This is a genomic window from Alistipes sp. ZOR0009, from assembly GCF_000798815.1.
In the GTDB taxonomy this organism is placed as follows: domain Bacteria; phylum Bacteroidota; class Bacteroidia; order Bacteroidales; family ZOR0009; genus Acetobacteroides.
Genome location: NZ_JTLD01000011.1, coordinates 1 through 53,597 on the forward strand (window position 1 = coordinate 1; position 53,597 = coordinate 53,597).

Here is a 53,597-nt window from a genome sequence, read left to right on the forward strand (position 1 = left end):
CTTTCCCGAGCCTTGGTTTTAGCTCCCCATTCGAGGAAAACCGCCATGCATGCTGCACCTCCATACGCTAGCCAACCGTCAACTCTTTCTAGCAATATGTCAATACACCTTCAAAGAACCTGCCTTAAATTTAGCTTATGAAAAACAAATTTCAAAATGTATAAAGATAGCCTTCCCGTTTTTATATTGGGGAGTAAGGCCTCTTTTTCGGTTGAGACTAGGCTCATAAAACGCACAAAAACAGCATTTACAGGCAACCTTCACAAAGGGAGTCTGGAATAAAAAAGAGGGAACCTGCAAGCAAATCCCCTCTTCTATAGTGTTAATATTGCAGCTACAGCGTTAGCTCCAGCCCAACAGAAAATATACGTGGACGAGGGTACCTTCCCGCCTCATCTATCCCCGACGATACCTCGGGATCGACTCCCGAATAGCCGCTAATAAGGAAGGCATTCTGAACGGTTGCCGACAAGTGCGGCCTAAGCTTCCCTCCAAAGGTGTAGCCCAACGAGATGTACTCCATGCGGAAAAAAGAACCATTCTCGACGTAAAAATCGGATGAAAGCTCCGGCCATACAAAAGAGCTCCGCTCTACGAGCTTCGGAATGTTCGCTATCGGCCATGTATGTAATCGTTCGTAGTACGAATAGGACGCGGTACCATTATACACGTAGCCACCCCACGAGGCCCTTCCCAGTAGATCTAAGCTCCAGCTTTTATACCGAAGCTGAGAGTGCAACGACATCAGCGTAGATGGGATGGATTTTTTGTAGGCATAATAATCGTCCAACGAGTTACCGATTACCCCCAAATCTTCGTACCTCCCCGCTTTTGGCTTTCCATTTGCATCGTAAATCTGCTTCCTCATGAAAAAAGCTCCGATAGGCTCTCCCGTTTTCTGCACCTTAACTCCGTTTATTTGCGTTATGCAGGAATCTACATCGTTGGTTGCGTACGACATGGAAAGGCCCATACGCCAGCTAAAGTCCTCTATTTTTAGGAGCAAGGCCTGTACCGACAGCTCCAAGTTGGACGATTTAAGGGAACCCGAATTAATAAGAGCCAAATTATTGAAATATGCCCCAGAAGGGTATAGAACAGTGGTTACAACATCATTCACCTTGTTGCGCTGGTAGGCAACCAAGGCGGCAACCCTACCAGAGTAAAGCTCCACCTGCCCTCCAACACGGAAGTTGGTAACGCTGCTTGGCTTAATATCCGAAGAAATCAAACCAGAAAAGCCAAACTCTGTTCCATCGTGCGTTTTTCCGATAGATGCAAATAGGCTGAGCTGGCTAACGGCAGTAGAGCTTAGCAGAAAAGACTCCTTTTTTATGTTCCAGGAACCATTGATGGTATACGAATTGAGGTCGGCATCCTTTCCGAAAAAGGAGTACTTCCGATTATGGAAGTTTAGACCAACCTGATACCTATCCAAAAGGCTGTAGCTAAACCTTGCAAAAGTGCCCTTATCCTTGGTGTCTACAGTCAGATCATTGTCGCTTTTCAGGCTACCCATTCTATTTAACACATCGAAGTAAGTGCTGCTAAAGCTGGTTCTCGAAATACCTACAGCCGCCTGAACCGATGATTGGAGCCACTTAAAATCCTTGTCGTAAGCTGCAGATAAATCCCAATTGGTATAGTCCACATCCTTACTTTGGATGTACGATAAAGCCCCTCTCCACTTTGTCCAAGCCGCGTTGCTATCGTCGCTATTATGCTGATCTTGCAGGGTACTTACGTTAGCAAACCCAGCCGCAAAGCTTAGCTCCTTCAGGAAGGGAAGCCTATAGGTAGCCTTAATGCTTTCGTTAATGTGCCGAACCTTGTTAGACCTATCAACCTGATTTAGGAGCGCAACTGGATTATTTGCACCCGCAGTTTCGAGGTTGCCATAGTAGCCTCCGTACTTATTATCCTCATAAATGGGAAATGTTGGATTAAAAAAGATGGCATTTTTAATCGGATTCTCGGGATTTTGGCCGTAAATAGTCTGCATAGGGGTACTTTTCTCCTTTGCAAACCAAACACCCATATCAACCTTCAGATCATCATTAAAAAAGGATGGACTTAGGGCAATTGCTCCCGTAAAACGGCGGTAGTCGGTGGTTTTTACCACTCCTTGCTGATCGGTATAGCCAATCGAAGCTCGAATAGGGATACCGCTGCGGCTATCGGACAAAGCAACGCTATGCTGATGGCCAAAGGAGTTTTGATAGATGGCATCCTGCCAATTGGTATTAGCAGAGCCTAAGCGAGCTGCCGCTTCTGGCCAGAAGGTTCTTACCACCTCCCTAAACTCATTGGCAGAATATACGTCAACCTGCTTAGGGACGTAAGAAACCGAAGCAGAACCAGTATAGGCAACCCGTAGCGTGCTGGTAGGGCTCTTTGTCGTCACGATGATAGCACCATTAACCGCCCGATCTCCATATATGGAGGCCGCAGTTCCCCCATCAACAAACGAGATGGAGGCAATATCATCGAGGTTCAGAAATCCAATATCTCCGTAAATAGGGATATTATCGACCACGTAAAAGGTTACTGGCGAAAGATTGAAGGAGGTAAAGAGCCTGTTGTATACCTCAAACGGTTTGCCTGGTTCGCCTGCCGAATAAATGTTAAGCCCGGGGATCTGCCCCTGAATCAGCGAGGGCAGCTGTACGTTAAATCCCTTGGCAAATCGATGTGGAGAAACACCCGAAGCGCTATCCTTTTTAGGAATATAACCTAGGTAGGAAACATTTTTGCGACCATTCTTCGAATTTGTAGAATCTCTATCATTCAAAGAATATGCGCTAAAAACATAGAAAATCAAGGCTAAAGAAAGAATTGACTTCTTGTGAAGAAGATGTTTTAAGTGCATTAAAATAAGATTTATTAAATCATAATTAGCTGACAAGATACTCTTTTATTCACTTTGTAAAAACACGCAAAATATACTAAATCCAATACCTCACTTACGCTCTTCCATATCCGTGCCTACTACAGCCCCAAAGCGGCTACAAGCATCCTAAATAATCCCATTACATACGGGTAGCTACACGGAAAGATGGACATCAAATACGAAGCCAGCAATTTACAGAATGATAAAGCTAACGGCACACCAAGCTAGCTCGCAAGCGCCATCTTGCACCAGTAAAAGATGCAGATACCAATCGAATCGATATGCACAGTAAACTTCAATAAATATCTAGGATTATGAACTTTTATTCGCGCATCATTCCCCTGCTAGCTATAGGGGCATTAATGGCAACAAGCTGCTCTGAGGACAAAACCGATGCAGAATCGCCCTACACCCCACCGGTGGAGAAGGGCGTTTACTTGGCGGGCGACTTCCACCAGCATACCACCTACACCGATGGTAGCTGGTCTATCGCACACCTAATGAAAAAGAACAACGAGTACAACCTCGACTGGTGGGCCAACAGCGAGCACGGCGGTGCATCAACCTTCGATGGCGCCCTTTCGGGAACCGACCTAAACGGAACTGTAACTTGGGCTTCCAAGACGCCCTGCCCTTCAGTAGGAACAGACAATGGCGGAAACATGTGGAGATGGCAAACGATCAAGGATTTCAGCTTTGGCGAGCTGCTTAAGGCAAGGTCACTATACCCTACCAAAACCATTATTCAGGGGATGGAGTGGAACGTACCCGGACATGAGCACGCCAGTACCGCCATTGTAGGCAACCAGTTTACCTCTAAACCCGAGGCTAACGCCGTCGCGGAGTTCGAGTACAAGTTCGACAACAGCGATAAGGATACCGAAGGTGGAAAAGCGCAGGGCTGGACAAAGAGTACCAAAACAGGCCATGAAAAAACGCTGGAGGCCATTGCTTGGATGCAGGCCAACTACCCCAAGTGTAGCTGGGTAATTCCGGCACATCCCGAACGTAAGGGGCTATACACCGTTGCCGATTTTAGGGATATGAACAACGCCGGACCCGATGTTTGCTTCGGTTTCGAAAGCATGCCAGGACACCAGAAGTCGCCAGAGCGCGGCGAGTACAAGGCATCGAGCAAAACCTACGGTACCTGCACCTACGGTGGATGCGGCTACATGTCGGCCAAGGTGGGCGGATTGTGGGATGCGCTCCTTAGCGAAGGTCGCCACTTCTGGCTATTTGCCAACAGCGATTTTCACGATGTAACCAACGATTTCTACCCTGGCGAATACCAGAAAACTTTTATAAATGTAACAACCCCCACCAGCGCGCAGGCCATTGCCGATGGGCTACGCTCGGGCAACAGCTTTGTGGTTACAGGTTCGCTTATCGACAAGCTGAACTTCTTTGCCGGCAACGCCACCATGGGCGAAACCTTCAGCGTTACCGGTAGTACCGTTACCATATACATCAAATTCCACGATGCTGGTAGCAAAAAGGTCAACCATATCGACCTAATTGCTGGGAAAGTTTCGGGGCTTATGAATCCAACCAGCGCCGATTACAAGATCGATCAGGTGTCGACCACCAAGGTGGTTGCCCGTTTCGACGCCACAGGTGGTGTAAGCGACAGTAAAGGTTTGGTTAGCACCAAATGGAAGGATTTAGGCAACGGCTTCAAGGAGGTTATCTACACCGTAAAAGAGGTGTCGGGCAGCATGTACTTCCGCCTACGTGGAACCAACCTCGGTTTAGGCGTGGCTAACGAAACCGATGCCGACGGCAATCCACTTGCCGATAGCCTACAGGAACCCAACAATGCCGAAAAGGCGCTTGCCGATCTGTGGTTCTACACCAACCCCATTTTCATTAAGAAGTAGAGAGCAGCAGCTATAAGATTCCTACAGCATTCTCGCGTTGAGAACCGTTAGCATTAACCATGCTATCCTTTTGCAAAAAGCGGGGCCACAGATTTTGTCTGTGGCCTTTGCATGTATATTTAAGACTCCTGCGCATTTTCAGAATCGACAACAACATTGCAAGAAAGATGCTACTTTTAGGCAAACTATATAGCAACAGAAATGGGAAGTAAGAGGACAGAACTTATACCATTTCATTTTAAGTATACCATGGAGCACCTACTTCAGTTAACCTCTCAAAACATCGAAAACGAGCATATTTGCTGCGCCTTTTCGGACAAAAAATGCGGTGAAGGCTACCTGCTAAAAAAGCGGTGGCTACAGGAGGAATTTTGCAAGGACTATACGTTTGTTCGACTCGATGCCAGAGCAAAGGTATTTATAGAGTACGGCCCTGCTGAAATGGGATGGATGCCCGTTGTCGCACCGGGCTACCTGCTGTTGGGCTGCTTTTGGGTGTCTGGACAGCATAAAGGGAAAGGTTATGCCAAGAAGCTGCTACAGCACGCAATCGACGCTGCCAAGGCACAAGGTAAAAGCGGACTTGTAGCGGTTGTCGGAAAAAGAAAGCTTCCTTTTATGGGAGATGGCAAATGGCTTCTACGTCAAGGTTTCGAGGCGTGCGACACGCTAGATTCGGGTTTCGAGCTACTTACGCTAAAGATTGATAAAGATGCATCGTCTCCTCGCTTTGCACCATCCGCGATAAAGGGAACACCTACTACCAACAATGGTTTTGTTGCCTACTACTCCAACCGCTGCCCCTTTACCGAATACCACGTTAACACCTCGCTGGTTGAAGCAGTCCAAAAAAGGGCAATTCCGCTGACCATCGTTAAGCTAGAAACCATGGAGCAGGCACAGATGGCTCCCTCTCCTGCCACCATATTTAGCCTATACTACAACGGTAAGTTTATAGCTACCGATATCAGCATTTGCCTAGATAGCCGGATGGATAAAATGCTAAAAGGTTAACGTCGCCATAAAAACAAAGCGTAGGCCATTACGGCCTACGCTTTTTGTAGGGCAGCATTCCACCCTACATAGGTTAATTTAAACGGTATCGAAACTAAAAACGGCTATATACCCTTCTCTCTTTGCTGACGCATCAGGAGATTGATGGTATACATAAACCAAATAGGAAGCACAATCCCCTTACACCAGGTAGAGATGGTTATAGCCCACCATACCCCCGAGAGTTCGAGAGAAGTTGCAGTTAGCAGCAACGCCAACGGAATGCGCGCTCCTGTAAACAGAATACTTTGAATAGATGGAGGCAGCGTTTTGCCAATTCCAGTAAACGCTCCTGTTGAGGCTATTTCGAATACCATAAATAGCTGCGAGTAGCCCAAAATACGAAGGTATACCGCACCACTAGCAATAGCAGCAGGTTCTGGTACAAATATGCCAAATATCTTATCGCCAAACAGCACAAAAGCGGTACCAGTTATAAGTCCCCAAACAGTCATTATACCCATGGTATCGAAATAGGCACGACGTATGCGCCCCAGCTGTCTTGCCCCATAGTTTTGCCCTACAAAAGCGCTCAGCGCCGATGAAAACCCTTGGGCAGTATTCCACGATATAGCTTCAATCTGCGCCCCAACGCTTTGAGTGGTAACACCAATGTACCCCCATTCTGCAGCAATACGTGCTAGATTCATAGAAAAGAGGGCAAACAGCGAATTCTGTAAGCTGGCAGGAAAGCCACGCTTAAAAATCATCTTCACATAGTACCATTGCGGCTTAACAAGCACCCTAAAGTTTTTAAACAGCTTACGAGGGCCTGCTATTTCAATTAGAAAGATGGTGGTAACCAGCCCCTGCGCTAAGGTAGTAGCCAAAGCAGCACCAGCAACGCCCATCTTAGGAAATCCTATTCCAAAAATCAGAAAAGGATCGAGCACAATATTAAAAACCAACCCAACCACACTTACGTAAAATGGCACCTTACTTTGGCCAGATGCGTTGTAAATCCCCGAAAAAGTGGCGTTTAAAAAGATAAATGGAGCACTAAACGCGGTGATACGTAAAAAGGTAACCCCTTCTTGGGTAATAGACTCCGTCATCCCAAAAAAACCAATTAGCAAAGGTGCCGCCACGAAAAGAAAAATTCCGTATAGAATAGAAAGGCCCAAAGCCAACGTTAAGCTCGTAGAGGCAAACATTTTTGCCTTATCCATTTGGCCTGCACCGATCGACTGCGAAACACCTACCTCTACGCCAATACGCGTATTCAGCGAAATAGAAATAGCTAACCATACAAAAAAACCAGCCGCACCCGCCGCTGCAACTGCAGCACTACCTAAGCGTCCTAGCCAAGCGATATCTATCATCGTATAGGCCATCTGCACAAAAGAAGTTGCCATAATGGGCAACGCCAGCTTCACCAGCTGAGGGATTATTGCTCCCTTCGTAAAATCTTTTATCCGATTCAATTTGAGAAAATTTTGGCAAAGTTAGAACAAAAACGTTAACACACGAAGTGCAAAAACGTAGCATTATGTCAACAATCGCTAGGCTTTCGTAAAAACCATTAAAGACAAAAACCCCGTTGGCTGCTCTGCCAACGGGGTTTTACTATTGAAAGTAAGTTCGTCTACTTCACTTTAACCACCCGAAAATTTTCGGTATGCTTAATTAAAACCGCATCCTTATTAATGTACCCCCCCTTTTCGGCAGCTTTCACAAAATGGAATGGGGTTTGAATGTTAGGCTTACTTATGCTAGGAAGAGCGCCTATAAAGTCTGTCCCATAGCTTTTCATGACATCAATAAAGTAGTAGGCCACATCAAAACCTCTAAAGGCGTAGTTATTGGGTTCTGTTTTGTAAAAATTACGGAAGTTACGAACAAACGATTTGGCCCCCGATTCGGCATAGTCAACATGGTTTGCAAGGAAAATCTCCACGTTGCAATCGTGCATATAGGCCATGTCTATACTAGTAAACTTCTGCCATTTTGAGGTTCCTAACACCTCCACCTCGTATCCTTTTGCCGCAATGGAAAGGTTTTGAAGAAAGTCGAGAACAAAAACCTCATTATTAGATAATACTACAAATCGGTTCTTTTTTCCGCTTACCAACTTAGACTTTAGGGCCTCGCGCTGGTTTTGCGCATATCCTCCCTGACGGTACGAAAGTTCGGGAAGCTTATCCTTTAGTAATGTCTTGAATTCCTTAACCATTTTAGCATCAGAACCATCAGCCGGAACAACCAAAACCGTTCGTCCATCGTTACGCTTGGCATACTCTACCGTCTTTTTTACAATCACCTCGTTGTCGGTTGCCACCTGAATAAGGTAAGGGTTTTGCACCACATCCTCATCAATTATAGAAAGAGGCGAAACCATGGGAATGCTATACTTCTCGGCAAAAGGAGCGACTGCAAGCACCGCAGGGCGATAAACTGGGCCAATAATCAAATCGGCCGATTTGAGTGCCGGATTTTTTAGGGCTCTATTCAACGCCTCCTTATCTTGATCATTCTTAGTATCAACTACGGTCAAATTAACAGAAACACCCCTATTCTTTAGCGAGTCTAAGGCAAGCAAGGTACCTTGATAGTACTGCAGCATATCCTCCTGACGGCGTACGCTATTTTTTCCGAGGGTATCGCCTCCGTTTGCAATGCTCATAGGCAGCATTAGCACAACGTTAAAAGGCTTACTCGGATCGTGCTTAAAGGATTTAGGTTCCTTAATCGCAGAAGTTGGTTTATCGATCTTTTCATCCTGCTTTTCTACCACTTTTGAAGTAGCTGGGATAACAAGGGTCTGCCCAACCTTTGGACCATCCGCTTCTAATCCAGGATTGGCATCAGTTAGCTCCTTTACAGTTATATTGTACTTTCTAGAAATAGAATAAACGGATTCTTTAGGTTGCACCTCGTGAGCTGCTTTTCCCTTGCCTTTTACCTCTTTAGTTTCTGGCTTAATATTTTCCTGAAGCATGCTGGATGTTCTCTCATCCAACTTCACATTTTTCGAGTTGGGAATATACAACGACTGATTTTCCTTTACGCTCGTATTTTGGAGCATGTTCAGCTTCGAAAGAACGTCAACAGGAACATTGTACGCCCGAGAAATGGCATAAAGCGTCTCTCCCTTCTTGACAATATGGTAGGTATCCTTGTTGGGGTTTGGATTTTTTAGATCCTGTACAACAGGAATCTTAAGCGAATTTCCCGCCTTTACACCCTTATATAGCTCTGGATTGCTCTCGATAATGGCGGCTTGAGCTATTTGGTAGGCACGAGCAATACTATAAAGCGTCTCGCCGGGTTTAACCGTATGGATGTAGTAAAATTTACCCGAAATCTTAACCTTTTCCTTCGAAACCTTAACCGCCACAGAGTCGTTTTGGCTATAAACGGCACCGCTAACTAGGATTGCTGCAGCAAAAGGAATCACCAAGTATCTCTTCATTCGAATGTATTTATTTTTAACGTTTTGGATGCTCTACAAAATGGCTACAAAAGCCTGCAGACGACATCTCATCTAAGAAAATATAGATTACTACAAAACTATAAAAGTAAAGGGAGATAACGAAATATAACCGCCTCAAAGCTTAAATATATCGTAAAAGGCGCAACCGATACCTCCTTCCAGGATTTTCAATCGCGAAAAATCCGTATGTTTGCCTGCTTATAAGAAGTCCATAAAAATGTCGTCATCCGATACCAATAAAAAGAACGCCTTTGTTGTTGTGCTCACCCAGCATAGGGTGCTAGGCAACATTTTAGTCCCCGTATTAGTAACCACCATTGCCGATAAAATTTACTCCATATCAGAGAATTTACACGGCAAAAAACCTGAACTTTTCAACCTTAATGCAACAGAAGCGGAACTTCTAAAAATATGTAACGAGTATTTTGATCAACCCTTAGCAAAAAAGTTTGCCAAAGCCAAAAACACCAAAGAGTTTATAGAAAAGATGGATGCTGCCCTTTTGGAAACACACATCCGCCCTTACATAGAGAAGAGGCTGCTAAAGGTTGCAACCATTTTAGCTGGAAACCCTGAAATTCCGCTCTACTTTAAGGACAAAAAGTACAACAACATCTACGAAGACAACCGCATTGCTGTAGAACCAGCAGCAGCCCTTCCTATATTCAACTTTTCGCTATCGAACGATGGGCTAGAGTACCATATCAGCGCGCAGGTTGGCAACCGTACGCTTAGCCTAACCTCTAGGCATATCGAAATTGTGTCCAACAACCCTTCGTTACTGCAGATTAACAGCACGCTCTTTCGCTTCGAAACAATAGATAGTAAAAAGCTGACACCCTTTTTTACGAAACCTAGCATCGTTATTCCCACAACTACAGTACGCAAGTACATGGAAACATTTGTGCTTAATGCTGTCAAGAGCCAAGTCGTAAAAGCGGTAGGTTTTGACATTGTAGAGCCTAAAGTTCCAGCAGTCCCCGTACTAACACTCGAAAAAGGGTTAGATGGAAAAGCAACGCTATCGCTTAAGTTCAGCTACGAAAATCGCGATTTCTATTCTGGCTCAAAAACAGAACCGCTGGTAACCTTTCGTGCCGATCAAAAACGCTTTGTGTTTACCAAGTACGAACGCGATACCGCCACAGAACTTCGGGTGGAAGAAAGCCTTACCAACCATGGTCTAATCCACCAAACTGGCGCATCATATGCAATTGCAGGTAATGCCGAATTTGATGCCGAAAAATCAACTATAAAGACAGTTGAATGGCTCAATCAGAACTACAATAAACTTAGTAAGCAAGGAATTAAGGTTGGACAAAATACGGATGGTTCGCCATTTTACCTAGGAGAATGCAGCTCGATGCTTGCGGCTCAAAGCGACAGCGTTGGGTTTACTATCAAGGGAGGTATCCGATTCGGAAACGATTTTATTTCGCTATCCAAAATTCGAAAAAACGTTATTAAGGGACAAAAAATAGTGGAGCTAGACAGCGGAAAGCTGGCTGTAATACCACAAAAATGGTTCCAAGCACATCGTCAGCTGCTTGTATTTGGACGCGAGGCAGACGGCTTTTTACACCTCCAAAAGCAACACTTCTCGCTTGTAGAAGGTCTGGAAGGAATAGATCAAAGCGAAATAGAGGCATTAAAACGATACTCTGAAGATAACTTAGAAAAAACAGAAAAAAGTATTTCAGGCGTTAATGCCACCCTACGCGACTATCAGAAGTTGGGATTTGCGTGGCTTAAATACCTGCACTTAAACAATTTTGGAGGATGTCTTGCCGACGATATGGGTTTAGGGAAAACGCTACAAACCATATCTCTTATACAGCATTGCAAGGATAATTTCACCTACCAGCGAGCAGCATCTATAAAGCCTGCAGCATCTCTAGATCTGTTTAGCACAATAGAGATAGATGAACCAACAATCAACAGTCAGCCTGTAAGCCTTATTGTAGTACCAACTTCGCTAGTTCATAACTGGAGAAACGAACTACGCAAATTTGCTCCTTCCATAAAGATATATGAACATACAGGAACCAACAGAACTAAAAGCCCATCGGCATTTGCCCCTTACGATGTTATTATCACCACCTTTGGAACTGTTAGAAATGATATAGACCTGCTCCGCAAGTTTGAGTTTTACTACCTTATTGTTGACGAAAGCCAGACCATCAAAAATCCAGACTCCGCAACTTACAAGGCCTGCATGGAGATAAAATCTCAGCACCGCTTATCGCTATCTGGTACCCCTATTGAAAATGGGCTAACAGATTTATGGGCACAAATGAACTTCCTTAACAAAGGATTGCTTGGTAATCTTTCGCTTTTTAAAGAGCAGTACGTTGTTCCTATCGAAAAATATAACCACCACGGAAGACAAGAAAAGCTCAAAAATTTAATAGAACCTTTCATCCTAAGAAGAACAAAGGAAAAAGTAGCATCTGAACTACCAGAAGTAACCGAGTTGGAGATTTTCTGCGAAATGAGCGAAAACCAACGTTCGCTTTACGAACAGGAAAAGGAGCTTGCGCATCAAAAAATGCTAGAAGAGCTCCAAACTGGCGATCAAAAACGTGCTCGTTTTGTATTCCTTCAGCTGCTAACCAAACTTCGCCAAATAGCCAACCATCCTAACCTTGCGGGATATGAAGGCTATGGAGATTCTGGAAAATTTGAGGAAATCACCCGTAATATCGAAAACGTTATTGATGAGGGGCATAAAGTTTTAGTATTTTCCTCTTTTGTTCAGCACTTAAAGCTAGTTGCTCAGCATCTTGAAGATTCGAGAATCAGCTATAACATGCTCACCGGTAGCACTACTAATCGGCAGGAAATTGTAGAAAAATTCAAGAAGGATAGCGATATCAAGGTTTTCCTAATTTCTCTCAAAGCAGGAGGTGTTGGACTAAACCTTACCGAAGCCGACTACGTATTCATCATAGATCCTTGGTGGAACCCTGCAGCAGAAAACCAAGCAATTAGCCGTTCGCATCGCATTGGACAAGAAAATCGAGTATTCGCCTACCGCTTTATTACGACAGATTCCATCGAAGAGCGGATAATGGAGCTACAACGACAGAAATCTGAACTGGCAGATATATTTGTCAACAGCAACAATCCCCTTTCAAAGATATCAGAAGAACTACTACTTCAACTTTTTTAAAAAAGGAACCTTACTGGTTCCTTTTTACTTCTTCTGCTGCTTTAGAAATTCATCTAAAGTCAATACCTTACCATAGTAGGTTAGCGACGCTAACGTAGAATGGTGTACCATTTTGGCCGGAATAGCAACTCCTCCAAACATCAAATCTCTTGTGGCGCATGCATCTGCAACCAACGTACACTTGTAGCCAAGATCTGTTGCTGCTCTAAATGCAGCTTCAACGCACATGTGCGTCATCATTCCACACACCACCAACTCTGTAATCCCATTCTTTCTCAAATACTGATCTAGATCGGTCCCACTAAAGCTGTTTACCTTCATTTTTTTAATCACCATCTCTCCTTCTTTAGGAATAACTGAAGAGTGAATGTCTTCCCCGACCTTAGCTTCGTGCTTTACATGCACAACCAACTCTCCATTTTCCCTAAAGTGTTTCAAAAGAATTGCAGCTGTCTGTGCAGCAGAATCTGGATTAACCAGAGCATTTGGGCCAGAAAAGTAAAAGTTTTGAACATCGATAACCAGCAATGCACGCTTCTGCGCATTTGAGGTAAAAGCGATTAGCGAGATGAATAAAAAAAGAAAAAACGTCCTCATTTTGCAGCTATATTTAATTGAGCGCATTTGCCAGTCATGACATTATCAAATTATCAAGCCATAATACTTCAAATACAACTCTTGCACTTAACACTAAACAGCCTAAATTAAATATTAAATTTTAATACGAAATAAAAATTCTTTAGTTTTGTGCCCGACAAAAGATATTGCGAGACACATTTTCACTATAACTCCTAGCCTTTTGAAAAATTAGCCATAAAAAAAGCCGCAGCAACGCTGCGGCTTTTCTGCTTTATCATAAAATTAGATCAACCTTTTTAAGAAATTATCGACGTTATTCTCAATACGAGACTCTAAACCGTCATCGTCAGAAGCCTTGACAAAAGCCTCACCAACAATACTCTCGTAAAGTTCAATGTACCGATCAGAAACAGACTGAACAAACTCATCGCTCATCTCTGGTATAGCCTGCCCTTCTTTACCCATAAAGCCATTTTCCATAAGCCATTCACGAACAAACTCCTTCGATAGCTGTCGTTGTGGATGCTTTTTATCGAAAAGTTCTTGGTAGGAATCGGCATAAAAGTAACGAGAAGAATCGGGTGTGTGAATTTCGTCAATCAGGTAAATCTGATTGTCCTTTTTCCCAAACTCATATTTGGTATCAACCAAAATAAGTCCACGCTGCGCAGCCATCTCGCTTCCTCTTTTAAAAAGGGCTATCGCATACTTTTCTAACTGCTCATACTCCTCCTTAGAAACCAATCCCTTGGCAATGATTTCTTCCTTAGAGATATTCTCATCGTGAGCACCTTGCTCTGCCTTCGTTGTTGGTGTCACAAGCGGCTCTGGGAAACGCTGATTTTCTGCCATTCCTTCTGGAATTTCAATTCCACAAAGAACTCGATTTCCAGCCTTATAATCGCGCCAAGCACTACCGCAAAGATATCCCCGAACGATCATCTCAACCGGATAGGTTTCGCATTTAACCCCTACGGTTACCATAGGATCGGGCGTAGCGATTTTCCAGTTTGGAACGATATCCGCCGTTGCATCCAAAAATTTTGCCGCAATTTGGTTCAACACCTGCCCTTTGAAAGGAATTCCTTTAGGAAGAACCACATCGAATGCCGAAATACGGTCAGAAACCACCATTACCATGAACTCTTCGTTGATGGTATAAACATCTCTAACCTTTCCCTTGTACACGTTAGACTGTGCAGGAAAAGAAAAATCGGTAGATACAAGCGCTTTAGCCATATTAACTTATTGTTGTTTGTGTTACTACTCAAAGTCGTTTCTGGTCAGCTCTACAAAGCTGGTTGCGGTTTCCCACAGTCGAATCCCCTCAAGCCAGCAGCTGGTTGTTTTAATATTGTCCGCAATTTGTTCAAAAACCCAAATAGCAATATTTTCGCTAGTTGGGTTAAAATCGAATATTTCATTCAGATACTTGTGGTCGAGTTGGTTGATAACCTTTTCGGTAACCACTTTTTTAAGCAACGAAAAGTCAAAAACCATTCCATTGCCTGATAGTGCGCCTTGCAAAGTAACCTCAAGCTTGTAGGTATGTCCATGCAGATGGCGGCATTTTCCTTCGTAATCATCCAACTTGTGGGCACTGTCGAAGGTAAATATTTTGGTAACTTTTATTGTTTTAGCCTTCATATCATTCCTCTTCGCGACGTTTTCTTCGCTGCTCCTCTTCCTTCTCCACCTCGGCATCAAATGCATTTACAATGTATTTTACCAGCGGATGCCTAACAATATCGCGAACGTCAAACTCTGCGATTCCAATTCCTTTCACATTGCTCAAAATTCGCATGCCGCGCCCCAATCCCGAATCAGACTTTCGAGGTAAGTCAACCTGGGTAATATCTCCCGTAACGATAAACTTTGCATTACGTCCCATGCGGGTAAGAAACATTTTTAGCTGGCTAAAAGTTGTATTCTGCGCTTCATCCAAAATTACGAATGCATTATCTAAGGTACGACCTCGCATGTAAGCCAAAGGTGCTATTTGTACCGTACCCTCCTCCATATAAGTAACGAGCTTACGCTGAGGAATCATATCGTTGAGCGCATCATATAAGGGTTGAAGATAAGGATCCAGCTTTTCCTTCATATCGCCAGGTAGGTAGCCCAGCTTTTCCCCAGCTTCTACTGCAGGACGGGTTAGAATTATGCGCTTTACCTCCTTATTCTTTAAAGCGCGAACGGCCAATGCAATAGCCGTATATGTTTTACCAGAACCTGCAGGTCCCACCGCAAAAAGAAGGTCGTTCTTATCATAAAGTTCGATTAACCGCTTTTGGTTGATTGTGCGAGCTTTAATCATTCGCCCATTGTTGCCATAAACCAAGACCTCTCCATCAATTGTTTCGGCAATATCGAGTTCCTGATTTTCAAAAATTTGCTCGATAAGCAGCTCGTTTATACGCGAATATTTCGAATAGACATCAATCAAGGTCATCATCCGATCCTCAAATTGCTCTATTTCATCCTCTTCTCCGTATACTTTAATGCTGTTTCCTCGCGCAACGATCTTAAGCTTTGGAAAGTAGCTGGCAATTTTATTGTAGAAAACATTTGCTGGACCGTATAGTTCTACGGCATCAACACCCTCTATAAGAATTAGTTTTTCTATAGTCATGTACTAAGTAGTACCAGTTTTATAATGGCTCAAAGTTAACAATTCCGAAATGTTTTAAAGGGGATTGTATCTTTATTTCTTTTAATTCTTGCTCTATTGATAGTTTTTAAAAGAGATCCGATTAATGGCTATTGAATTTCCCTCCATTGTTACTTTATATTTACGATTCTAAAAGAAACGCCATGGATACTCGGCTTCTCAACAAGTTGAAAATTAAAGAAAACATGCAGGGGCTAATTTTAAATGTACCTCCTGATAAGCAGGAACTAGAAAAATGCCTTCGAGAGAAGGGCTACCTTTCCAATGCCACCACCGAATTTGACTTTGTAATCTGTTTTGTCCAAACAGAAGAACAGGTCGTTAACTGCATTCCTTTTGTCTACGATATCAAATTCGACGGCCTACTTTGGATGGTATATCCTAAAAAAAGTTCCAAATTAAGCTCCGAAATTACAAGAGATGAAGGTTGGAAATCTCTACACGATATCGGATATCAAGGAGTTGCAATGATAGCTATCGACGATGTTTGGTCTGCTTTTAGATTTCGAAGCAAAAGCCTTATAAAATCCTCGAAAAAATAAGGCTAGCGGGATGCTACAAAATCAGCCACCATTCTTCGGATTGAGTCTAAGCCTATTTTCGTTAGATCAAAAGTTTTGGGATTTACCCAATGAAAATCAGCAACATCATCGTTTGCTTTCAGCTGCGCATCTGGAGCTATTTTACAAATAAAGCAAGCATCGTTGGTAAACACTGTCATGCCACTATATTCGTACCGATTAGCGTACGATTTCACGTACTTTATCTCGAGCAAATCAACGCCTAACTCTTCACGAACCTCTCTAACAACAGCCTCTTCCGACGATTCGTCTTCGCTTACAAAACCTCCGGGTAAATCAAAAGTTCCTTTTTTAGGCTCTATTCCTCGTTTGGTAAGCAACAGGTTCCCTTGGTCATCTATTATAATAGCAGCAACTGCTGATGCTGCATTATAATAATAGCGAAAACCGCAAGAATGGCAGGTAAAAGAATTATCTTTTTGAGGGACAAACAATTTAGAACCACATTTTGGGCAGTATTTTAATATTTGATGCGGATGAGTTTCGAACATATTCATTATTTTCGGCAAATGTAGCATTTTATAAAGCACCATAAAAGCAAAACAGGTCTCAGATCTCTCGACCTGAAACCTGTTTTCATTAACCCTATTCAAAACTATATGAAGTAATCATATCTAACGAAGCACTCTATTGCTTGGTATTCTGCCATACCTAGCTTATCATAAAGAACTGCAGTTGCATGATTCCTATCTTCAGAACGTTGCCAGAATTCTCGAGGATCCTTTCCTGGGAATGGAACCATATCTTTCTGAGATTGGTGACGATATATCGCTAAACGCTTAATTTTCACCTCTTCTGGACTCAATGGAACAGCCATATCAACCATATCCAGCTCCCACTCCATCCAAGCACCACGATACAACCAAATGCGGCAATCCTTAAACCAATCCTCATTCTTTAGCTGCTTGCAGGCCTCTATAATTGTTTCTATACAAACCTTGTGAGTTCCATGCGGATCAGCCAAATCTCCTGCTGCATAAATTTGATGGGGCTGAATCTCTTGAAGTAAAGCTTTAACAATTTCAACATCAGCCTGAGTCATCGGAGACTTTTTCACTTTACCTGTTTCGTAGAAGGGAAGATCAAGAAAATGGACATGATCCTCATTTAGACCTAAGTAGCGGCAAGCAGCTCTAGCCTCTCCTCTACGAATCGCACCCTTTAGCCTTTTAAAACCATCAGGATCAATATCTCCTGGTTTCTTCGAGTTTACTAAATCGACTGCATCCCCATACAACTTTTCTGCATCAAAGTTTTCGATATGGTAAATACTTTTGATATCACGAAGGAAGTCGAGGAAACGAAGAGCATAATCGTCGAATACAGCAATATTACCAGACACCTGATATGCCACATGTACGTCGTGACCTTGGTCTACCAGCCTTGCAAATGTTCCTCCCATAGAGATTACATCATCATCTGGGTGTGGAGAGAATATCAACGCCTTCTTAGGGAAAGGCATTGCACGCTCAGGACGTGTCGTATCGTCTGAGTTAGGCTTTCCGCCAGGCCATCCAGAGATGGTATGCTGCAGATCGTTGAATACTTTTATATTTACTGTACTCGCATAACCGTATTCTTCAAGCAACTCGCTCAAACCATGCTCACGATAGTCGCTATCCGTCAACTTTAGAATTGGTTTATCGAGCGTTTGGCACAACCAAACTACCGCTTTACGAATAAGGCGGGGATGCCAGTTGCAAGAACCAACCAACCATGGGTGTTTTACACGAGTAAGCTCCATAGCGGCACCAAAATCGCAAATTATGTTGGTATTTGGATGCAGCTGAAGGAATGTAGTTGGTATAGACTCCGTAACAGGCCCTTCAACGGCCTTCCTAATAATCTCAGCCTTCGCTTCTCCCCATGCAAAAAGGGCAATACGTTTAGCCTTCATAATCGAAGCCACCCCCATTGTGATTGCCTTACGAGGAACATTCTCCTCACCTCCAAAATCAGAGGCGGCATCAAAGCGAGTTAGCGGATCAAGGGATACGATACGAGTAGGCGAATTAATTAAAGAGCCTGGCTCGTTAAAGCCAATATGTCCGGTTCTTCCTATTCCTAATATCTGAAAGTCAATACCTCCTAAATTTTCGATCTTAGCATCGTAAGATTTACAGTATTCTGTCACCTTATCAACCGGCAGGGTTCCATCTGGAATGTTTATGTTCTCGGCAGGTATATCAACATGATCAAAAAGATGCTCATGCATAAACTTTACGTAGCTCTGCTTCTCGGTTGGCTCCATAGGATAGTACTCGTCGAGGTTGAACGTCACCACGTTTTTAAAGGACAAACCTTCCTCCTTATGAAGTCTAACCAACTCTCTATATAACGGAATTGGAGATGATCCAGTAGCCAAACCCAACACACAAACTTCACCCGACTTGGCCTTCTTGCCTATCAACTCAGCAATCTGTTGAGCGATTTTTTTCACAGCTTCTGCAGCCGTAGGATAAATGGTTGTTGGTATTCGCTCGTACCTTTCTCTAATCGACTCAGGTTCTGCACCCTCCCTAAATGGGGATGCATATTCAAATGGGTTGTAGTACTTCTGAATAACCTCAGCTGTCTTGTTCATACGTTTTTACTTTAAGCCATCTTAAAACCACAATGCAATTTTTTGCACAATTGGCTCTATGATTTTTGATCGCACATTCTATTTTGATGCAATATACCATAACATTTGGCTCCAGTACATTAAATTTTCGTGAAAAGCAGCAAAAGAATGCGTTGATTCTAACCCGTATTAGATTTAGTCGGCCAAAATTCGACGGCTTTAAAATCTATTTTTTTAGTTTTCAAACACTTCAGCAAACGATCCAAAAATGCAATTACTTGCACCACCCCTTTTATCCCCTGATTCTGTTGCCATAACACCCGTTTATGGGCTGCTTCAAAAACAAGATATCCAGTTTTTTGTGCAAACCAAAGCCCTACATACCTACCGGAAGGAATTAAGCATAAACCAACAACGCCAAAAACACCTAACTATCAACCAAAATGATTACCTTTGAGGAAAATTACAAGAACGATGATTAGAATTGGACAATTTAACCGATTGAGGGTGTCCAAGTTGCTCGGATTTGGAGCATACATGACGGACGGCACAGAAGAGATTCTTATGCCTACAAAGTTTTTACCCGAAGAGATAAAAGAAGGCGACAACATTCGAGTATTTGTATACCACGATAATGAAGGTAGACCAATAGCTACCACACAACTTCCCTATGCCTGCGTAGATCAGATTGCAACCTTAAAGGTGGTTGCCAACGGTGCCGCAGGAGGTTTCCTAGATTGGGGCTTGGACAAAGACTTGCTGGTGCCAAACTCTGAACAACGATTTAGACTTTCTATCGGACAAAAAGCGGTAGTTTGGATCTACATAGATGATAAAAGCGGTAGAATAGTTGCTTCGACTAAGCTTAACAAGTTTATTAAGGACCAAATTACGGGTCAAGAGTGCGACTACAAGCAAGGAGACGATATTGAGATCGTTATTGCTGAAACAACCACCCTTGGATATAAGGTTGTTGTTGATGGAACCTACTGGGGACTTCTTTACAAGAATGAAGTGTTTAAACCTATCGAAATTGGCGATAGAATGGACGCCTACATTAAGGAAATTCGTCCAGATGGCAAGATTGATGTAACCCTTCGCTCTTCAGAAAAGAATGAAGTTGAAGATCTTGGACAAACAATTATCAATCGCCTGAATGAAAATAACGGAGCGCTTCCATTTGGCGATAAATCGGATGCCGCAATTATTTATAGGGAGTTTGGCGTAAGCAAAAAGGTGTTCAAACGCTCGTTAGGAATGCTGCTTAAAGAAGGAAAAGTTCAGTTAGGAGACAATAGTATTACGCTAGTAAAGAAATAAAGGAGGGCTGAAATCAGCCCTCCTTTATTTTAATGCCTTTCCGGTTCGTGCTGTGGTAAATAGCAGCTCCATCTTTTTCATTATTTCTGGATTTGTTGCAGATACGTCACTTTTCTCGTACGGATCTACGCTTAAATCGTAAAGTTCGGTTTTCGTTTTTTCGGGATTGGCGACATTTAGCCTTACAGCCTTCCATTTTCCCATTCGAATGGCCTGCCTTTTTCCCATTTCATGAAACTCCCAGTAAAGATATTCGTGCTCTTGTACCTTTTTACCCATCAAAGTTGGATAAAAGGAGACTCCATCGATATTTTGGGGTGCCTTAACGGATGCTATATCGCAGATGGTGGGCATAATATCCCAAAAAGCGCCGACATGGTGGCTCACCTGCCCCGGTTTTACCTTTTTGGGCCACGAAACTATGAGCGGAGTTCGTATTCCTCCCTCGTAAAGGTCTCGTTTTATGCCCCTGTAGCCTCCATTGCTATTAAAAAAGTAGGGATCGTTACCACCTTCGGCATGAGGTCCGTTGTCGGAGGCGAACATTATAACCGTATTGCTGTCTATATTAAGCGACTTTAGCAGCGATTGAAGCTCACCGACCTGGCCGTCAAGCCAAGTTACCATTGCCGCATAGGCCGCATGCGGGTAGTCCTGCCGCCCATAATGGTTGCCAGGGAACGGTTTTTCGGGATACTTGCCGACAAAATCCTTAATATGCCTTTCTGGAAGCACCATTTCGGCATGAGGAACCGTAACACTCAGGTAAAGGAAGAATGGATTCCTTGAATTTGACCGAATAAAGGTCTTTGCATGGCTCATTATCTCCTCCTGCGACCATGTTTCATGGGCCGCATTCCGGTTTTCAGGATACTCAACGCGCCTATCGTTCTCCCATAAATGCTCGGGGAAGGCAAAATGAGCTTCCCTTTGGCAGTTATATCCGAAGAAGTAGTCGAATCCCATCTTGTTGGGCGTAGATACGGAGCCCGGATAGCCCAATCCCCACTTCCCTGTAATGCCCGTTCTGTAACCAGCTTGCTGCAAAAGTTTGGCAATGGTAACCGTAGTGGCAGGCATTGGCTGCTGTCCTTCTGGATCGACCTCCTCGTTACCACGAACTGCCGCATGTCCCGTGTGCATTCCAGTTAGTAGGGCGCAACGCGAAGGCGCGCTAACGCTGCTTCCCGTATAGTGGTTAGTAAACCGGACGCCATTAGAGGCCAACCGATCTAAATTTGGCGTAGTGTAGCGCTGCTGTCCGTAGCACGAAAGATCGCCGTAGCCCAAATCGTCGGCTAAAATGAATATTATATTGGGACGAGCACCTTTACCACTTGCCTTTTTATCCACCTTAGCTGCCATTGCGGGCATAGCACCCAGCAAAATCCCCGCAGCTATCAACTCTTTATTCCCCATTTAGCTCCTTCTTTGGTAATCTCTTCAACAATTATCAAAACTAAAGCTACTTTACGTACGAGCTAACCAGCTTGCTCCAAAGTATATAGCCATCACCAAGCAGATGTAGCCCATCGTTGGTATATTGGGGGTTAAGCAGCTCCGAATCGGGCATCTTGAACGATGAATATAGGTCGATAAAGGTGCAATTCTTAGCCTCGCAAACCGATTTAACTAAGCCATTAAGGATAATAACCTCCTTACCCTTACTAACATGGCCAGAAAACATGCTAAACGAGGGGTTCACAGGTAGCACACTCTGCACGTATATTTTGGTTTTTGGAGAATTTTGCTGCACGTTGTCGATGATTCGAACGATATTTTTCGAAATAGAATCGGGAGAGATGCCCGTAGCCAAATCGTTTATGCCGATCATCAAGAAAAGCTTTTTAGGTTTGTGTTGGGTTACCGAATTGATGCGGGCCAGCACCCCCTCCGAAATATCGCCACTGATACCAAAATTGAGAATGCTAGGATTGCCGAATAGCGTGCACCACTCGCCTCCATCGGTAATTGAGTCGCCAATAAAGATTATTCCGCCGCTTTTGTCAGTCATCTTTTCGAATAAAGTTGCACGTTGATAGTAGTAAGCAGAAAATTTGCGTGCTTGAGCATTGGCCATGGTTGCCAATACAAGCAAAAGTAGAAGTACGGTTAACCGATTTCTCATGGTTACGGGTATTAAATTAGGTGTTTTAGAATGGAGCAAGTTAGCATACTCTAAAAACATATAGCCATACCGTTCAAAATAAATTAATATTTTACAACATCCTACCAGTGTTATGTATGCCATTTATCTTTTACCGCTAATATAGAGGCATATGCGCTAAACATGGCGGCATAAATATCAGCTGCTACGTATCCCTATAAAAAAGAGGCACCCCGTAGCTGTAAACTACGGGGTGCCCTGCTCTATCTAAGACATTTAGTAGATAACCACCTCGTCGGCAAAGAGGAATCCCCTCTTACCGTTCTTAGCAAACACGCGTACGTAGCGAGCCGTCTCCCCTTTTAGGTCAACCTGAAAGGTTTTGAAGGTAAGCGACGTTTCGGTTGCCGAAATGTCGTTCAATACGGTCTTGACCTCCCTAAAGTTCTTTCCATCGTCGGAGAGCGAAACCACCACCGAGTCGGGCATGTACACGCCTGGCCCGATTTGCTGCATGAACGAAGCGCCCAAACGGTTCAGCTCGGTAGCGTTGCCCAAGTCAATGGTGACATCCATGTCGCCACCTTCGAATCCTTGCCACTGACCATCGCCGTAAGAAAGCGAACCTCTATAGCCATTTACCAGCGTTGCCTCCTTTTGGGCAGGATACTTGTTGGCGCTATAGGGGCTATTGTAAACCACCGGCCTACCAATTGCCTTGTGGAAGTCGACCTCTAGCATGTCGGGTTTGGCAACCATTTCGCCGTTTTCGATAATTGCGGCGCATATCTTTGCCGACCCAGAAAGCTCGAAGGTTCCCTTGTAAAGGTTAGATGCCGTTGTAGGCAAGCTACCATCGGTTGTATAGTAAATGGTTGGGTTAAGCTGCTCGCTAACCAGCGTTACCGAAACCTTTTTAGCCTCGTAGTCGAACTTTGGAACAATATCGAGCTTATAGGAAGGGCGACAGTAGCTCACATTTAGGCGTTGTAGCAGCAGGTAGTGCGCCTGTAGCCTCTGCTTAAAGTCGTCCCAGCTGCGGTTGGCTCGTTGTGTCCATACCACCTCCGAAAGGGCCAGCATACGCGGGAAAGCCATATGCTCAAGATGCTCGGTTGTGGGGATATACTCGGTCCATAGGCACGCTTGGGCACCAAGTACATGCTTTGCCTTGGCCGAATCTATCATTGATGGGATTGGCTCGTAGGCGTAAACCTTCTTTATGGGGAGAAAACCGCCAATTGCCAGCGGTTGGGTGGCCGGATCGGCCTGATAGCTGTCGAAGTAGCAGTAGCCGCCAGGAGTCATTATCACATCGTGGCCCATGTTAGCCGCATCGATGCCGCCCTGCTCGCCGCGCCACGACATAACGGTAGCCTCGGGAGCCAAACCTCCCTCAAGAATCTCGTCCCATCCCAGCAATCTGCGTCCTTTAGACTTCAAAAAGGTCTCCATCCTACGAATAAGGTAGCTTTGCAGCTCGAGCTCGTCCTTCAAGCCATTCTCCTTTATCCGGTTTTGGCACTTAGGGCACTTCTTCCAGTGCTCCTTATTGGCCTCATCGCCCCCAACATGAATGTATTTAGATGGGAAGATGGCCATTACCTCGGTAAGGACATCCTGAAGGAAGGTAAACGTTGAGTCATTACCGATACAAAACTCGCTACTCTCGTACGGTTTTCCGGTACACGAGAGGTTTGGGTAGGTAGCTAGCACCTCCTCCGAGTGTCCGGGCATCTCGATCTCCGGAATGACGGTAATTCCACGCTTAGCGGCGTAGTCCACCACCTCACGGGCATCATTCTGCGTGTAGTATCCGCCGTAGGCGTTGGCATTGCCCTCTTCGGAATATCGACGCTTAGAGGGCCACCATTTAGTCCAAGCCCCCAACGGACGCCATGCAGCCTTAGAGGTAAGCTCGGGGTACTTCTTGATCTCCAACCTCCAGCCTGCACCATCGGTTAGGTGCCAGTGGAAGGTGTTCATCTTGTATAGCGCCATTAAGTCGATAAAGCGCTTAATGAAGCTAACCGGGAAAAAGTGGCGAGACACATCGAAATGCATGCCCCTATAGCCAAAACGGGGATGATCGGTAATCTCTACGCATGGAATAGCGCTCATATCCTTCTGTGTAAGCGAAAGCTGGGTAAGAGTGCTAGCCCCGTATAGCGCACCAACCTTAGTGCGGGCATATACTACGGCCAGCTGCGGCGTTACCACCAGCTTGTAGCCGGCACTATCGGCAATTTCGCGCGCTGTTGCCTCTATAAAAAGCACCTGCGCCTTAGCCTTTCCCTTTTTATCGGTGCTTACCGATAGGTTTGCCTGGTTGGCAAACAAGCTTGCCGCATCGGTAAACGACTTATCGCTATAAACAAGCACATTGCTGGATAAACGAAGGATTCCCCCCCTCTCGACAACCAGAGCTGGTTTGGGGATGATGTTAACCCGGCCAGAAATTTGGGCGTTAGCCCCTCCAGCAACGGTAAGCATCAGCATGGCGGCCATAAGCCTGCCAGATTTTGCCATAATCATACTGTGGTAAATTAAATTTATGTTTGGTGTTAGAGTATTTTTGCTAGCAGCACGAAGCTCCACAGGACTTCCAGTGCAATCATCGCGCAAAATAAGTATAAACGGCGATGAATGGAGCTAATATAGGGGGTTATTCCAAAAGTTCTACCACATATGTCATACAAATTGCCAAACTTTTTGGGCAATGTTCGAAGAAAGGGCAAAATCTACCAGTATAAATTAGAGGTGTTGTAGAAGCAGGTTGCACTTGGCTATACAAATCGGTCTAAATTTGTGCGCAACATATCTAAACACCAATGAAGACCTGTAACCCAAAGAAAAATGCGCTACTGCTGGTAGGCCTTGGAGCGGCAACATTGCCCGCTGCCGCCCAAAAGCAGGTGCATAAGGAGGCAAAGCGCCCCAATATTGTGCTACTGATGACCGATCAGCAGCGATTCGACGCCGTTGGCTACGTTAATAGCGCCGTAGAAACCCCAAATCTGGATAAGATGGCCCAAGATGGCGTCATTTTCCGCAATGCCTACACCTCGGCGCCCAGCTCTACCCCCGCCCGTGCAGGACTTCTTACCGGACAGTCGCCTTGGCAGCACGGAATGCTTGGTTATGGACAGGTAGCCGAGCAATATCCCAACGAGATGCCGCGAATGCTAAGCCAAGCGGGCTACTATACCGTTGGAGTAGGCAAAATGCACTGGTTTCCTCAACGAAACCTGCACGGTTTTCATAAAACCCTGCTCGATGAGTCGGGACGCGTAGAGGATAAAGGCTTTACTAGCGACTACAGAAAGTGGTTTGCCCAGCAAGCACCAGGCATAAACCCCGATTCTACGGGTATTGGGTGGAACGATCATGCCGCCAAGGCCTACGTATTGCCCGAAAGGCTACACCCAACCGTATGGACTGCCCAAACCGCCATCGACGAAATTAGGAGCTCCGACAGCAACCATCCGCTATTTATCAAGATATCCTTTGCCCGTCCGCATAGTCCGTACGATCCGCCTCAACGATTTCTTGACATGTACGCCAGTACAAAGATCCAAGAACCCGCAGTAGGCGACTGGGATGCCGATTTTAAGAAGGAAAACAGCGCACCAGATGCCGCTTGGGGCGACTTTGGGGCAGAGCATGCCGTAAAGTCGCGCCGCCACTACTACGCCTCGGTAACATTTATCGACGAGCAGGTGGGCCATATCATACAAGCCCTAAAGGAAAAGGGCATTTACGACAACACGCTTATCCTATTCACCTCCGATCATGGCGATATGCTGGGCGATCACTACCTATGGCGAAAGACATACGCCTACGAAGGGTCGGCGCATATCCCAATGTTTATGAAGCTGCCCAAGGGTATGAAGACCGCTATCAAGAGAGGTACCACCTTAGACAATCCCGTAGAGCTCCGCGACGTGCTACCAACCTTCCTTGAGGCGGCAGGCATAGGGCAACCCAGCAATATGGATGGGCAGTCGATGCTAGCGCTGGTAAAGAACAGGAAAACTACGTGGCGCAGCTACATCGATATGGAGCATACCACCACCTACTTTGCCCATAACTACTGGTGCGCCCTTACCGATGGCAAGATGAAGTACATCTGGTTTTTCGATGGCAGCCAGCAGCTGTTCGATCTAAGGCAAGATCCCTACGAGCGGCACGACCTAAGCCTGCAACCCCAGAGCGCTAAGGAGCTAAAGCTGTGGCGCGGGCGTATGGTGGAGCACCTTAGGGAGCGAGGCGAAGAGTTTGTAAAGAATAACGAGCTGGTTATTCGTCCAAAGGCCATGCTATACTCGCCAAACTACCCTAAAAAAAGGTAGATAACCGCAATTTAATGGCAACATATAGCAGCGTTGGTTTGATCCCAAAGAAAGAGCTCCTAAAAGGCTATTTCGGGGTATCGAACCAACGCTGCTCCTTTTAAAATCGGCCACCTGCACCAACAAATAGCAACCAATAGCAACGCAACCCCACCACTAGCTTAAAGGAAATGCTCCATTCTACCATTTAAGTAGCCATCAAATAAAATATGACAAGCTATTAAACCGATATATTAAAGCATTACCATACGATTATACCTGCAATAGGATCATATAATATACCTATTTTATTCCAACTTTATGAGCCAAACAATTAAAACCTACACCCATTTATATTCGACCAGCTACCATAAACAATATAATATGGCTCCATAAAAATCAATTGTACGTTATAAATAATATATATCGGAGCCTATACAACCAATACCTAATGCTATTTGGCTGCATATAAATAGCGATTAAAATAAATCGAGCGCCTTCGTAACCCAACATAAAGGCAAAGGCTACCAGTTTAGGCAATGCCATACCGCAACTAGAGAGCAATAGCAGGCAATGTTGCTCCATCGCAATTGAATGTAATGGTCATTCCATCCATTCAAAATATCAAATAGGGCAATCCCTATTTACTTTATAGCAGGTGTCGGTAAATATGGATTATGAGGCTGCCATTAATGCTCCAACCAGTACTAATAGCTGGTGCAGCTGAAGCTACAGCAATAAAACATAGTCAGCTTTCAATCAGTTCTATGCGTTTAACACATGATGTATACATTCATTTGAGCTAGTTGTATACCAATTTTAATATATACATATACGAATTAGGGCTTATATATATACATCAAATAAAATGAAAAGACATTTTTTTATAAAATTATCAACTTTTTTTATACATCTAAAAATGCAATATACGCATTATAATGCATTTTTTATAAAACCAACCTATTCAAACTTCATTTTTTTTCAATTTTACCTATTGACATGTTTATTTGATTTTTTATAAATTTGGATTAACGATTAATCAATTAGATTATGAACCAGAACTACTTTTTATTTTTAACTAATTCTACCCAAGCCGTAGAAATGATTAGGCAATTTGAACAGCTACTTCAATTTCCCCCTATTAATAGAATTATAAGTGTGGTTGCCGATTTGCAGAATCAATCTTTCGAATGTATTAGTATAATCAATATGGGACGTAATCCATACGTTGATCAAATACAGAAGTCAAAGGGTGTAGTAATTGAAACAACCACGTGGGTTAAGGACAAGCTAAGATCACATGGTTCAGAAACGAATAATCAGGAAATCATAAGGCTAGCCAATCTTCCCAAAACCGAGTGGGTTTACAAGCCAAACGAGGTGTTTATATCCTATATTAATAGCATCATAGGCTGCCTTGATAAGAATAAGGAGCAGCTGGTGCTTTACAAAGTAACTGACGACAAAATTAGCAGCTACAAGTCGGAGTTTGCCACCTTTAACGATTATATAAAACAGCAGCAGGAGCATATTGTAAAGTATGAATCTGCCCAGCTTAAGATAGATACCTTTATTGAGAGCCTAAAGGAGCGAACCCGCGAGCTGATGATGCACGTTAAGGCCTTTGAGGTTGACTATCCCGATAAGGTAAAGCCAATAATGGCCCTACTCATTATCCCAAATCCTAAGTTCAAAGGTATTGTTTCCTTATTCTGCAAGGTTACTGACGAGGTTAAGATTCCGTTAGTTAACGCCACCATAGAGTTATACAAAGACCCTAAGCAGAAAATCTTTAATATGATAGAGGCAGACAGGAGTAAGATTGATGAGCTAGGCCCCTGCACGCTTACCCGAACAACAGGCAGCTGCGGTATATGCCAAGGGCGCGATATGGAGGCAGGAGAGTATACCGTAATAATCCGTATGTATGGATACGAGACCTGTGTTACTCACATTTTTGTGAACAACGCCAACGTGGCCATGCTTGAGGTGCAGCTCAAGAAAATTCCTATCTCAAAATTCAACACCCGGTAGGCTTAATCAATACATCCTCTTAATACCCTTCCCCACAGCTGTGCGCTATGCCTAGCTGTGGGGTTTATTTTTGAGGTACAATACGGATAACCCTCTGTCCTACTCTAAACCTTACAGCATATACCTCATTAAGCAACCATTCCGAGGCAAAATCCCCGCATTCGAGACCAATTGCCGTCAGTTGGGCCATGTTGCTAGCTATAGCTGATGGTACTTTCCGGTAACCTTAACCGCCAAGTCCCTATTGGGTATGCCAGCCTACCTATTCCAATGCCCGTTGGACAATCGAGAATTAGCTATATATTAGCCATGCCTTCAAAAACAGCGGTTATACACCCACCTAGCGGCAGCCAAGCCACCTTAGAGGTTATATATGCCACCATGTTAGGAATCCACAAGCGCTGCAAGTAAATCGAGGCAAACCAGCCTGCAAGCAGATGCTCTGAGGTGTAGGTCAAGAAAATAAGAAGAACAATGAAAAGGAATAGAGTACGATATACGCTATATATTGCCTTAACGGTAGCGGCAGGATTGGCATCGAGGCATTTTTCGGGGCTACTTCCCCAATGGGTTAACCTCTACCTAGGCGATGCGCTATGGGCCTTAATGGTTTTCTGGATGGTTGGATTTGCCTTTCGGCACAAAGATAGCCGCTGGGTGGCAGTTGTGGCGCTCCTTTTTTCGTACGGCATAGAGCTAAGCCAGCTCTACCATGCCCCTTGGATAGATGCCATAAGGCATACCACCCTTGGCGGACTGGTGCTGGGCTTTGGATTCCTGTGGAGCGACATGCTATGCTATACGGTAGGCATTGGCGCCGGATTTTTGCTAGAAAGGTACCTTTGCTTAGGCTGTAGGCAGCAGTAAGCCCAAACGTTGGTACCTATCGGGGCGAATAGCAAACTACAATATCTTTATGGACTAAAATATAGGAAACAAATGGCGTATAGCAGGGTTAACAGACCTAATATTCTGGTAGTATGCGGAAAAAATAAAAAAAGGAGCAGAACTGCGGAGCACATTTTTAAGAACGATAGCCGATTTAGCATTAGCTCGGCAGGGCTTAGCCCCAAGAGCGAAAGGAAAATATCAGAAAATGATCTAAACTGGGCCGATCTTATCCTCGTTATGGAGTCGGATCACCGAGCAAAAATCAGGGAGGTGTACAGCTATATGGATATTCCCAGAATTAAGGTGCTTGACATTCCGGATGACTACGAATTTATGGATAAAGATCTGGTAGAAATGCTCACAGATAAGGTTAACGAAGCATTCGATAGCCTTAAGCCATAGAATTAGCCCTCCTAGGGACATAAATATCCAGTAAGTTAAGAAACCATTCAATACCGTTAGCGATATGTCCACCAACAAGCCTAGGTTAGCCATAATTTCCGATCTATGGGGTACAAGAGGCACCGAATGGGTAGAGTACTACCTCCAAAGCTTGAAGCCAACGTACGATGTAGCCTTCTATGACAGCTGTATGCTAGCCGGATTCGATTGTACCAACCTACAGGAGGAGGAAATACATGGCAAAATGGTTGCAGGGGGCATCGAAGCAGCCGCAGCAAGGCTACTAGAGCAGGAAAAGGGTCCCGTTGATATTCTGGCCTTTAGCGTTGGAGGTACAATAGCATGGAAGGCCATGCTATTGGGGCTAACCGTGGGCAGTGTCTACCTGGTATCCTCCACCCGACTACGCTACGAAACCTCCAAGCCCGAGGCTAAAATTTATCTTACCTATGGCGAAGCAGACGAGTATAGGCCTTCGGAGGAGTGGTTCGAAGAGCTGGGCTTAGAACATATACTAATAAAGCACGAAGGGCACACCCTATACCGAAAAGAGAGCAACGCAAGGCGTATTTGTGAGCAGATAAAAGGAAAACAAGCACTACAAGTCTAAACAAATTAGTTGGAAAATTTCAGGTAGCGACCTATTAAACAACCAGCTAGCCGTAAAAACAGCCTGCGTATGCCTCTACATAAATTATTATAAGGTGAATGTAATATTACTTATAAACATACGTCTCTTATAGGTAAACATATCGGAGAATATTGGCGCGTTTTTGAAAAAAACTAATTTTACCGCATCCATCAGATAAACATTAAATAATATATATAGCTATGAAGAAAATGATCCTAATGGCATTCCTGCTACTATCAATAGCAGCAGCAGGACAGCAGTCCACCAAACAAGACACCCTAAACGTTTTTCCCAAACCTAAGGTAGATAGACGGGTGGAGCTGATGAGTATCGTATTTAGGCTAGCCGGCAATGAGGAGTATAGCGGCGAATACTTCAAAAATTACATTCGTGATATCCACAACCATTTTGATACGCTTAAAAACCACCCGCTAATTGCGTTTGCAACCAAGCTGCGCGAGGAGAATGGGGTGAGCTACGACGCAGTTATGAAGATGGCATTTCACATTGGGCAGCCGCCGCTCTTCATTCCGCAGGTTAACTTTGACGATGCGGTACCCGAGCAACGTTGGGGGAAGGAAAATGCCATGAAGTTTATTGAGCTGCTACGCGATTTCTACACCGTTAGCCACTTTGAGGAGTTCTACACCGCCCATGCGGCGCTATATACCCTTGCAGAGGAGCGCTTTTTGCCCATTTATAAATCGCTAAATATCGATTGGTATAACCAGTATTACGGCACTACGCCCAACGGAACGTTCAACGTACTGATATGCATGGGCAACGGAGGCGGTAACTACGGAGGCAAGATCGTGTTTCCCGATGGTAGGGAGGATGCCTACGCGGTTATGGGAACTTGGTCGGTTGATAGCACGGGCAATCCGGTATACCGAAAGCAAAGCTACTTCCCTATCCTGGTTCACGAGTTTAACCACTCGTATGTAAACCCTATTATAGACAAGAATAAGCAGCAGCTCGAGAGTTCGGGGAAAATAATGTTCGAACCCGTTGAAAGGAAGATGAAGAGAATAGCCTATGGCAGCTGGCAAACGATGATGTACGAGTCGTTGGTGAGGGCATCGGTAATCCGCTACCTCATTAAATACGATACCTACAGCAATGCCAGGTCTCAGCTTATAGACGAGGTTGGTAACGGCTTTTACTGGATGCAGGGGCTAACCAACCTGCTATCGGAGTACGAGCATCGAAGGGATAAATACCCCACCTTGGAGAGTTTTATGCCCAAAGTAGCGCAGTTTTACGATAAGTACGCCAAGCAGAGCCCTAAAATGTACGAGCTAAAGCGTTAAAAGCTGATTTTTTTACGACAACTAAACATATATCATTAAAACAGAGGAAATGAAAGCAAGATTTTTGATGGCTATCGGGGCTATCCTGCTGATATCTGCAGCAAATGCCCAAGATAAGCAACCTGTAATCAGGTCAAACTCCAATATTGCCTATATTAAAGAAGAAGGTAAGGCAACTCGGATTAAATGGAACATCGTCCCAACGCAAAAGCTCGACATCTACGGCACATCGGCCAAAAAGGTAACCTTTTATACCGACGTAGACTCTATTTCGTTTAAGGTAAAGCCCCAAACAGGTGTATGCAACTTTACTATTGTGGTAAATGGAAAAGATTCTGCCCGAACACAGATTAAATATCAGCCATCGAAGCTCGATGTGCTAAAGAAGGCTGCCAAGTATAACCCTTCGGATAGCAGATACATCCCCGACTTTACCTACCAAGCGGCCAACAACCCCAACCTAGTCAGAATCAGAACGGAGCTAAAGCTCGATTCGATAGCTGGTACAGGTAGCCAAACGCTAAAGATCCTAAACCTTCTACACTGGGTGCATACCACCGTTAGGCACGATGGCAATAGCACAAATCCCAAGATCAAAAACGCCATCGACCTGCTAAACGTATGCAAGGCCGAGAAAAGAGGAATCAACTGCAGAATGATGGCAACCATGCTGAACGAATGCTACCTTGCTATGGGCATAAAATCGAGGTTTATCACCTGCATGCCCAAGGAGCTAGAGTTTGACGACTGCCATGTTATCAATATGGTTTACAGCGACGACCTTAAAAAGTGGCTTTGGATAGACCCCACCTTTGATGCCTACGTGATGGATGAAAAAGGAGTGCTGCTAAGCATTCAGGAGGTAAGAGAAAGACTTATAAAGGGACTCCCTCTGATTCTGAATCCAAGCGCCAACTGGAATAATGAGCAGCAGCAGGTAAAAGAGGAGTATCTCGAAAACTATATGGCCAAAAATTTATACCGCTTTGAGACCCCTTTAAGCAGCGAATATAATACCGAAACCAGAGAATCGGGAAAGACAATCCAGTATGTAGAGCTACTTCCGCTCGATGCCGTAAAGCAGGAGCCTCAAAAGACAGAGGAGACCAACATCAATACAGGCGTAAAGTTCCTAAACTATAAGACAAACAACCCCAACCTGTTTTGGGCTAATCCAAAGTAAGCATTATGGAAGAACAAACCTACAGCATCCAATACGGATCGCTCAGCCTTACCGAGTCGACTGTAGAGATAAGCATACCTAAGCGTACGCAAATAGTGAATATCCTACTCGCTGTTATCTGGTTTATTTGGGGATTAGCAAAGATGTACAAATCCAACTTCCAAGAGGTGGACGTAGATCTCGTCATTGGAGCGTTACTCATCATAAGCTCCATCTTCTGGGGAAGACAGGCTATGAATTATCTACGAAATAACAGCATCAGCTACCAAGATATTGTTAGCGTGAAGGTAAAATACATCAACTTTCAAAGGAAATATAGGGTAACGTTCAAAATTGCCCCTTCAAAAAGGAAAGTTCTACTTGGCAACTTTAATGAGTACGAAGCCAACGAGCTGATTAAAATATTAAACAGCAAGCATGTTAACGTAGAATTTTAAAGAGCGAGGCAGCTTCACTCCTATCCGAACAAACAAAAAGCACATCGATCCACCTTCGATGTGCTTTTTGTTTAGCTCCCTTCCAATGCCTATAAAATGAGCCTACATCTACCACCTTCAGCAGTTCTTATAGCATCGTAGGCCAACAACAGGGCACCGTATGGAGCCATAGACAGGTATTTTTGAATGGTTAGCGCTTCACCCCACGCACAATAAACGATATCCCCTGCTGACCTGTGGTGGAAATCATCAGCGCCTCAAAAAGCGGCTCGAAACCACGCCTAGTAGTTGCCCAATCAAATACAAAGTTGCCCCCACTTCCTCCACCGTTGTCGTTCTTGGCAATAATAATCTCCAACGTTTCGAGCGGAGCAACCTTAATGGGCTTGGATAGATAGCGTTTTACCAGCTTACCTGCGGTAGTAAAGTAGTCGGCTTTGACTATAAAGCAGGTGTCTGTACTACTTATGTTATGAATGCTTACCGTAGAAGTTAGCGCATACGAATCGTTTTGGGTTCGTTCGTACACCTCCGAGTAGACAGGCAGGTAAGTGCTACCGTAAGTAAGGCTATCGTACTTCGATATGTCTACAACCCTACCGTTTGTATCGAGCTTATCGGTACTTGGTCCCTGTTTAGGGCTATGGCAGGATATGAACAGAGGAATTGCAAGGAGAAATAGGCTTGTTAGCTTCATACCAAATAGATTTTAATGCTAAATTTTGATACGTCCATCCGCAATATAGCAGTTTTAGGGGAGAAATACGCACCCCAACCACACATTCACACCCCATTCGGGCTTATCATCCCCCCTTTTTTGATTAATCTCAAATTTTCGAACATCGTTACCCGATCAACGCCTCTTTTTTCTACCTTCGTTGCTATAATACCCATATCAAAATGCCGTAAATCCAACCTCGATCATCCGTATTGGACGACATGGCACACGTTTAACCTCTAAAAAATCACCGCTAATGAAAAAGCTGGTAAGCTTAACGTTTAGCTTGCTGGTAGCCTCGCAGCTACTGGCTCAAACCTACACACCTACTCCCGAAAACATCAAAGCTCGCGCGGAATTCGACAGCTCACGCTTTGGAATGTTTATCCACTGGGGGCCATCGAGCATTCTTGGTGCTGGTGAATGGGTTATGAACAACCGTAACATCCACACCGACGACTACCAAGTGCTGCCCAAATTCTTCAACCCCATCGATTTTGACGCTCGTAAGTGGGTTGCGACCGCCAAAGAGGCCGGAATGAAGTATATAACGCTCATCTCGCGCCACCACGACAGCTTCAGCATGTGGGATACCAAGCAATCGGACTTCAACATAATGAATACGCCCTTTAAGCGCGACGTGGTGAAGGAAATTGCTCAGGAATGCCAACGTCAAGGAATAAAGCTATGCCTATACTACTCGCTGCTAGATTGGAAACGTGCGGACTACCAGTGGGAAACTGGGCGCACAGGAAAGGGAACTGGACGTACCGCACCAAGCAGCTGGCCAAGCTACATCAACTTTATGAAAGCACAGCTGACAGAGCTGCTCACCAACTACGGTCCAATTACTACCATCTGGTTCGATGGTCACTGGGATCAGCTCGACAATGATACCGATAAGAATCAGGTGTCGAAGGTAGATTGGCACTACAACGAAATATATACGCTTATTCACCAGCTGCAGCCACAGTGTTTGGTAGGCAATAACCACCATCTTAGCCCACTACCAGGCGAAGACTTCCAGATGTTTGAACGCGATCTACCCGGCGAAAACAAGGGAGGCCTAAGCGGACAATCCGTTTCTGCCCTTCCGTTGGAGACATGTGAGACCATAAACGGCTCATGGGGCTTCAATATCACCGATCGTAAGCACAAAAGTGCCGAAGAGCTGGTACATTACCTTGTACGTGCCTCGGGCTACGGGGCAAACCTGCTATTAAACGTGGGTCCAATGCCCAACGGAGAGATAGTTCCCGAGCATGTGGCTCTACTCAAGCAGGTAGGTCAATGGTTAAAGGTGAATGGAGAGACAATTTATGGCACAAAGGGAGGATTTATAAAGCCACAGGAATGGGGATGCATTACCCAAAAGGGGAATACCTACTATATCCACATTCTTAAGAACGATGGAAAGCCAATTTCTCTAGAATTTCCGAAGAAAGTGAAATCAATGAATCTGCTTGAAGATAAATCGGCAAAAGTTGCCTATACCACTAAGGGAAAAACAACCACCATCAACCTATCAACCATTACTCCAAATCCGATAGATACCATTATTGAGGTTACAGCTAGGTAACCAACCAAGCATAACGAAGGGCTACCCAACTGGTAGCCCTTTTTTTTATACTGTTAGTAAAAGATTCTAAGCAACATCTTACATATTTGCCTAAATTTTGGTCGCCATTTTTTGGCGAATATTACTGATTTAAACCACTACAAACAGATGAAAAAACGTATTCTAGTAGCCGGCGCAGCAATTTGCCTGCTTTCCAATGAGGGAGTAGCGCAGATTTCCAAAAGCGACTACGAAAGGGTTGACACACTCTCCCGTTTAAATGGCTACTTCTACAACAAAGCGGTAAAGCCAACCTGGATAGAAGGCACCAGCAGATTTTGGTACCTAAACCACGAGCGAAGTGGCGATAAGTACTACCTTGTTGACGCCACTAAAGGAGTAAAGCAGCATCCCTTTAATGCAGATTCGCTAGCAGCCAAGCTCGGTAAGGCAACTGGATCTACAATCAACCCATCGAAGCTCCCATTTACCCAAATCTCCTTTCTTGATAACCTTAAAAAGGTATCTTTTGAGCATAATGGCAGCAAATGGCTCTTTGATGTAACCACTAATAAGCTAGAGCAAATACCCAATCCAGTAAGTGTTGCAGACAAAAAGGAGGAAAGGGTAACCTCTCCCGATGGTTGCTGGCAGGCATACATCTCCGATTTCAACCTTTTTGTATACAACCTTAAGGATAAAAAGGAAATACGCCTATCGTACGATGGCGTATCTAACAGCTACTACAGCACAGAGCTGATATGGTCGCCAGATTCTAAAAAGATTGCCACCACAAAGGTGAAGGATGTAACCGAACGGAAGATTCCGCTAATTGAATCTAGCCCATCCAGCCAACGTCAGCCAATCTTAAAATGGATTGACTACGCCAAACCTGGCGATGCCCTTCCGCTATACACCCCTGCACTATTCGATATAGAGAAAAAGAAGCAGGTTGCCATTAACACCGACGCATATACCAACCAGTACTACCTCTCGCTTACAGGATGGAGAAAAGATAGCAGAGCCTTTACCTTCGAATACAACCAACGCGGCCATCAGGTTTATCAGGTTGCAGAAGTTGAGGCAGCAACAGGAAAGATTAGGACGCTGGTAAACGAACAATCAAACACCTTTATAGAGTACTACAAAAACTTTCGATACGACATAAATGATGGAAAGGAGATGTTTTGGCTCTCCGAAAGAGACGGATGGAAGCATCTTTACCGCATAGACTGCACAACTGGAAGGGCAAAGCAGATAACCAAAGGCGAGTGGGTAGTACGCGAAGTCGAAAATGTAGATGAAGAGAGGCAGCAGATTATTTTTAAAGCCTCTGGAATGAATAAAGGTGAAGATCCCTACAACATTCACTACTATAGCGTAAAGTTTGATGGCAGCTCACTCACCTGCCTAACACCCGAAAAAGGCAACCACACGGCCACCTTCTCGAAGGATTACCGCTATTTCGTAGATGCCTACTCCAAACCCGACACCATCCCCGTAAGCGTGCTAAGAGATGGTGCTACAGGTGCAATTATTACAAAGTTAGAGGCTGGAGATATCAGCGATATAGTAGCAAAAGGATGGCAAACGCCAGAAGCGTTTAGCGCAAAGGGAAGAGATGGCAAAACCGATATTTGGGGAACGATCCTCCGTCCCACCAACTTCGACCCCAAAAGGCTGTATCCTGTAGTAGAAATGATATATGCAGGGCCTCACGATTCGCATGTACCCAAAGATTTCATGATATACCACCACTTATGCTCGCGCCTATCCGATTTGGGCTTTATTGTAGTTCTAATTGATGGCATGGGAACGGGAAATAGGTCCAAAGCATTCCATGATGTATGCTGGAAAAACCTAAAAGACGCCGGATTCCCCGATCGTATCGCTTGGATTAAGGCTGCTGCTGCAAAATACTCCTACATGGACACCAGCAGAGTTGGTATTTATGGCTGGTCGGCAGGCGGACAAAACGCAATGGCTGCACTTCTCTTCCATAACAACTTCTACAAAGCCGCCGTTTCGCTTTGCGGATGTCACGATAACCGCATGGATAAGATCTGGTGGAATGAGCAATGGATGGGATATCCGATTGATGAATCGTACTCTGCGTGCTCGAATGTAGACAACGCTTGGCGACTAAAAGGAAAGTTACTCCTTATCAACGGCGAACTCGACAACAATGTCGATCCTGCATCGACACTCCAGGTAGTTTCGGCGCTTATAAAGGCAAATAAGGACTTCGAACAGCTCTACCTGCCAGGATTTAGCCACAACCTAGGCGCACCTTTTGTAATGCATAAAATACACGATTTCTTTGTAAAGACGCTACAAAAGCAAAACGTACCAGAATGGTAAAAAAGAAGCCGTTTCAAGATTATTGAAGCGGCTTTTTCTTTTCTCCTTTATTCGCTACCGATGTCTATCTTTTAACACCTGCATTACCTCGTCCCACGAAAAGCCTTTAGCAGCCAGCAGCACTGTTGTGTGAAACATTAAATCGGCCGCCTCGTTTATGAAAAGATCCTTATTGTCGTCTTTCGCTTCAATAACCAGCTCTACGGCCTCTTCTCCAACCTTTTGTGCAATCTTATTTATTCCCTTCTTAAATAGCTTAGCAGTATAGGACAACTCCGTATTCATAGCTTGCTTACGCTGATTTACAACGGCTTCCAACTGGTAAAGAAAATCAATACTTCTGGCTCCATTTGTCTCATTCCAACAGGTATCAGATCCGGTATGACAGGTTGGTCCGTATGGTTGCGCCTTTACAAGAAACGCATCCCCATCGCAGTCTACGGCAATATCAACCAACTTAAGATAGTTTCCACTCTCTTCTCCTTTAGTCCATAACCTATTTTTACTTCGACTAAAAAAGGTAACCAGACCTACTTCCAACGTTTTCAAATAGGCCTCCTCGTTCATATACCCCAACATTAGCACCTTTGCAGTAGAGGCATCCTGTATTATTGCGGGAACTAGCCCTCCTTGCTTCTCAAAATTTATCTTCATAACATTCATCATTAAACACTGAGCGCACATAAAGGCCTCTTCGGCACAACTGTAGCGCAGAACTTAACTAATCCTATTCGTTAACCTCTCATTAGTATCCCCCTACCAGCTAAATAGTGCTTTAAGTGGGGTATTTGAATTTCTCCAAAATGGAAAACACCTGCAGCCAAAGCGGCATCCACCCTTGCATCGGCAAAAACGTCGTAAAAATCACTCATTCTGCCAGCTCCGCCCGAAGCAATAGTTGGAATGGTGAGCATATCCGAAAGTGCAGCAAGCGTTTGGGTCGCATAACCACCATGTACTCCATCATTATCCATCGATGTAAATAGAATCTCACCAGCCCCCAGTTCCTCTGCACGCTTTGCCCACGTAAAAAGATCCAAACGGGTAGATATTCGTCCTCCATTCAAATGTACCAACCACCGTCCGTCAACCATTTTGGCATCTATAGCTACCACCACACACTGGCTTCCAAATTTTGCAGAAAGATCTTCAATCAGCGATGGATTACGAGCGGCAGAAGAGTTGATTGCAACCTTATCGGCACCATTTTGTAGCAAAATTGAGGCATCCGCCACCGACGAAATACCTCCACCAACGGTAAATGGAATATTTATACGCTCTGCAATTTGCAAAACCAAGTCGGCAAAAGTACGACGTCCTTCATGAGTTGCCGTAATGTCTAAAAAGACAAGCTCATCGGCACCACCTTGGGCATATATATCAGCCAGTTCGATGGGATCACCAGCATCTTTCAACTTAATGAAGTTGGTACCTTTTACTGTTCTTCCATTCTTGATGTCCAAACAGGGTATAATCCTCTTTGTAAGCATACTAAACCTCCATGGTTAATTGATCAATATCAAGCATACCCTCGTAAATGGCCTTACCAACAATAGCTCCACAAACACCTATTTTCTTTAATTCTCTAACCTCTTTAATAGATGCAACACCACCGCTAGCCACCAAGTCGATCTTGTTGAATTCTGCAAGCAGACGAGCGTAAAGATCAAGAGCACTACCGGCAAGCATTCCATCTCTACTAATATCTGTACAAATAAATTGGGTTGCTCCGTAGCTTAAGTAGGTTGATATAAAATTAATTATATCAACATTTTCAACACTACACCAACCTTCTGTTGCTAACTTTCCATCAATTACATCGGCTCCAATAATAATACGAGAACTTCCCCATCTGCCTAGCCAGCTACACACCTCCGTCGGATTCTTTACGGCAACACTCCCTGCCGTAACAGCACTAGCACCAGCGTCAAATACCATAGAAACACTTAGTTCTGTACGTAGACCACCTCCATAATCAATTTCCAAGTTCGTTTTGCTAGCAATTGACTCCAATATCGACAGGTTTACAGGAGTTCCCTGCTTTGCTCCATCCAAATCAACAAGATGTAAATAGCGAAAGCCCTTATCGGCAAACATTTTGGCAACTTCTAAAGGATTGGAGCTATATACCTTTTTCGTATTGTAAGCTCCTTTGGTAAGCCTTACGCACTGGCCTCCTATAATATCTATTGCAGGAATTATTTTCATTGTTACAACTTTAAAAAGTTAAGAAGTAGCTGCTCGCCAACCGCTCCGCTTTTTTCTGGATGAAACTGGCATCCGTAAAAATTATCACGCTCTAGAGTAGCGCTAAATGGAAGTATGTAATCACATGTAGATGAGGTCATATTACAAGTTTCGGCATAGTAACTGTGTACAAAATAGCAATACGCTCCCTCCTCAATTCCCTCAAAAAGAGCTCCCCGTAAACGTTGAAAGGTATTCCACCCCATATGAGGTATCTTTGCTGCAGCAGGAAACTTTTTTACAGATGTATCAAAAATTCCCAACCCTTTTGTAGTCCCCTCCTCCGTTCGGATACACATAAGCTGCATTCCCAGGCAGATACCAAGAACTGGAACCTTTAATTCTGGAATTATTAAGTCTAGCCCAGATGCTTTCAAGGAAGACATAGCCGGACGAGCATGTCCAACCCCTGGAAAAACAACTTTAGATGCATTTACAATGGTCTCCTTATCGCTAGTAAGCAAAACGTTAGCACCTAATCTGCGAAGCGCAAATTCAACAGACTTAACATTTCCCGCTCCGTAATCAATAATTACTACATTATCCATCATATTACACCTTTAGTAGAGGGTATATCATTGTTGTGCTGGGTAATATCCCGCCTTACTGCTATTTTTACAGTCCTTGCAAGGCCTTTAAATATTGCTTCTGCAATATGATGCTCATTCTCTCCGTTTGCTCTAATATGCAGGTTACAACGTGCCCCTTCGACAAACGATTTAAAGAAATGCTTTATCAGTTCGGTGGGCAAATCCCCTATTTTTTCACGCCTAAATACAACATCCCACTCCAAATGTGATCGACCGCCCCAATCGAGAAGTATAGAAGCACTAGACTCATCCATTGGCAGCATAAAGGCGTATCGCTCGATGCCAACCTTGGCTGCTAATGCCCTATTAAACGCCTCTCCAAGTACAATTGCAGAATCCTCTACGGTATGATGCTCATCTACATGTAAGTCGCCCTTTACCGTTAACAACAAATCGATACCCGAATGCTTGACAAACAGCTCCAGCATGTGATTTAAAAATCCGATACCGGTATCAATAGCTCCCTTGCCACTCCCATCAATATTTAAGCTGAGCGAGATATCTGTCTCCTTAGTAGTGCGCTCAATACTTATCTGCCTCAATCCAAATCGAAGTACTTCGTACACCTTTTCCCACGAACGCGTCTCTAAAGCAATGCACGAACTCAACTCTTCGACCCCATGTTGAAGTTCGAAAGTTCCTAAACCACTTTCATCATTTAGCCAAATAGCCCTACAGCCTATATTTTTTGCCATTTTTACATCTGTAACCCTATCGCCAATCACAAATGAGCTTTCAATGTCAAAATCACCGTTTAAATACCGTTTTAGCATACCTATGTTGGGTTTTCTATTCGGTGAATTATCCTCAGGGAAAGTTTTGTCAACATGAACTGCCTCAAAATGCACTCCAACCGACTCGAAAACCTCCAGCAGAACTGTCTGCACCTCATCAAAAGCCTCCTGCGGATAAATATTTGTTCCCAATCCATCCTGATTGGTTACCATAACAAGCATGTAATCCAACTCCTTTGCTATTCGAGATAACATTGAAATGGAATTTGGATAAAACTTCAGCTTAAGTAGGCTATCAACCTGAAAATCGAGAGGTTCATTTATCAGCGTTCCATCTCTATCTATAAATAAAATCTTTCTTTTTTGGCTCATATCTACAGTTTCTTGTACATATTTAAAACTTCTAGCAGGTAGGTGTTTTCATCTGGAGTACCAACTGTTATACGAACACATCCGTCACACCACTTCTCCCCAGATCGATCGCGCGCTACGATTCCATTTTGTTTCAAATGCAGAAAAACCTCCTCCACCTTTTTGAACTTAACGAGCAAAAAATTTGCATCAGAAGGATAAACCGTTACTACACATGAAAAGGAGCTCAATGCCTTTTGCAATCGCTCTCTTTCCTCCATAATTAGCTCCACCTTCATTTTAAAGCCCTCCATATCTTCAAGAGAATTAATGGCAACCTGCTGATTCAAGCTACTTATGTTGTAGGGTGCTTTTATCTTAGCCATATAGCGCTGAATTTCGGGACTCGCCACACCGATACCAATCCTCGCACCGGCCAATCCCCATGCTTTTGATAGGGTTTGCAGAACATAAATATTCGGATTACGGGCTAATAATTCTACAGCGCCACCGCCCTGCTGCACAAAATCGGCATATGCCTCATCAACCACCACTATTCCACCAAAGGAAGTAGCAATCTGTTCTATAGTTGAGCTTTGAACAAGCGTACCTGTAGGATTATTAGGCGAGCAAATAAAAATTAGCCGCGTATTGGCATCGATAGCCCGCAATACTGCGCTTACGTCTACCTCGAAACTGCTTGTTAAGAACACCTTTCTAACTTCCACATCATTAATCTGTGCAGCAACGGCATACATCCCATAAGTAGGAGGTAAAACAATGGCATTGCTCGTGCCTGGTTGGCACACCATCCTAAAAAGCAAGTCTATGATCTCGTCAGAACCATTACCAATGAATAAGCAAGAAGGGGAAACGCCTTTTATTGATCCCACCATCTTTTTTAAATCATACTGATGCGGATCGGGATATCTATTCACCCCGGTATCAAAAGGATTTTCGTTAGCATCTATCCATACTTGAGCCTCACCCGAATATTCGTCTCTGGCTGAAGAGTATGGCTTCAAATCCTTTATATTTTTACGTACAATACTGTCTAGATTAAACATAAAGAGGTCTTTAAATTGATAAAAACAGAATATTTGCATCGAAACGACAGCTAACCTTAATAGATAGTGAGGTAAGTAGCCTCAAGTATCATTCTATAAATAGATTATAAAGTCGGTTATCATCATATGATGCTTAAATGGAGCGAAAAAAAACTCTTTACAGCTGCGAATCACAGCTATTCGTCGCCACAATTCACTTCATTTACGAGTATACTTCAACTGGTAATTAACAGAAGTCAACCACCTAAAAAACAAACGAGTAAAACTACCTCTGCAGGTATTCCAATCGGATAGAAACACCTCGCTTATGCCCTATCAGCTGCTCGTTTTCGGCCATTACCTCTATCACCTTTCCTAGATTTTGAATTCCATCCCGGGTTATCTCCTGAAAAAATATCTTTTTGGTAAACGACTCCACAGAAATTCCACCATAGCTTTTGGCAAATCCATTAGTTGGAAGGGTATGGTTGGTTCCAGAGGCATAATCACCCGCACTTTCTGGCGTAAAGTTTCCTATAAATACGGAACCTGCATTTACCACGTTTTGAGCGAGGTAGTCGCTATTTCCTACCGATAGAATGAGGTGCTCGGGAGCGTACATATTTATGATTGTAAGTACTTCCTGCTCGTTCTGAGCTATCACTATTCGCGATTTCTCCAATGCTTTTTGGGCTATTTCCTTTCGGGGTAACGATTGAAGCTGCTTTTGTAGCTCCTCCTCTATTTCTGTCAGCTTAGCTCCCGCTATCGACACCAAAATAACCTGGCTGTCCTCTCCATGTTCTGCCTGCGAGAGTAAATCGGCTGCCACAAAACTTGGAATGGCCGAATCGTCGGCTACCATCATCACCTCCGATGGTCCAGCAGGCATATCGATGGCAACTCCCTCAGAAAACGCTGCCATTTTAGCTGCGGTTACATACTGGTTTCCTGGTCCGAATATCTTATACACCTTAGGTATTGATTCGGTGCCATAGGTCATACCGGCAATGGCCTGTATCCCTCCTGCCTTAAATACTTTTGTTACTCCAGCCAGCTTGGCAGCGTATAAAATTGCCGGATTTATGAGCCCATCCTTTTGAGGTGGCGTGCATAAAACGATTTCGCGACAGCCAGCAAGCCGTGCAGGCACCGCCAGCATCAATACCGAAGAAAAAAGAGGTGCGCTACCGCCGGGAATATAAAGTCCAACCTTCTCTATTCCAACCGATTTCTCCCAACAGGTTACCCCGCTTGTAGTTTCTACCTTACTTCCTTGCAGCAGCTGCGCTCCGTGAAACTTTTCAATATTCTCCTTGGCTATAGCCATTGCAGCTTTAAGCGTTTCATCGACCAGCTGCTCCGACGCATCTATCTCCTCCTGCGAAACCCTTAAATCGGACATCGTTACACCATCATAGAAGTAGGTGTACTTATTTATTGCCGCATCTCCCTTACGGAAAACCTCATCAAAGATTATCCTTACAATTTTATCCAGCGATTCCCTATCCATAGATGGACGTGCAATAAGCGCTTCCAATTCCGCTGCCTTGGTATAAATAATTTTCTCCATTATAGTATCATTTTTTCGATTGGAACAATGAGGATACCTTGCGCTCCAGCCTCTTTAAGCTGGTCTATTATCTCCCAAAACTGACTTTCGTCAATTACGGAATGCAACGAGCTCCAACCTGATTGGGCTAAAGGAATAATTGAAGGGCTTTTCATGCCCGGAAGGATGGATGTAATCTGCTCGATCTTCTCATTTGGGGCGTTCAGCAGCACATACTTCTTGTTACGTGCCTCCATCACCGATTTTACACGGAATAGCAGTTTGTTAAGGATAGCCTTAGCCTCCTGATCGATTGCCGGAGAAGATGCGAGGCATGCCTCTGAGGAAAATAGCACCTCTACCTCCTTTAGGCCATTCGTAAAAAGGGTACTCCCGCTGCTGACAATATCGCAAATGGCATCGGCAAGGCCCAAGCTGGGCGCAATCTCTACCGAACCGGATATCTGGTGTATTTCGGCCTTAATGCCGCTTTTCAGAAGGAAGGCGTTAACGGTATTTGGGTACGAGGTGGCCAACTTTTTGCCGTTTAAATCTCCAATACCGCTGTAGGATTCCCCTTTGGGGATCGCAATGGAAACTCTACATTTTGAGAACCCCAACTGCAACTCGTTTTTGATACTTCTCCCAGCCTCTACGAGCGTATTTTCCCCGATGATGGCAACATCAGCCACGCCATCTTCGAGATATTGGGGGATGTCGGAATTCCGTAGATAAAGAACATCCAACGGAAAGTTGCGGCTTGGAACAATGAGGCTGTTCGATGAGCTTTCGAAGCGGATGCCGCACTCCTTGAGAAGCTGAAAGGACTCCTCGCTTAATCGACCTGATTTTTGAATTGCTACTTTTAACCTGCGCATTTTGTTTTGATTTTCCGATGCCCAGGTAAATTCGTGCCGTATAAACGAAAAAAACCAACCTGAACATCAGGTTGGTTTATATTCTCATGCATTTCTACATTAAATCATCAAACCCATACCCGACGGCATGCAGTAATGATGATGTAGATGTAGATTTGATAATTGCATTGTCAAAAACTGTTTGTCGGGTGCAATGTAATAAATTTTTTAATACATCAATACCCTCGATAAAAAAATTAGCAGTTACAACCGCTTCCGCAACCTTCGTCGTCGCAGCCACCGTCGCCACAACCACAGCCTTCGCCACAACCACCAGCGGTGTGAACATGACCGTGAGCTAGCTCCTCTTCAGTAGCCTCACGAACACCTACAACTTCGCCAGCGAAGCTTAGATCGGCACCAGCAAGGAAGTGGTTGAAGTCCATTACAACAACTTCTTCCTTAACTTCAACAACAACACCCATCATGCGGTGACCTTCGCCATCCATCATAGGAATTTGGTTGCCTACAGTAAGAAGCTGTGGATCGATTTCGCCTTCAACTTCGAAAATATTTTTAGGTAACTCAACAATTGCGTCTGCATTCTTTGGACCATAAGCCTCATCGCTCTTTAGCTCGAAGCTGAACTTATCACCGATCTTTAGACCGTTTACGTTCTCCTCAAATTTAGGAAGCAGGTATCCAGCACCAAATACGAATTCCATTGGTCTCTCAGCAGTAACTGTTTCAATTACGTTCCCTTCAACAGTTAGCTGATAGGTCAAAGAAACTACGGTGTCCTTAGTAATATTCATTGTTTTAAAAAATTAAATTTCAAGTGTAAATGGAGTATCCTCCCAATAAAATGCAAAACTAAACAAATATTATTGATTGATAGTTCATCGCTCAATATTTATTTTTTATCAAATGCTACTCCTATAGGGTATAGCGACGCTTCCACAATAATTCTGCCAAGAATTACGTATATTGCTACTATCAAAATTGCTACCATGAATATTATTGTAACCGGTGCAAGCAAGGGTATTGGCTTTGAAACAACCAAGGCAATTGCTGCCGCAGGCGACCATACCATTGTGGTTATAGCCCGCGATTTGGACAGCCTTAATAAGCTCAAAAGCGCTTGCATCCACGAAAACGTTAAAGCAAGAGTTCTCCCGCTAGCATTCGATCTTTCGAATCCGGAGGCTGTTGAAACCGATTTGATAAGGCAAATCACCGCCCTTATCCCTTCGGTTGATGTGCTTATAAACAATGCGGGCTCCCTTATAAACAAACCATTTGCCGATACGCAGCTAACTGACATACAGCAAATATTTCGAACAAACTATGTAGCCCCTTCGCTGCTAATAAAAGGGCTCATTCCATTTTTTAATCGAGGCGCGCACGTTGTGAGCATCAGCAGCATGGGCGGCGTACAAGGAAGCGTGAAATTTCCTGGACTTTCGTGCTACAGCTCGTCAAAAGCGGCGGTTGCTACGCTTACCGAATGCCTGGCGGAGGAGTATAAGGAGCATGGATTTCGCTTTAACAGCCTAGCATTAGGTTCTGTGAACACCGAAATGCTTCAAAATGCGTTCCCCGGCTACTCGGCACCTGTTGAGCCTGCCGAAATGGGACGATTCATTGCCGACTTTGCGCTAAATAGCGGCCGATTGTTTAACGGTAAGATTCTTTCCGTTTCCTCCACCACCCCTTAAGGAGCAAAAGTAAATAGCATAAAAAACCCCGAGCCGTAAGGCTCGGGGTTTACTTTATCTAACGATTAGTATTGCTTCTTCAGCAGCTCTGGATGCTCCTTATTTACCTTTATAAGTAGCTCTCCAAATAGGGTATTGGCCCAAGCAAACCACGAACGGGTAAAGTTCTCTGGCTTATCCTTGTGGAATGTCTCGTGCATAAAGCCAGTGCCTGCATGGGTATGCTTCAGCTGCTTAATGCACATCTCTATCTCCTGCTTATCGGTACTTGTAAGCGCACGCATGATAATTGCCATTGGCCAAATCATGTCTAGCCCTACGTGTGGACCTCCAATACCTTCGGCATACTTTCCTTTAAAGAAGTATGGGTTATCGGTGCTAAGAACGAACCTGCGCGTATTTTGGTAAATCTTATTATTAACGTCAACATAGCCAAGATATGGAAGGGCAAGCAACGAAGGAACGTTGGCATCATCCATCATCAGGTAGTTTCCAAAGCCATCTACCTCGAAGGCATAGATTTTACCGTACTTAGGATGGTTTACAATGGCATTTTTTTGAATTGCCGCATCCACCTCGTTTGCAAAAGCGGTACACTCGGCTGCAAACTTAGCATCCTTCATTATTTTGGTCGACATTTCGGCCAGTTCGCGCAGCGATACCACCGCAAAAGCGTTAGAAGGGATTAGGTAGGGGTAAATGGTTGCATCGTCGGATGGACGAAACATGGAGCAGATCAAACCGGTGTACTTAACGGGATTGCCATAGCCTGCGCCAAACTGGGTATCGGTTGCGGTTTCCGTTTTGCGGGTAAAACGGTAAGGTCCCTTGCTGTCCTTGCGTTGCTGCTCGCGGAATGTGCTTACAATAAGCTTCATTGCCTTTTGCCAGTCGGCATCAAAATATTTGGTATCGCCTGTTTGCTTCCAGTAGTTGTAGCTTAAACGAACAACGTAGCAAAGTCCATCAATTTCCCACTTGCGCTCGTGCAATTCGGGCTTCATGGCCGTGTTATCGCTCTCCCAGTAGCTTCCCTCCTTGTTCATGTTAAAGGCGTTGGCGTAAGGATCGATAAGCACACACTCCACCTGACGGTTGATAACCCCTGCAATAACCTCCTGAAGCTTGCTATCCTGCTTCATAAAGGGCATGTAAGGCCAAACCTGCGCCGTACAGTCGCGGAGCCACATCGCATGGATATCGCCAGTAATAACAAACGTGTTAGGCTTTCCATTCTTAATGGTATGCTCTACCGTTCTATCCAAGGTGTTAGGAAAACAGTTGCCAAACATCCACGCCAGCTCCTTATCGGCAATAGCGCCCTGCATCTGGGTAATTTTGCTCTCAATTGCCTTACTCGAAAAGTTCCTTTGGTTTTCATCGACACGTACTTTGGGAAAATCCTGTGCCGATACAGCACCCGAGAAGAGCATTGACGCCCCTCCAACTCCTAATAATAGATGCTTAATCTTCATTAATTCTGAATAAGTGGTTAGTAAAAAATACTTCGAACCAAAAATAGCTGCAAACTCCATTAAAAAGCCTACTTCAAAACATAAAAAGAAGCCATCCAATCGCTAGTAGCGAATATTTAGCTCTTTTTGCAAACGATTACAGGAGCGATCGTCCATAAAAAAGCTCGATACCGGAAGAAAGTACCTCCCAATATCGAGCTCCAAGTTACCACACTTTACTTATGCTAAAAAAATCGTGAGAATAGACCTTTAGACTTGGGGCGATAGGCCCGTACGTAGTCTATTACAAACTTTTGAGGCATAATCGAATCGTCGATAGGACCTCCCCAGCTGCCACCAACTGCCGTATTTAGCAGCAGGTAGAGTGGGCTTGTAAACGAGCCCTTATAAACGGTTTTAGGAACCTCAAACTGCAGGTAGCACTGCTCATCGATGTAGGCGTAAATCATGTTTCCAACTCGCTCCAAGGCGTAAACGTGATACGTATTGTGCAAATCGGCTACAACGGTCTTCTCTCCCTTGCTTTTTGTTCCTAGATTGATGGTAGAGTCGGCCCAGTGCATCGTTGCATAAACGGTATTAGGCGTATGGCCTACAAATTCCATTACATCGAGCTCGCTACAGCGCGGCCATCCAAGCTCCTTGCGGTTTACCCCCATCATCCAGATGGCAGGCCAGATTCCTTTACCTTGAGGAAGCTTTGCGCGCACCTCCACCCTGAAGTCGCCAGTAAAAGAACGCCTATCTAGCGTGTTGATGCTTCCCGAGGTGTAGTGAAAATCCTTATACTCCTCCTTACGGGATTCAATAATAAGCGTTCCATCCTCCACCCGCACATTCTCGGGACGACGGTAGGTGTAGTACTGCGCCTCCTTATTGCGAATATAGCCCACCTCGTATCCCCAAATGGTGGAATCGGGCAAACCAGACTTCTTAAACTCGTCGGACCAAAGAAGCTTCCAGGAATGCTTAGCTGGCTTGGCAGGCAGCTCGTTCGCCTGCTGTGCAAAGAGCGCATTCGCTCCAAATAGCAGGAAAACAACGCCAATAGCAGTTAGTTGCTTTTGCATAATTTTAATAGATATAAATGGTTAACAAATGGATGTCGGTTTTGGATTGGTTTGGGCAACAAAAAATGCTCGCCACCCATACAGCCTAGCGCAGGCCTACCGTATTGAAATATATTGTACTACGCATTGGAATCTTATAGGTTTAGGTTTAGCGGTTAATCACCAACGAAGTTAACCCAACGAACGACATTTATGGTATTGCAGCCGCTTTATTCATCTTTTTTAGCAGTGAATACCATTTTGTTTTGGAAGGAGAGGCAATCCGTTGACAGGTTGGTGGTTCTTGATTTCGATTAGAGCAATATGGTCGCTAAAAAAATCCATACATCATAATTTGCAGAAATAACGAGAGCATAATCTTCTATGTAAAATGGTCCAACGAAATTTCTTTTATAAAGAGAAACTACGACCTTCTTCGTTTTACTTCTATCCAACCGAATCCCTTAAAAAATGTCGAATTTTTGTAGCCTTATTTTGATGGCTCCCTTTGTTCGGTCGAAAAAATCGGATATTTCGTCGATTGTCCAGCCCCTATCGTGCAGCTCCACGAGCTTTTTATCGTCTTCGGGACGCCAGCTTCGGCTAGCAGCAGCCGGCTTGGGTGGCTTGGCAGGCTGTACGGTTACCGCAGCAGCTTTGCTGCGCGTGCTAACGGCCCTTACGCTCCCCGTAGCGGATATGGCGTAGTCAACTAGGCGTAAATCGACCGGCAGGTTGAGCCTTTTTTTGGCTCGGGTAGCTGCCACGTACAAAAGGTTTACCTCCTCGTTCAGCGAGTCGGCACCATGAGGGTTAATGGCAAACTCGCGGCGCAGCTTATCCTCCGTTTGAAAGTCGGAAGCCAAGGTAACCTCGTCGTACTCCATCCCCTTACAGCGGTGTACCGTCGAGAAGATGATATCGGCCTCCTCCTTCTTCCCATCCTCCACATGGCAGCTCTTAATACGGTTTATCAGCGCAGGAAGCTCGTGCCCATACTTCTTAACCATCTCCAGCATCGATTTTAGCTGCACATCCTCGGTCTCCTCCACGTACTCCTCAAACTCGTAGATATCCTTAAACGAGGAGAGCAGCCCATCGCGCACCTTATCCTTTGCCCCACGCTGCAGGTAGATGATATCCAGCAGTGAGGTACCCTCGTCGCCGTAGGTATACGACGAAATATTTCCCTCGAAGTAGAGCTTCCCCACCTTTCGCTTATCCACCACCAGCTCGATGGCCTTATCCAGAAGACTTATGTTGGTTCGTGCCACAAAAGCATGCGACTTTATAGCGCCAGCAGCATTTCCCAGACCGTTTATAAAGGGAGGTACAAACGACGGATTCATTGCGCTCTTCATTTGAAGAATATTTTGCGCCAGACAGGCCACGTCGCCATTAAAACGAAAGCTAGACGAGAGGTTGAGCGAACGAAAATCCACCGATTCGAGCGAGTTTACCGCATAGCGCCATCCATATATCTGCTGGTGGGTATCCCCAACGATTAGCTTGGTAGCCCGCTGCTTCAAGAAGACATCGAGCATGGCCGCAGAGGCATCCTGCCCCTCATCAAAAAGGATAAACCGATGCGAAAGCGTAGGGTTCGAGAGCTGGTACTTCTTCAGGTAGAAATCGTGGGTTATTTCGATCTCGCCGCTATCCATTTTTGCCAGAAAAAGGCGCGTATTGTACTCTATTTTGGTATAGTTGGTCAACACAAACTGCATGGCCACCTCCTCGTGTACCGTATCGGCATAGTTTAGCTCCTGTACCTTACGGCTGTGGCTGTTGCAGAAGTAGGCTACAAACCGAATTACGTGGTTGGCCACCCCCATGGCATGCAAAAGTTCCCCCTGCCTATCCAAACCCAGTATTCGCACCACCTCGTGCGTCTGGTAGCTGAAGCGAAGGCGGTATCCCGATCCCACAACCACACTTTTAAAGGCCAAGGAGTGAGCGGTCTCCACCCGAACGTTTTGTAGACCAGCCCTGGCAAACTTCTGCTCAGCCTCCATCCTCACCGACTTGTTGAAAGCGATGTAAAGCATGCTTCCCAAGCTTTGCTTGCGCTTGGCATACTCTATTATGGTGGTGGTTTTACCCGAACCCGCCACGGCGTTAACCTTTACGTCGGTGCTGCACTGTACAATCTGCTCCTGTTCGGGCGTTAGCTTCATTCTGGCCTTTTGTGTGGATTAAAAATAGCTCGCAAAGGTAGCCATTCGTCCCCTTCGCCTGCCCCATTTGCGGTTATTTAGCGGTTGTGGCAGCTTATTTTGGTAGAAAAGCCCTCACCACAAGATCGAAAGAGCTCAACTAAAAAGAAGCAAAGCTTTTGACGTAATAGTATAATAAGGTATGCCAGCATTTTCTGTAAGCTACCTGCCAAGCAGCCTACCTACCACGTAGCTAATCCATTCTCCCGGCCTGCTTAGAGCATCAAAATCTATCCAGGCAGACTTCATCTGCGAAATCTCGGCTCGCCAGTAGCCATCCTTTCCCTTTTTCCGCAGCAGCAGCTTCGTAGCCTTAGCGCATCGGGGATCCGTATGTCGACCATTATCCTTCAGCAACAATAAGATCTCAATTAAATTTGACTTATAGGAAAAGGGGTAAAAATTCTTCACAATCGAACCCTCAATAGGTTCTCCCGTCGAAAATTTCTTAAACACCTCGTGCCTTAGGATGTACTCCAGACCTTGGTGCAGCTTACTGTCAATTTCGGGGGATGCTCCATAGCGCTTTTTGTACTCGGTTAACGCCACCATCGACTTTACAACCCCATAGTAGCATGGCACCTTTTTCATACAACCACCAAAACGGGTATTTAAATCTTTCCCTGTCCAGCAGCACACCTCACCTCTTTCAAGGCTCTGATATTTGAGTATCCAACTTATTCCCGCATCTATTTTATCCCTTTCGTTAAAGCCATTTTTCATTAGCAGGGTTGATATTAAGGCATTATGGCAAGCCAACACCCCATCTCTATGGCCCGTTAACGAAAAACCTTCGGGAGTAAAGGTCTTCGTAACCAGCAGCTGCATCCACTCCCGAACTTCCGGAAGAATTCCGGCAAAAGGAATCTCAGAAAGCTCTACGAGCCGCCACTCGTACGCCCTGATCCCAACAAACAGCTCGAGGCGCTGCTTTGGTTTTAGCAAAAGCTGCTCCACCAGTTCCGATCGGCGAAGCAAATCCGTTGCCATTTCGTTCGTAATTTGTTCGCCAGTGTCATACGCCTTTCGAAGCGTTAAGGCTGTATCTTCTTTCATATTTATTTGATATCGCTACTTCCTTTTTCCTGCAGAAGCTTCACCACATTGCATTTGTGCAGCTATTCGTCCTACAGAAAGGCACATTCTAAACCATTTTACCATTCTTGCAATTGTAAGTAATGTCCCATTCGGCTATGAACTCCTGCCTCGAATAAATCGACAAAACTACGCTCATACCGACCTTATCAATAGCCCATTCAAGCATCTTTGCTTGCAATAGCAGGTATAAAAGGTCGTGGTTAGGATAAACTTAACGGCAACACTTTTCGTTTTGCGCTCAGCGACTACTTTCTTTTTACCTGGCAGAAGTATTCATCACTCCATCCAAAAGTAGCAAAAAAGCAAAGTGTAGCGATAGCCGTAGCTACAGCTTCTTTTCCTCTTTCTCCTATTCCTTTTTTAGCGCAAAAAAGGAATCGAAAAAACATGGCGAAAATTAACTCGCACCGTCAGCTTATAGAGCCTTAACGCCCTTATTATAATAGGTAGAACGATTTAGGCTTACGCCTTTGGCAAAATCTGACCTACCGAGCGTTGCTCAAACAAATATTTCCGCCGTTGGATGTGTGGCTAACGCCACGAGTGTTGACGGATGGAA

General features: G+C 44.5%; 42 protein-coding genes. 16 read left to right on the top strand and 26 right to left on the bottom strand.

The window, feature by feature from the left end; all coding sequences use genetic code 11:
• Window positions 1–334 precede the first annotated feature (334 nt).
• The gene (locus L990_RS03450; protein WP_047445588.1) at window positions 335–2,869 is read right to left on the bottom strand and encodes a TonB-dependent receptor plug domain-containing protein; all 2,535 of its coding nucleotides are present in this window, start codon (window positions 2,867–2,869) and stop codon (window positions 335–337) included.
• A gap of 335 nt (window positions 2,870–3,204) precedes the next feature.
• Here L990_RS03450 and L990_RS03455 point away from each other — a divergent pair, with 335 nt between their 5' ends.
• Together L990_RS03455 and L990_RS03460 are read left to right on the top strand one after the other, a co-directional pair.
• The gene (locus L990_RS03455) at window positions 3,205–4,770 is read left to right on the top strand and encodes a hypothetical protein (protein ID WP_156121321.1); all 1,566 of its coding nucleotides are present in this window, start codon (window positions 3,205–3,207) and stop codon (window positions 4,768–4,770) included.
• A 201-nt stretch (window positions 4,771–4,971) separates the two neighbouring features.
• On the top strand, window positions 4,972–5,784 hold the full coding sequence (locus tag L990_RS03460; RefSeq protein WP_410488758.1) for a GNAT family N-acetyltransferase: 813 nt from the start codon (window positions 4,972–4,974) through the stop codon (window positions 5,782–5,784).
• A gap of 104 nt (window positions 5,785–5,888) precedes the next feature.
• Here L990_RS03460 and L990_RS03465 read toward each other — a convergent pair whose 3' ends face one another.
• Both L990_RS03465 and L990_RS03470 read right to left on the bottom strand, forming a co-directional pair.
• A complete protein-coding gene (locus L990_RS03465; protein WP_047445590.1) occupies window positions 5,889–7,247 on the bottom strand; it encodes an MATE family efflux transporter in 1,359 nt (452 codons plus the stop codon).
• Window positions 7,248–7,408: 161 nt separating this feature from the next.
• Window positions 7,409–9,235 (bottom strand): LysM peptidoglycan-binding domain-containing protein, encoded by a 1,827-nt coding sequence (locus L990_RS03470; protein WP_047445592.1) that lies wholly within the window; start codon window positions 9,233–9,235, stop codon window positions 7,409–7,411.
• Window positions 9,236–9,446: 211 nt separating this feature from the next.
• On the opposite strand from L990_RS03470, the gene L990_RS03475 reads away from it, so the two are divergent.
• Window positions 9,447–12,428: a DEAD/DEAH box helicase gene (locus tag L990_RS03475; protein WP_197057226.1), complete on the top strand. Its 2,982-nt coding sequence runs from the start codon at window positions 9,447–9,449 to the stop codon at window positions 12,426–12,428.
• 24 nt (window positions 12,429–12,452) lie between these two features.
• Here the strand turns inward: L990_RS03475 and L990_RS03480 are convergent, their stop codons facing one another.
• The 4 genes from L990_RS03480 to L990_RS03495 all read right to left on the bottom strand — a co-directional run bounded on the left by L990_RS03480 (window position 12,453) and on the right by L990_RS03495 (window position 15,639).
• Window positions 12,453–13,025, bottom strand: coding sequence for a cysteine hydrolase family protein (locus L990_RS03480; protein WP_052180691.1), 573 nt, complete (start codon window positions 13,023–13,025; stop codon window positions 12,453–12,455).
• 264 nt (window positions 13,026–13,289) lie between these two features.
• Window positions 13,290–14,246 (bottom strand): phosphoribosylaminoimidazolesuccinocarboxamide synthase, encoded by a 957-nt coding sequence (locus L990_RS03485; RefSeq protein ID WP_047445596.1) that lies wholly within the window; start codon window positions 14,244–14,246, stop codon window positions 13,290–13,292.
• Window positions 14,247–14,270: 24 nt separating this feature from the next.
• On the bottom strand, window positions 14,271–14,654 hold the full coding sequence (gene queD / locus L990_RS03490) for a 6-carboxytetrahydropterin synthase QueD (RefSeq protein WP_197057227.1): 384 nt from the start codon (window positions 14,652–14,654) through the stop codon (window positions 14,271–14,273).
• Window position 14,655: 1 nt separating this feature from the next.
• A complete protein-coding gene (locus L990_RS03495; RefSeq protein WP_047445598.1) occupies window positions 14,656–15,639 on the bottom strand; it encodes a PhoH family protein in 984 nt (327 codons plus the stop codon).
• 182 nt (window positions 15,640–15,821) lie between these two features.
• Between L990_RS03495 and L990_RS03500 the strand changes: the two genes are divergently transcribed.
• A complete protein-coding gene (locus L990_RS03500; RefSeq protein ID WP_047445600.1) occupies window positions 15,822–16,220 on the top strand; it encodes a hypothetical protein in 399 nt (132 codons plus the stop codon).
• Window positions 16,221–16,222: 2 nt separating this feature from the next.
• Here L990_RS03500 and L990_RS03505 read toward each other — a convergent pair whose 3' ends face one another.
• Together L990_RS03505 and nagB are read right to left on the bottom strand one after the other, a co-directional pair.
• Window positions 16,223–16,756 carry an NUDIX hydrolase gene (locus L990_RS03505; RefSeq protein ID WP_197057228.1) on the bottom strand — a complete coding sequence of 178 codons (534 nt, stop codon included), beginning with the start codon at window positions 16,754–16,756 and terminating at the stop codon, window positions 16,223–16,225.
• A gap of 98 nt (window positions 16,757–16,854) precedes the next feature.
• The gene (gene nagB / locus L990_RS03510) at window positions 16,855–18,843 is read right to left on the bottom strand and encodes a glucosamine-6-phosphate deaminase (protein WP_081981589.1); all 1,989 of its coding nucleotides are present in this window, start codon (window positions 18,841–18,843) and stop codon (window positions 16,855–16,857) included.
• Between the two features lie 453 nt (window positions 18,844–19,296).
• Between nagB and L990_RS03520 the strand changes: the two genes are divergently transcribed.
• Window positions 19,297–20,142, top strand: a complete 846-nt coding sequence (locus L990_RS03520; RefSeq protein ID WP_047445603.1) for a S1 RNA-binding domain-containing protein — start codon at window positions 19,297–19,299, stop codon at window positions 20,140–20,142.
• Between the two features lie 24 nt (window positions 20,143–20,166).
• Here L990_RS03520 and L990_RS03525 read toward each other — a convergent pair whose 3' ends face one another.
• From L990_RS03525 to L990_RS03535, 3 genes are all read right to left on the bottom strand, one after another.
• Window positions 20,167–21,561, bottom strand: a complete 1,395-nt coding sequence (locus tag L990_RS03525) for an arylsulfatase (protein ID WP_047445604.1) — start codon at window positions 21,559–21,561, stop codon at window positions 20,167–20,169.
• Between the two features lie 46 nt (window positions 21,562–21,607).
• Window positions 21,608–22,270 carry a GDSL-type esterase/lipase family protein gene (locus L990_RS03530; RefSeq protein ID WP_047445664.1) on the bottom strand — a complete coding sequence of 221 codons (663 nt, stop codon included), beginning with the start codon at window positions 22,268–22,270 and terminating at the stop codon, window positions 21,608–21,610.
• Between the two features lie 255 nt (window positions 22,271–22,525).
• A complete protein-coding gene (locus L990_RS03535; RefSeq protein ID WP_197057229.1) occupies window positions 22,526–24,784 on the bottom strand; it encodes a family 20 glycosylhydrolase in 2,259 nt (752 codons plus the stop codon).
• A gap of 296 nt (window positions 24,785–25,080) precedes the next feature.
• Between L990_RS03535 and L990_RS03540 the strand changes: the two genes are divergently transcribed.
• From L990_RS03540 to L990_RS03575, 8 genes are all read left to right on the top strand, one after another.
• Window positions 25,081–26,601 (top strand): arylsulfatase, encoded by a 1,521-nt coding sequence (locus L990_RS03540; protein ID WP_047445606.1) that lies wholly within the window; start codon window positions 25,081–25,083, stop codon window positions 26,599–26,601.
• 1,029 nt (window positions 26,602–27,630) lie between these two features.
• Entirely contained in the window at window positions 27,631–28,614 is a 984-nt protein-coding gene (locus L990_RS03545) for a hypothetical protein (RefSeq protein ID WP_047445608.1), read from the top strand.
• Between the two features lie 474 nt (window positions 28,615–29,088).
• Window positions 29,089–29,481 carry a DUF2809 domain-containing protein gene (locus L990_RS03550; RefSeq protein WP_047445610.1) on the top strand — a complete coding sequence of 131 codons (393 nt, stop codon included), beginning with the start codon at window positions 29,089–29,091 and terminating at the stop codon, window positions 29,479–29,481.
• Window positions 29,482–29,553: 72 nt separating this feature from the next.
• On the top strand, window positions 29,554–29,907 hold the full coding sequence (locus L990_RS03555) for a low molecular weight protein tyrosine phosphatase family protein (protein ID WP_047445611.1): 354 nt from the start codon (window positions 29,554–29,556) through the stop codon (window positions 29,905–29,907).
• Between the two features lie 64 nt (window positions 29,908–29,971).
• On the top strand, window positions 29,972–30,517 hold the full coding sequence (locus tag L990_RS03560; RefSeq protein WP_047445613.1) for a hypothetical protein: 546 nt from the start codon (window positions 29,972–29,974) through the stop codon (window positions 30,515–30,517).
• Window positions 30,518–30,738: 221 nt separating this feature from the next.
• Window positions 30,739–31,848, top strand: coding sequence for a DUF4932 domain-containing protein (locus L990_RS03565; protein ID WP_047445615.1), 1,110 nt, complete (start codon window positions 30,739–30,741; stop codon window positions 31,846–31,848).
• A gap of 49 nt (window positions 31,849–31,897) precedes the next feature.
• On the top strand, window positions 31,898–33,031 hold the full coding sequence (locus L990_RS03570; protein WP_047445618.1) for a transglutaminase-like domain-containing protein: 1,134 nt from the start codon (window positions 31,898–31,900) through the stop codon (window positions 33,029–33,031).
• Window positions 33,032–33,036: 5 nt separating this feature from the next.
• On the top strand, window positions 33,037–33,468 hold the full coding sequence (locus L990_RS03575; protein ID WP_047445620.1) for a hypothetical protein: 432 nt from the start codon (window positions 33,037–33,039) through the stop codon (window positions 33,466–33,468).
• Window positions 33,469–33,658: 190 nt separating this feature from the next.
• Here L990_RS03575 and L990_RS03580 read toward each other — a convergent pair whose 3' ends face one another.
• Complete coding sequence (locus tag L990_RS03580; protein ID WP_047445622.1) at window positions 33,659–34,165, bottom strand: DUF3124 domain-containing protein; 507 nt, start codon at window positions 34,163–34,165, stop codon at window positions 33,659–33,661.
• 277 nt (window positions 34,166–34,442) lie between these two features.
• Between L990_RS03580 and L990_RS03585 the strand changes: the two genes are divergently transcribed.
• Together L990_RS03585 and L990_RS03590 are read left to right on the top strand one after the other, a co-directional pair.
• Window positions 34,443–35,765: an alpha-L-fucosidase gene (locus tag L990_RS03585; RefSeq protein WP_047445624.1), complete on the top strand. Its 1,323-nt coding sequence runs from the start codon at window positions 34,443–34,445 to the stop codon at window positions 35,763–35,765.
• Window positions 35,766–35,912: 147 nt separating this feature from the next.
• On the top strand, window positions 35,913–38,105 hold the full coding sequence (locus L990_RS03590; RefSeq protein WP_047445626.1) for a S9 family peptidase: 2,193 nt from the start codon (window positions 35,913–35,915) through the stop codon (window positions 38,103–38,105).
• A 54-nt stretch (window positions 38,106–38,159) separates the two neighbouring features.
• On the opposite strand, the gene hisIE is transcribed toward L990_RS03590, so the two are convergent.
• The 9 genes from hisIE to L990_RS03635 all read right to left on the bottom strand — a co-directional run bounded on the left by hisIE (window position 38,160) and on the right by L990_RS03635 (window position 46,297).
• Window positions 38,160–38,759, bottom strand: coding sequence for a bifunctional phosphoribosyl-AMP cyclohydrolase/phosphoribosyl-ATP diphosphatase HisIE (gene hisIE, locus L990_RS03595; RefSeq protein ID WP_047445667.1), 600 nt, complete (start codon window positions 38,757–38,759; stop codon window positions 38,160–38,162).
• An 80-nt stretch (window positions 38,760–38,839) separates the two neighbouring features.
• Entirely contained in the window at window positions 38,840–39,595 is a 756-nt protein-coding gene (hisF, locus tag L990_RS03600; RefSeq protein WP_047445628.1) for an imidazole glycerol phosphate synthase subunit HisF, read from the bottom strand.
• A 1-nt stretch (window position 39,596) separates the two neighbouring features.
• Window positions 39,597–40,313, bottom strand: coding sequence for a 1-(5-phosphoribosyl)-5-[(5-phosphoribosylamino)methylideneamino]imidazole-4-carboxamide isomerase (gene hisA, locus L990_RS03605; protein WP_047445630.1), 717 nt, complete (start codon window positions 40,311–40,313; stop codon window positions 39,597–39,599).
• Window positions 40,314–40,315: 2 nt separating this feature from the next.
• Window positions 40,316–40,903: an imidazole glycerol phosphate synthase subunit HisH gene (gene hisH, locus L990_RS03610; protein ID WP_231562242.1), complete on the bottom strand. Its 588-nt coding sequence runs from the start codon at window positions 40,901–40,903 to the stop codon at window positions 40,316–40,318.
• Window positions 40,900–42,048: a bifunctional histidinol-phosphatase/imidazoleglycerol-phosphate dehydratase HisB gene (gene hisB, locus L990_RS03615; RefSeq protein ID WP_047445634.1), complete on the bottom strand. Its 1,149-nt coding sequence runs from the start codon at window positions 42,046–42,048 to the stop codon at window positions 40,900–40,902. Before hisB ends, hisH begins: the two co-directional genes overlap by 4 nt.
• 2 nt (window positions 42,049–42,050) lie before the next feature.
• Window positions 42,051–43,094, bottom strand: a complete 1,044-nt coding sequence (hisC, locus tag L990_RS03620; protein WP_047445637.1) for a histidinol-phosphate transaminase — start codon at window positions 43,092–43,094, stop codon at window positions 42,051–42,053.
• Window positions 43,095–43,359: 265 nt separating this feature from the next.
• Window positions 43,360–44,646, bottom strand: coding sequence for a histidinol dehydrogenase (hisD, locus tag L990_RS03625; RefSeq protein WP_047445639.1), 1,287 nt, complete (start codon window positions 44,644–44,646; stop codon window positions 43,360–43,362).
• A complete protein-coding gene (hisG, locus tag L990_RS03630) occupies window positions 44,646–45,503 on the bottom strand; it encodes an ATP phosphoribosyltransferase (protein WP_047445641.1) in 858 nt (285 codons plus the stop codon). Before hisG ends, hisD begins: the two co-directional genes overlap by 1 nt.
• Before the next feature lie 236 nt (window positions 45,504–45,739).
• On the bottom strand, window positions 45,740–46,297 hold the full coding sequence (locus tag L990_RS03635; RefSeq protein WP_047445643.1) for a peptidylprolyl isomerase: 558 nt from the start codon (window positions 46,295–46,297) through the stop codon (window positions 45,740–45,742).
• A gap of 195 nt (window positions 46,298–46,492) precedes the next feature.
• Here L990_RS03635 and L990_RS03640 point away from each other — a divergent pair, with 195 nt between their 5' ends.
• Entirely contained in the window at window positions 46,493–47,200 is a 708-nt protein-coding gene (locus L990_RS03640) for an SDR family NAD(P)-dependent oxidoreductase (protein ID WP_047445644.1), read from the top strand.
• 65 nt (window positions 47,201–47,265) lie between these two features.
• On the opposite strand, the gene L990_RS03645 is transcribed toward L990_RS03640, so the two are convergent.
• The 4 genes from L990_RS03645 to L990_RS03660 all read right to left on the bottom strand — a co-directional run bounded on the left by L990_RS03645 (window position 47,266) and on the right by L990_RS03660 (window position 52,996).
• Entirely contained in the window at window positions 47,266–48,633 is a 1,368-nt protein-coding gene (locus L990_RS03645) for a glycoside hydrolase family 125 protein (protein WP_231562243.1), read from the bottom strand.
• 266 nt (window positions 48,634–48,899) lie between these two features.
• Window positions 48,900–49,745: a family 16 glycosylhydrolase gene (locus L990_RS03650; protein WP_047445647.1), complete on the bottom strand. Its 846-nt coding sequence runs from the start codon at window positions 49,743–49,745 to the stop codon at window positions 48,900–48,902.
• Window positions 49,746–50,188: 443 nt separating this feature from the next.
• Window positions 50,189–51,901, bottom strand: a complete 1,713-nt coding sequence (locus tag L990_RS03655) for a 3'-5' exonuclease (RefSeq protein WP_047445649.1) — start codon at window positions 51,899–51,901, stop codon at window positions 50,189–50,191.
• Between the two features lie 201 nt (window positions 51,902–52,102).
• Entirely contained in the window at window positions 52,103–52,996 is an 894-nt protein-coding gene (locus L990_RS03660) for a hypothetical protein (protein ID WP_047445651.1), read from the bottom strand.
• Window positions 52,997–53,597: the final 601 nt, after the last annotated feature.

What these genes read in the sequence shown, in the direction of transcription:
- L990_RS03450 (WP_047445588.1), bottom strand. Translation starts at nt 2,869, where the DNA reads ATGCACTTAAAACATCTTCTTCACAAGAAGTCAATTCTTTCTTTAGCC.
- L990_RS03455 (WP_156121321.1), top strand. Translation starts at nt 3,205, where the DNA reads ATGAACTTTTATTCGCGCATCATTCCCCTGCTAGCTATAGGGGCATTA.
- L990_RS03460 (WP_410488758.1), top strand. Translation starts at nt 4,972, where the DNA reads ATGGGAAGTAAGAGGACAGAACTTATACCATTTCATTTTAAGTATACC.
- L990_RS03470 (WP_047445592.1), bottom strand. Translation starts at nt 9,235, where the DNA reads ATGAAGAGATACTTGGTGATTCCTTTTGCTGCAGCAATCCTAGTTAGC.
- L990_RS03480 (WP_052180691.1), bottom strand. Translation starts at nt 13,025, where the DNA reads ATGAGGACGTTTTTTCTTTTTTTATTCATCTCGCTAATCGCTTTTACC.
- L990_RS03485 (WP_047445596.1), bottom strand. Translation starts at nt 14,246, where the DNA reads ATGGCTAAAGCGCTTGTATCTACCGATTTTTCTTTTCCTGCACAGTCT.
- queD (WP_197057227.1), bottom strand. Translation starts at nt 14,654, where the DNA reads ATGAAGGCTAAAACAATAAAAGTTACCAAAATATTTACCTTCGACAGT.
- L990_RS03495 (WP_047445598.1), bottom strand. Translation starts at nt 15,639, where the DNA reads ATGACTATAGAAAAACTAATTCTTATAGAGGGTGTTGATGCCGTAGAA.
- L990_RS03500 (WP_047445600.1), top strand. Translation starts at nt 15,822, where the DNA reads ATGGATACTCGGCTTCTCAACAAGTTGAAAATTAAAGAAAACATGCAG.
- L990_RS03505 (WP_197057228.1), bottom strand. Translation starts at nt 16,756, where the DNA reads ATGAATATGTTCGAAACTCATCCGCATCAAATATTAAAATACTGCCCA.
- nagB (WP_081981589.1), bottom strand. Translation starts at nt 18,843, where the DNA reads ATGAACAAGACAGCTGAGGTTATTCAGAAGTACTACAACCCATTTGAA.
- L990_RS03520 (WP_047445603.1), top strand. Translation starts at nt 19,297, where the DNA reads ATGATTAGAATTGGACAATTTAACCGATTGAGGGTGTCCAAGTTGCTC.
- L990_RS03525 (WP_047445604.1), bottom strand. Translation starts at nt 21,561, where the DNA reads ATGGGGAATAAAGAGTTGATAGCTGCGGGGATTTTGCTGGGTGCTATG.
- L990_RS03530 (WP_047445664.1), bottom strand. Translation starts at nt 22,270, where the DNA reads ATGAGAAATCGGTTAACCGTACTTCTACTTTTGCTTGTATTGGCAACC.
- L990_RS03535 (WP_197057229.1), bottom strand. Translation starts at nt 24,784, where the DNA reads ATGATTATGGCAAAATCTGGCAGGCTTATGGCCGCCATGCTGATGCTT.
- L990_RS03540 (WP_047445606.1), top strand. Translation starts at nt 25,081, where the DNA reads ATGAAGACCTGTAACCCAAAGAAAAATGCGCTACTGCTGGTAGGCCTT.
- L990_RS03545 (WP_047445608.1), top strand. Translation starts at nt 27,631, where the DNA reads ATGAACCAGAACTACTTTTTATTTTTAACTAATTCTACCCAAGCCGTA.
- L990_RS03550 (WP_047445610.1), top strand. Translation starts at nt 29,089, where the DNA reads ATGAAAAGGAATAGAGTACGATATACGCTATATATTGCCTTAACGGTA.
- L990_RS03555 (WP_047445611.1), top strand. Translation starts at nt 29,554, where the DNA reads ATGGCGTATAGCAGGGTTAACAGACCTAATATTCTGGTAGTATGCGGA.
- L990_RS03560 (WP_047445613.1), top strand. Translation starts at nt 29,972, where the DNA reads ATGTCCACCAACAAGCCTAGGTTAGCCATAATTTCCGATCTATGGGGT.
- L990_RS03565 (WP_047445615.1), top strand. Translation starts at nt 30,739, where the DNA reads ATGAAGAAAATGATCCTAATGGCATTCCTGCTACTATCAATAGCAGCA.
- L990_RS03570 (WP_047445618.1), top strand. Translation starts at nt 31,898, where the DNA reads ATGAAAGCAAGATTTTTGATGGCTATCGGGGCTATCCTGCTGATATCT.
- L990_RS03575 (WP_047445620.1), top strand. Translation starts at nt 33,037, where the DNA reads ATGGAAGAACAAACCTACAGCATCCAATACGGATCGCTCAGCCTTACC.
- L990_RS03580 (WP_047445622.1), bottom strand. Translation starts at nt 34,165, where the DNA reads ATGAAGCTAACAAGCCTATTTCTCCTTGCAATTCCTCTGTTCATATCC.
- L990_RS03585 (WP_047445624.1), top strand. Translation starts at nt 34,443, where the DNA reads ATGAAAAAGCTGGTAAGCTTAACGTTTAGCTTGCTGGTAGCCTCGCAG.
- L990_RS03590 (WP_047445626.1), top strand. Translation starts at nt 35,913, where the DNA reads ATGAAAAAACGTATTCTAGTAGCCGGCGCAGCAATTTGCCTGCTTTCC.
- hisIE (WP_047445667.1), bottom strand. Translation starts at nt 38,759, where the DNA reads ATGAAGATAAATTTTGAGAAGCAAGGAGGGCTAGTTCCCGCAATAATA.
- hisF (WP_047445628.1), bottom strand. Translation starts at nt 39,595, where the DNA reads ATGCTTACAAAGAGGATTATACCCTGTTTGGACATCAAGAATGGAAGA.
- hisA (WP_047445630.1), bottom strand. Translation starts at nt 40,313, where the DNA reads ATGAAAATAATTCCTGCAATAGATATTATAGGAGGCCAGTGCGTAAGG.
- hisH (WP_231562242.1), bottom strand. Translation starts at nt 40,903, where the DNA reads ATGATGGATAATGTAGTAATTATTGATTACGGAGCGGGAAATGTTAAG.
- hisB (WP_047445634.1), bottom strand. Translation starts at nt 42,048, where the DNA reads ATGAGCCAAAAAAGAAAGATTTTATTTATAGATAGAGATGGAACGCTG.
- hisC (WP_047445637.1), bottom strand. Translation starts at nt 43,094, where the DNA reads ATGTTTAATCTAGACAGTATTGTACGTAAAAATATAAAGGATTTGAAG.
- hisD (WP_047445639.1), bottom strand. Translation starts at nt 44,646, where the DNA reads ATGGAGAAAATTATTTATACCAAGGCAGCGGAATTGGAAGCGCTTATT.
- hisG (WP_047445641.1), bottom strand. Translation starts at nt 45,503, where the DNA reads ATGCGCAGGTTAAAAGTAGCAATTCAAAAATCAGGTCGATTAAGCGAG.
- L990_RS03635 (WP_047445643.1), bottom strand. Translation starts at nt 46,297, where the DNA reads ATGAATATTACTAAGGACACCGTAGTTTCTTTGACCTATCAGCTAACT.
- L990_RS03640 (WP_047445644.1), top strand. Translation starts at nt 46,493, where the DNA reads ATGAATATTATTGTAACCGGTGCAAGCAAGGGTATTGGCTTTGAAACA.
- L990_RS03645 (WP_231562243.1), bottom strand. Translation starts at nt 48,633, where the DNA reads ATGCTCTTCTCGGGTGCTGTATCGGCACAGGATTTTCCCAAAGTACGT.
- L990_RS03650 (WP_047445647.1), bottom strand. Translation starts at nt 49,745, where the DNA reads ATGCAAAAGCAACTAACTGCTATTGGCGTTGTTTTCCTGCTATTTGGA.
- L990_RS03655 (WP_047445649.1), bottom strand. Translation starts at nt 51,901, where the DNA reads ATGAAGCTAACGCCCGAACAGGAGCAGATTGTACAGTGCAGCACCGAC.
- L990_RS03660 (WP_047445651.1), bottom strand. Translation starts at nt 52,996, where the DNA reads ATGAAAGAAGATACAGCCTTAACGCTTCGAAAGGCGTATGACACTGGC.